Source organism: Bacteroides fluxus YIT 12057, from assembly GCF_000195635.1.
Lineage (GTDB): Bacteria > Bacteroidota > Bacteroidia > Bacteroidales > Bacteroidaceae > Bacteroides > Bacteroides fluxus.
Window position 1 is genome coordinate 115,343 of sequence record NZ_GL882689.1, and the last position, 57,671, is coordinate 173,013.

The following is a 57,671-nucleotide window of genomic DNA, read 5'->3' on the forward strand; positions in this document are numbered from 1 at the left end:
CCTACGTCGCTGTAGCTATCGGATGAATAGCCTTGCTTCAAGGTAACTCCATAGAAACCTTCCTTGGCGGGATGTCTCATGACCTTTATGTCATCAAACATGACATGGATGCGTTTGTTGTTTTTGAAAATGTGCCCTAATTTGGTGAGGTATTGCCTTTTATCTTGCTTGATGTATTTAACTTTCTCTTGAGGCATGAATTTGTTCATCTCGGAGGGGACGGACTTGATTACCTTTCCTGTGATAATCAGCGCATCGTCACTGTAAATCTGTTCTAAAAAGTCCATGTCCTTGGTGTTGTAGGCAGTACGGAACTGTTCTACATAATCCAGTATCATCTGGCGGTAGCGCAAGTCGGTGACATCCCATCCTTTCTTTAAAATCTTTACATACAGATTGGTGGAGATGGCAATGTGAAAATCGACAATGACTCCCTGTGTGTTGAAAGAGATGACGGCTTCCTGATATTCGTCTTTTTCGCCCACTCCTTTGGTGAACAAGGGAATGTTGCGCACCTGGTACCGGTTGTCCGGAGTGGTAAGGCAGCGTTCTACAATCTCGGTATCGCCGCAGCGGTAGGTGTTTCCTGCCCACATGGCGTCCAACGTTTTGCGGGCTGCCTGGGCTATTTGTATTCCTGTATAGTCCAATGAGGTCTGGGCTGCATCGGCGTTGTTCATTGCTGTAAGTAGCTTGCTGATGTTCTGCTGCACTTTCTCTTGCAATGCCTCATCCGGCAGGTCTGTCAGGTATAGTTCCGTCTTGAATTGTGCTTTCGCTATGACGGAAAGCCCTAAAAATAGGAGCATGATTACGGTTCTTGTACAATTCCTGTTCATATCTTTATGTGTTATATTGTTTGCTTTATCGTTGGTTTTCAAAAAAGATAGATTCTATGTTGTGAACCGGGGCGAAGGTGTATAAGTCTGTCTTTATTTTATATGCTTCGGGACGATTCAGTATTCTTGGATCTACTTCGAACGACATTGTGTGGCTGTAACCTTGTGCCTGGTTCAGTAAAATGGCGGTACCTTTTATTGAAGATGCCCCGGCTGATTCTATTCCGGCAAATACCTTGCATCCGTTTGCCCTGCAGAATTCCAGTAGTTTGTGCAATGGTATGGAAAAGTCTATTTTCTTTTGCCCATAAAGTCGCAGGGTGACGTTGGCCTCAATGCGGTTGTCTGCTTGCATGGTGAATAAGTTCTGGACGGAGCGTCCGGCCTGCAAGGTATCTGCCAGTTGCAGGTAGTTTCCGTTCTGTAATGTGTAGTAGCGGTTGGTGTTCATAGCCTCTATCTGGTATGTTTCGCCTTTTTGCAGGTAGCAGTTTTCGCCGATTTTTTCTAAGGTGCGTGCATCTACAGTATCCTCGATGCATGGTGCTCCCGGGAAGGATGTCAGCGAGGTATAGAAGAATTGTTCACTCTCTTTTTTATTCATTCCCGACAAGAGTTGGTGGTTTGCCGGAAAGTGTATCTTGAATACTTTGTTCTCGTCGTCTGCATAAGCCATAGTGTAGTTGTTTCCGGTCATGTCTATGGTGAATGATGAATTTCTGTTTAGTGCGGAAACGGCCTCTGCCAACTGTTTCCGGAGGTGCTGCTTCCGGGTCTTGTTCCCGAAAAGAATCTGTACTTTATCCTCGTTCATCTGGCGCAGAATGATTGAGTCTTCTTTCAGCAAGTATAGATTTAACAAATAATATTCAATAAAATTGTAAGCAGGTGAAGGATGTTTGTCTATTGTTTTGTTTGGAAATAGTTTGAACCCGATGTGAAGAATTTTTTTTGAGGCATTTTTCCTGATAATGATTGCCATCTTGTCGATTTCAGCTTCTGTGGAATTTTCACAATCTATTTGATAATCTGTGTATAATATTTCTGCAATACTTTTAACTTTTTCACCGATGCACTGCTGCGGTGAGTATTCCTGGGCATGAATGCTTCCGTATAAGAGTAATGACAGAATCAGTGAAACAGTGTTTTTTATAGTATATATATTGTTCATTCTTTTGTTAGCAGTTTCTTTATTGAATTGTAAATATATATCTATATGTCTTATGGTAGTGTGTTTTTTTGCTTAATTTTAATTATATTTCACATATCATTCTGCTATAACAAAAAACGTACTTCTGTTATCCCATCTTTAAGAGATAACGGAAGTACGTATTATACGAAAGATCGGGGGAGGTTATCCCAGCAGCTCTTTTACCTTGGCTGAGATGACGCGTCCTTCGGCAAGTCCCGCCAGTTTCTTGCTGGCCACACCCATCACTTTTCCCATGTCTTTGGCACCGGCAGCGCCAGTTTCGGCAATAATCTCCTTTAAGGCAGCTTCCAGTTCTTCCGGAGTCATCTGCTTGGGCAGATAGACTTCCATCACTTTCACCTGTGCCAATTCTGCGTCCGCTAAGTCCTGGCGGCCCTGTTGCACGTAGATTTCTGCTGCATCTTTGCCTTGCTTGGTCAGTTTCTGGACGATTTTGATGGCATCGGCATCGCTTAGGGTATCGTTGGCACCCGGAGCAGTCTTGGCTTCCAGAAATACCTTCTTTATATTTCTTAAAGTATCGAGAGCCACTTTGTCTTTGGCTTTCATTGCGGTTTTAATGTCTTCGCTGACTCTTTCAAATAAATCCATCTTGATATCTGCTATTTTATTGTTTATAATTTACTGTTTGTTACTTGCGGTTACGTTCTCCGATTCTGACCGACTGTGCTGCACATGTGCGTCAGAAAGTGATTATTCCTCCCTCTCCGGTTCCGTCCCCCTGGGCTTCTTCGGTAGCAAGTATGCCTTCCTGTTCGGCCTTGTTCTTGATAGTGTTCAGTGTGCCTTTGTCACGTGAATAGGTCGGAGTGTTCTCTACCATGCTGATGATGTCGGCATTGTCCAGGTCTTCGGGATTGAAGATATAGATGTGGCGGCGACGGCTGCGCTGGTATTTGATATTGGCGTCTTTGCCGTAATATACTTCGCGGCGGTTGCGCTTTTGTTCTTCTTCCTCTTCAAGTTCGGCAAGGCGTTGTTGCTCTTCGGCGGTCTGCATGGCAATGCGTTCATCCATTTCCTTGATGTGGATGTCTTGGATGCCGAAGCCGGTGGCAAGAAGGGTGATTTTCACTCTTTGTTCCAGTTCCGGATCTTCGGCCATACCGAATTTGGTTTCGAAGTCGCGGTTGAAACGGTTCATGAATTCCTTCACCTCGTCCATTTCACTCATCATCAGTTCATGGTCGGGGCTGTAGGAGATGTTGAGCAATACCTTTTTGGAATTGAATATATCGTTGTTGTTGAGCAACGGTGAATGCTGTGCGTTCTTGATGGCCTCGCTGACGCGGCTCTCGCCTTCACCGTAGCCGGTACTCATGATGGCCACACCACCGTCTTTCATTACCGTTTTCACATCGTTGAAGTCGAGGTTGATGATGCCCCGCATGGTGATGATTTCGGCGATACTTTTGGCGGCAATCAGCAGGGTATCGTTGGCTTTGGCAAATGCACTGGTAACGGAGAGATCCGGGTAAATTTCACCTAACTTCTCGTTGTTGATGACCAACAACGCATCGACGTGCTTGCTGATTTCTTCGACACCGTCCAGCGCCTGGTCTATCTTCTTGTCTCCCTCCCAACGGAAAGGAATGGTAACGATGCCGACGGTCAGTATGTCCATATCTTTGGCAATTCGGGCAATGGTGGGGGCTGCACCGGTACCTGTTCCACCGCCCATACCGGCAGTGATGAACACCATCTTGGTGCCGTCGTTCAACATGTCCTGCACCTCATTGATACTTTCCTCGGTGGCTTCTTTGGCTTTATTGGGGCGGTTGCCGGCTCCCAGTCCTTCGTGCCCCAATTGCAGCTTCACCGGAACCGGAGATTCTTCCAGTGCCTTACGGTCTGTATTGCAAACCACGAAAGCAACGTCATGTATGCCTTCCCGGTACATGTGGTTCACGGCATTGCCGCCACCTCCGCCTACACCGATTACTTTGATGATCTTCGGCGAATCAGTCGGGAAATCGAATTGTACTATATCTTCCATAATTCTGAATTCTGAACTATGAATTATGAATTGCTATGCAGTATGATGTGCGGCCAATTCAAAATTCAAAATTTATAATTAAATCAATTATTTCATGTCATCGTCCGAGAAGATCTCCTTGGAGAATTTGTCGAAAGTTCTTTCAAACCAACTTGGTCCCTCTCTTTTCTTCCGTTTCTTTTCTTCCTTTTCGCGTTGCTCTCTTTCTTTACGTTCACGTTCCTTACGTTCTTTCTCTTCCTTCTCGCGCAGGGCTTTGGCGGCACGGGCGGCAGCCTCCTGTTCTATCAGGGTAGCGTCGTTCTCAAACATGTTCTTGGGTTCGGTAGCTGCGGCAGGCTGTTGCGCAGGTTTGGCAGTTTCCTGCAGGCAGCAGTTCTCGTTTCCTGCGGCCAACAGGCCGAGCAGCGTGTTCTGCATACCGTCTTTCTTCAATGTATCGGTGTAACCGTGGATGGTATTGTGGACAAACTTCACGGTCTTTATCTTTTCCACCTTGCTGAGTTTGCGGAAAGCCTCCTCAAGGTTCTTCAAGTTGGAACCTCCTCCGGTAAATACGACACCGGAGAATAGCTTGTCCTCGTAGCCCGAAAGTTGCAGTTGGTTCCAGACGTTGGCAAGGATTTCTTCGGCACGCGCGCCGATGATGTTGTTCAGCAGGGACAATTCGATGGTACGGCCATCGTCCAGAGTGCATACGGCAGGTGCTTCAGTATCTTCCTCTTCTTCGTAGAGAGCATTGCCGTATTGCAGTTTCAGCTTTTCAGCGTCTTCTTCCTCCATCTGCAGGGAAGTGATGTCGTGGGTGATGGTGCTTCCACCCAACGGAAGTACGCTGAGGTAGCGGAGGATATTGTTCTTATAGACGGCAATGGTAGTCGTGTCTGCGCCCAGATCGACAAGCGCACAACCCGAGCGCATTTCGTTTTCCGTCAATACGGCATGTGCCAGAATGACGGGGGCGATGAGCAGGTCGGCAATTTCCACTTTCGCCTGCTCGAAGCTGTGCTCCAGGTTTTTCTTGAGGGAAGCGCGGGCTACGATGTTCAGAAATTGTCCGGTGATGTGCTTGCCTGCCACACCTACGGGGTCTGCTTGCAGGTTGTTGTCTATCTTGTATTCTTGCGGGGCTACATCCAGTACACTCATGTCCGCCAAGGGGACTTCAAGATTCTCGTCACAGATGGAGTCTATCAGCTCCTGTGAGATGATTCCTTCTTCTTCCAGTGTGCGGCTTACCGCATTCCGGACAGTGCGCAAGGATTGTCCGCCGATGCCTACGTATACTTTGGCAATGGAGTTGTTCAGCTGACCTTCCAGCTTGTTGATGATGGAAGTCAGTGCCTGTGCTGTCTTGTCGATGTTGTAGATGGCACCCTTGTGGATAAACGAGGATGCGTCTTCACGTGCATAAGCCAACACTTGCATGCTTCCGTCACTGTTCTTCTTTCCTGCGATACCGGAAATCTTGGAAGAGCTCAACTCGATAGCGGCGATGAAATCTGTTGTTGCCATATCTTTCTTCTAATTATGTTTTTTCATTTACAATTTATCATTTACAATGTGCGGTTTGTCTGCGTTGTCACGTCGCATGGTTAAATTGTACATTGCAAATAGTACATTACTGCTCCCTTTTAGTACAGATAATCTGATTACCGAATTCAACACTGATACGGGAGTATTTGTTCCAGCCAACTTGGTTCAATCCTTTTTCATAGAATATTTTTACGCGGTGGAGCTTCTTTTCAAAACCATCCAGTTTACCGAGGTAGATAAGATGGTCACCTACTCGCGGCACCAGTTCTACATTCTTGCCGGGCAAGACGTGGATCTGCTCGATTTGTGCATTCCAGAAAGGATTCTTCTGCAAAAATACACCAAACTTATATAAATCCCTCATGGCAAATGACTTTTCTACATTTCCGGTCACTATGGCAAGGTGTGCGACGCACTTTGCGTCGGGAGGCATGACGGTACCTTTGTTGTCCAGATAGTAGTTTTCCCCATTGGCGCTCATTACACGCAGGATGGGGATGCGCTGGGTCATTTCGATGCAAAGTTTGCCGCTGGGTGTCTTGTAGCATTCCACGCGGTCGATGAGCGGATGTTTGGCAAGTTCACGCTCCAGTGTCTTGGTGTGGATGCGGTCTAAATTCTTTCCTACAGGACTGATACCTTTCTTGTCCAGCAGGGTCGCTACTTCCTTTTTCGTAATGAAACCGGCATAGACCGTATCTTTTATAATCAACTCGATGTCACGGCATGTCTGGGCGGCGGACTTTCGGTTGAAAGTCGTGATTGCCATTGTCAGATAGGCTATGATGAGCAATAAGACGATAGAAAGTAGAATCCTTTTAAACATATAGCAGTTCGGTGATTTGAGGTGCATAGTTGTCCAGGTCACCGGCTCCCAGCACAATCAGTACTTCGATGGATTTGCCGGAAAGCAGTTTCAGGATATTTTCTTTCCGGCAGATGCACTTTTCGGTTTCCGGATGCAGATGGTCGTAAATCAATTCGCTGCTCACGCCGGGAATCGGTTGTTCGCGTGCAGGATAGATTTCCGTAAGAATCACTTCATCAGCCAGGGAAAGACTGTCGGCAAAATCCTTGTAGAAGTCGCGCGTGCGGGTGTAGAGGTGGGGTTGGAAGATAGCGGTAATCTTCTTGTCCCGGTACAGTTCGCGGATGGACTTCAAACTTTGGGCTATTTCGGCGGGATGATGGGCATAGTCGCTGAGGAAAACCACTTTGTCAGTCTTCAGCTTGAAGTCGAAACGGCGGTTCACGCCACGGAAACTTGCCATGGCTTGCTTGATTTCTTCATCTGTGGCACCGCTGAGATGGGCGAGTGCCATGGCAGCCACGCCGTTTTCGATGTTGATGCTGACGGGTACCCCCAGCCGGATGTCATTGATACGGGTATCCGGGGCGATAAAGTCTATGAAGATTTCACCGTTGCCGATACGGATATTCTCGGCATGGAAATCTCCTTCATTGCGGGAGTAGGTATAGATTGTCACGCCCGGCTGTACATCAGGTTGCAATTCCAGCCCTTTGTGAAGAATCAGGGCGCCGCCCGGCTGGATAAGTGTTGTATAATGGCGGAAGCTTTCCAGATAGGCTTCTTTGGTGCCGTATATATCCAGATGATCGGGGTCAGTGGCTGTGATGACGCTTATCCAGGGAGACAGCCAGTGGAAAGAACGGTCAAATTCGTCTGCCTCGATTACGGTGTAGGGACTTTCTTGAGAGAGCAACAGGTTTGTACCGTAGTTCTTTGCAATGCCTCCGAGAAAAGCGGTGCATCCCACATGGGACTGATGCAGGAGGTGGGCGGCCATGGTACTGGTAGTTGTCTTGCCGTGTGTGCCGGCCACGCAGAGTCCTTTGCTGTTGTGGGTGATGATGCCCAATACTTGTGAGCGTTTGTATATCTCAAAACCCTTTTCACGGAAATAAGCCAGTTCGGCATGTTCCTGGGGAACGGCGGGTGTATAGACCACTAAGGTAGTGGCCTGCTCTTTACAGATTTCCGGAATAAGGCTGATGTTTTCCTCGTAGTGTATTTGTGCACCTTCCGTTATCAGGCGTTCGGTCAGCTCGCTCGGGGTGCGGTCATAGCCGGCCACTACTTTTCCCTTGGATAGGAAGTAGCGTATCAAGGCGCTCATGCCGATGCCTCCGGCACCGACGAAATAAACGGATTGGATGGATTCTATATTCATTTTATTCTTTATTGTCAATTAGTTTAAGTACTTCTTTTGCAATGACGGCAGCCGAGTCGGGCAGTGCCAGTCTGGCTATATTTTCACTTAGGCTTTTCAGTTTCCCGGCATCGGCTATCGTAGCCAAGGCTGTAGGCAGCAGTTTTTCCCGGGCTTCCGCATCTTTCACATAGATAGCGGCATCCTTATTCACGAGTGCCAGCGCATTCTTGGTCTGATGGTCTTCTGCCACGTTGGGCGAAGGTACCAGAATTACCGGTTTGTGCAGCAGGCAGAATTCCGAGATGGAGCCTGCGCCTGCCCGCGAGATAACCAGGTCGGCGGCAGCGTAGGCATTGGCCATATCTTTGATGAAGTCCGTCACATACAGGTTGGGGATGGCATTGACATGCGGATGTCTGACCGGTTCCCCCGTAGCGGTTGTGATGGCTTCTCTGATTTGCTCTATGTAAATCTTCCCCGTTTGCCAGATAAACTGTATGTCGGGGTTGGCACGGATGATTTCTAGTCCGGCTGTCAATGTCTGGTTGATGGTACGTGCCCCGAGGCTTCCACCCAATATGAGGATGGTCTTCTTTGCAGGATTCAGACCGAAGAAACCTACAGATTCTTCATGGGAGGCGGAATGTCCGAGCAGGTTCTGGCGTACTGGGTTGCCGGTCATGATGATTTTTTCTGCCGGGAAGAACTTTTCCATTCCTTCGTAAGCCACACAAATCTTGCGTGCTTTCCGGGCAAGCAGTTTGTTGGTGACTCCCGCGTATGAATTCTGCTCTTGTATCAGTGTCGGAATTCCCATCATTCCTGCCGTTTTCAACGTAGGTCCACTGGCATAACCGCCTACGCCTACCGCTACTTGCGGGCGGAATTTTTTAATGATACTGCGTGCTTTCCATTGGCTGCGCAGCAACTTCAGCAGCACGGCGAAGTTTTTCCATAAATGCTTGCGGTCAAATCCGGCTACGGGTAAACCGATGATGTTGTAGCCGGCATCCGGTACGCGTTGCATTTCCATTCTTCCCTCGGCTCCGACGAAAAGAATTTCTGCATCGGGACACAGTTCTTTTATGGCGTTGGCGATGGAGACTGCCGGGAAGATATGTCCTCCGGTACCTCCTCCGCTGATGATTATGCGTGGCTTGTTGTCCATCTGTCTTTTATTTTTAGATTCTGTTCTTGGTCTATTCAAACTCTGCATCGCTGTTCAGCACTTTTGCCGTAGGTTCGGCAGCGGTCTGTGCGTCGCTGTTGGCAGGCTGTCCGGTGCTTTCGTCTGTACTTATCAGTATCGGTACTTGGGCATCGTGCATTTTCTGTTCTTCCAGTTTTGCTGTATAGCGGCTTACACTTAATATCATGCCGATATAGGCACAGTTGATGAATGTGGATGTCCCTCCTTTGCTTATCAGTGGCAACGGCTGTCCGGTGACGGGTGCCAGACCTACGGCTACCATCATGTTGAACAGTGCCTGCGTGACGAGCAACAAGGTGATTCCTATAATAAGGAAGGCGGGGAAGGTACGGTCACACTTCTTTGCAATACGTCCTACGCGTACCAGCAGGCAGATGTAAAGGAATACCACGACAATTCCTCCTACCAATCCCAGTTCCTCGATGATAATGGCGTAGATGAAGTCGGAAAAGGCCTGGCTCAGAAAGTCACGCTGTACCGAGTTGCCCGGTCCTTTACCCACTACGTTGCTGGTGGCAACGGCAATGCGGGCATGCGCTACCTGGGCATCCCCGTCAATATCGAATTTGGCGGCAGGAATTTCCTGCTTGTTGGTGAAGTCCGAAATGCGGGACTTTACGGTAGTGAAACGGTGTCCCATCGGAATCTTCTCAAGGGTATCGTTCGGCGTTGCCAGCAGGAATGTGACAAATACAATGACGAACGCCAGGATTCCTCCTCCCAGTATAAGCAGCTTTTTGGCGGAAACCCGTCCGATGCACATCATCAGATAAACAGTACCGAAGAGAAGCATTCCTGTAGAATAGTTTTCCGGCAAGATCAGTCCGCAGACTATACAGGTGATGATCATGATGCGCTTGAATGCTTTCGGGCTGGCTCCGTCTTCATCCTGCCCTTTAGAGAGGATAAAGGCGGTAACAATCACAACGGCCATCTTCGCTATCTCCGAGGGCTGGAATTGGATGCCCATGAACGTCATCCAGCGTGCGGCGCCGTTGACACGGTCACCGGTGATAACTCCCATCAGCATGACGAAGGCAAGCAACCCGATGGAGAGGGGTAGCAGGAATACCGGGAACACTTGAAACCATTTATAAGGTATGTTGTGCACCAATACCACAATGACGGCACCCACCATCAGGAGGATGCTGTGCTGTGTAATCGGTCCCCAGTGGTCCCCGCTCTTATAGGTCAGTGTACTGGCAGCACTGAACACCTCCGTTATGGAGATGAGACAGAGGAACAGGAAGATAATCCAGATAACCTTGTCGCCTTTGAATATGCTCTTTAATAAATCCAATGCTTCGTGAATTAATAATTAATAATAAAACATTTGAAGGTTGGGGCTTTTTGCCGGTTTCCTACAAGGCTCTGACACATGCCTTGAACTGATCGCCCCGGTCTTCGTAACTCTTGAATAGGTCGAAACTGGCACAGCAAGGGCTGAGCAACACGGTTTCACCTTTCTTCGCCAGTCTGAAGGCTGCATCTACGGCATCTTTCATACCGGTCTGTACGTCGGCAACGGGTAATCCCATGCGGTCAAAGAACTCGTGCAGCTTTTCGTTGTGCAGCCCTAAATATACCAGGCCGGAGCAGTTCTTGCGTACAAGGTCTTCTATTTCGGTATAATCGTTGCCTTTGTCTTTTCCACCAAGGATGAGCACTGTCTTGGTAGTCATGCTCTGCAGGGCATACCAGCAGGAATTTACGTTGGTAGCCTTGGAGTCGTTGATGAACTGGACACCGCGGACTGTGGCCACTTTTTCCAAACGATGTTCCACGCCTTTGAAGTCGGACAAGGCTTTGCGGATGTATTCTTTCCTGATGCCAGCAAGATTTGCCGAGATGCCGGCAGCCAGAGAGTTGTACAGGTTGTGTGTGCCGCGTAAAGCCAGTTCCTCCTGCTCCATGTTGAATGCGATGGGTTCGTTGATTTCAACTTCACCGTCTTCCACATATGCGATGACACCGTCTTTTTTCACGGCTGCAAAGGGGTAAAGATGGGCTTTCAAGCCATGTTTGGCAAGTTCGCGTTTGATGATGGGGTCGTCGTTCCAGTAGATAAAGGCATCGTCCGGCGTCTGGTTCTGGGTGATGCGGAATTTGGCATCTACATAATTCTGCATGCAGTGGTCGTAACGGTCCAGATGATCCGGAGTGATGTTCATCAATACGGCGATGTTGGCACGGAACTTATACATGTTGTCCAGCTGGAAGGAACTCAGCTCGATAATGTAGTAGTCATGTTTCTCGGTGGCAACCTGCAAGGCAAGGCTGCTGCCGATGTTGCCTGCCAGGCCTACGTTCAGTCCTGCACTCTTGAATATGTGGTAGATGAGTGAGGTCGTAGTGGTCTTGCCGTTTGATCCGGTGATACAAATCATCTTCGCATCAGTATAACGTCCTGCAAACTCTATCTCGGAGATAACGGGCGTACCTTTCTCTTTCAGTTTCAGAACAAGCGGGGCATCGTTGGGGATGCCGGGGCTTTTCACTACTTCATCGGCGTTCAGTATAAGTTCTTCTGTATGGCGTCCTTCTTCCCAGGAGATGCCATACTTGTCCAGCAGTTCCTTGTATTTGTCTTTAATGACGGACATGTCGGAAACGAACGTGTCGAAACCTTTCACTTTGGCAAGCACGGCAGCACCTGCACCGCTTTCGCCGGCTCCTAATACTACGATACGGGCGGCTTCACCCCCGTCCCCTCTCTGAAGGCGAGGGGAGGAAATGCTACGGTTATTGTTGATTTCTTCCATCTTTTCTCGATATATAATGTTTATCAATTGAATTCTACTCTCTTTTTCTTGCTTTCCTTTTGAAAGGGGCTGTTCTCATGGCCTTTTCAAATAGGGAAAGACTCTATCTTATCTTTAATGTTATAATCGTTATCGCTGCCAGTACAATGGTTACAATCCAGAAACGGACGGTAATCTTTGATTCGTGGAACAGTTGTGTCGGTTTGGTAAATACTACCTTGCAGCCGGGTTCCACCAGATTCATGCCGGTGCGGAAATGGTCGTGTATGGGGGTCCGTTTGAACAGGCGTTGTTTTACTCCTTTCCGTTTGCCGGCCTTATAATAGAAGCGTTGCAGGATGACTGATAAATTCTCTACCAGGAATATGCCGCAAAGGATGGGAATCAGTAGTTCCTTGTGTATGATGATGGCATATACGGCAATGATGCCTCCGATGGTCAGACTGCCCGTGTCACCCATAAACACTTGTGCCGGATAGGCGTTGTACCATAGGAAACCGATAAGGGCGCCGATGAAGGCACAGATGAAGATTACCAGTTCTTCCGAGCCGGGAATGTACATGATGTTCAGATAGCCTGCATACTCAATGTGGCTGGACACGTATGCCAGTATGCCCAAGGTCAGGCCGATGATGGCAGAGTTGCCTGCTGCCATGCCGTCCATGCCGTCGTTCAGGTTGGCACCGTTGGAAACGGCCGTCACCACAAAAATGGTGATGATGACAAACAAGACCCATCCTGCGGTCTGCGCATGTTCTCCCATAAAGCCTACAAGGTCGGAATAGTCGAAGTTGTTGCTTTTGAAGAAGGGTATCGTGGTTTGCGTGGCCTTGATCTCCTTGGCTGCGTGTACCACCTCGATTTGTCCGTCCGGCTTCTGTATTTCTATGTTTTCACGGATCACAACTTGCGGGCTGAGGTAAAGGGCGAGCCCTACGATAAGTCCCAGACCCACCTGCCCGATAATCTTGAATTTGCCGTGAAGGCCTTCTTTGTCTTTCTTGAATATCTTGATATAGTCGTCTGCAAATCCCAGTGAGCCCAACCATACGGTAGTGATAAGCATTAATATCATATAGATATTGCTCAACTTGCCCAATAGCAGGCAGGGTATCAGGATGGCGAATATAATGATGACGCCTCCCATGCTGGGAACGCCGACTTTGTTTACTCCAAACGGGTCGATGCTGGCATCGCGTTGGGTCTCGGTAATCTGTTTCCGCTTCAGCAGGTTGATGAATTTGTCACCCCAGATACTGGAGATGAGCAATGACAGGATGATTGCCATCAATGCGCGGAAGGATGTATAACCGAACATTCCCGCACCGGGGAAGTCATACTTGTCTAACCATTGAAATAAGTAATATAACATCTCTTTTTAATTATAAATTATGAATTATGAATGGTGAATGCGGGGAAGGGGCAGAAGATACTGCATTATGTGCCGCATGCCAATTCATAATTCATAATTCTCAATTCATAATTGCTTTTAATTCTTCTTTATCGTCAAAATGATGTTTCACACCTTTAATCTCTTGATAATTTTCGTGCCCCTTTCCGGCTACGAGGATGACGTCGCCCGGCTGTGCAAGCATGCAGGCGGTTTTGATAGCTTCCCGTCTGTCGGCAATGCTGATCGTTTTCTGTATATCATCCTTGTCAAGACCTGCCAGCATATCGTTGATGATGTCCTGCGGTTCTTCAAAACGCGGATTGTCTGCTGTAATGATGACACGGTCACTCAGGCGGGCGGACTCTTTTGCCATGATGGGACGTTTGCCTTTGTCACGGTTGCCGCCGGCGCCAACGACAGTGATTACTTTCCCCTTGCCTTCAAGCACTCCGTGGATGGCATTCAGTACATTGACCAGGGCATCCGGGGTATGGGCGTAATCCACGATGGCGGTATAGCCTTTGGGAGAACGGATGGCGTCGAAGCGTCCGGCTACCGGATGGAGGGTACTGAGTGCCACGAGTACGTCTTCTTCTTTCTTGCCCAACAGGACAGCGGCACCGAATACTGCCAGGAGGTTGCTTGCATTGAACTTTCCGATGAACCGCACCGCAAGCTCATGGTTATTGAAGTCGAGCAGCATACCTTCAAAATGGGATTCCAGTACCTTGCCTTTGAAGTCGCTGAGGCTGCGCAAGGAGTAAGTATATACTTTAGAGCGTGTGTTCTGCGTCATTACCAGTCCGTTCCTGTCATCCAGGTTGGTCAGGCTGAATGCGCTCTTGGGCATTTCATCGAAAAATTTCTTCTTGGCTTTAAGGTAGTTCTCGACAGTCTTGTGATAATCCAGATGGTCACGTGTCAGATTGGTGAAGATACCTCCCGCGAACTTCAGGCCGCTGATACGTTTCTGTGCAATGGAATGCGAACTGACTTCCATGAAGGCATATTTGCAGCCGGAATCAGCCATCTCTCCCAACAGCCGGTTCAAGGTGATCGGGTCGGGGGTGGTATGCTCGGTAGGTACAGGCTGGTCGTCGATGTAATTGCATACGGTGGAAATCAGACCTACTTTATAGCCGAAGTAGCGGAATGTATCATATAACAAGGTGGCGATTGTTGTTTTTCCATTGGTTCCGGTCACTCCTACCAGTTCCATCTTTGAGGTAGGGTCGCCGTAGAACGTGGTGGCTGTCTTGCCGACAGCGTCTTCGCTGTCTTTTACCTGGATATAGGTGATGCCGGCTTTGAGTTCTTCCGGCCACTCTTCGCAGAGTATGGCGACGGCGCCTTTCTCAATGGCGGCGGGAATATAAGCATGCCCGTCAGTCTGTGTGCCGCGCATGGCCATGAACAGATGTCCGGCTTCAATCAAACGGGAGTCTATATTCACTCCTGTTATCTCCATGTCTGTACTTCCGGTTATTTGTACCGGTTGTATCGCTTTCAACAAATCACTTAATTTCATACCTTATTATATATAATGTATATTCCTTTATTCTATTGACTAACGTAAAGTCAGAACTACGGTCTGGCCTTTTACAATCCGGCTTCCGCCTGCTATCGACTGGCTCTTGACCCGTCCCACACCGTTCAGCCTTACCCGCAGCCCCTTGCTTTCCAACAAATAAACGGCGTCTTTGGCTCCCATGCCAATCACACTGGGCACCGTTCCCGAAGAGTCTTCTTGCCCTTGCAGGATTACAGCCGATGGAGCAGCCTGGGTGTGTCCCCACAATTCTTTCTTCTTTTGTTCGGGGAATTGCTTTTGTACCGGGACGTCCAGTTCATTCAGTACGCAAAGGGCCTCGTTCATTTCCCCGGCTTTTACGGCAGGGATGACGTTGGTGGTGCTGTCTATCGCACTGCGTATGTCGAAGCGCAAGTTCTTGGCGTACACTCTCTCTGCAATCTTGCCGAACACGCTTCCTGCCATCAGACCACCGGAAGCGGGAAGTCCCGGCTTCTGTATGGAAACGATGCAACTGTATTTCGGCGCTTCGGAAGGGAAGTAGCCACAGAAACTGACCAGATAGTTTACACGTCCCGATTTGTAGCCGGCAGCTCCTTGAGAGATTTGTGCCGTGCCCGTCTTGCCTGATACGGAGAACTGCTTGCTTCCGGCAGGCTTTGCCAGTCCTTCGGAAACCACCTTCCGCAGTATTTCACGGATCTGGGTCAATGTATGGTCTGAACAGATCTTCGCGTTGATGACTTCCGTTGGAAATTTCTCAATCACCTCGCCGTCTTTCACGGCGGCTTTGACGAACTTCGGACGTACCATGACCCCATTGTTGGCAATGGCGTTGTAGAAGGTGAGAATGTTCATGGGCGGCACCTGGGTCTCGTAGCCGATACTCATCCACGGCAGGGTGGTCTTGGCGAAATAACGTTCCTTGGGCCCCTTGATGTTCGGTTTTCCCTCGCCCGGTATCTGCAGGTGAAGCGGTTGGTCGATGCTCATGCGTTTCAACCCGTCCACAAACTTCTGCGGATTATCTTTATAATGTTTGTCGATGAGGTAGGAAACACCGACGTTGGAAGAAACTTCCAAGATACGTGTCACGTTGATTTTCCCATAACCGCCGCGATGCCAGTTGTGGTCCCTCATCTTGCTGCCATACATGTTCATGATGCCGTTTCCCGTATCGACTTCCGTGTCCGGAGTGATTTTTCCATCTTCTAAAGCCACCATGATGGAAGCGGTCTTGAAAGTGGAACCGGGCTCCAGCATGTCACTGATGGCATTGCTGTTCATTTCATAATAGTTGCCGTCGTTGGCCTTCATCATGTTGACGATGGCCTTTACCTCTCCTGTGGCAACTTCCATCAATACGGCGACGCCTACGTTGGCATTAATCTCTTTCAGTTTGTCCACCAACGCCTTTTCACAGATGTCCTGCATGCCTACGTCTATTGTGGAGATGATGTCGCAGCCATCCACCGGGGGTAAATCGACAATGTTCAGGTATTTATTCATTACCTTCTGGCGATGGGTGATACCGTCACGCCCTTTCAGCAGAGTGTCGAATGCCAGTTCTATGCCGTTGCGTGCCCCTAAGGCAGTGTCGGCATAAAGACGGCCTAACGTCTGTGCGGCCAAAGAGCCGAACGGCTTTTTGCGCTGGTTGTATGCCTGTTCGTGAAATCCGCCCCTGTATTTGTTCAGATTGAATACGGGCAGGCGTTTGGCTTCCTTGTATTGGATATAAGAGATGCGTTTCGGATAAATCAGAAAGTTCCGGCTCCCTTTCTTGCGGCCGTTCAACAGGTGCCGTTTGAACTCTGCGGCACTTTTGTCCGGGAATATCTGGTGCAGACCTTCACAGATTTCTCCTAAATGGTTCATGAACATGGTATCTTTCTTTTCTCCACCCGCTTTGAAGTCCATGTAGATGCGGTATTCCGGCAATGAACTTGCCATCAGCTTGCCGTCTGAAGAAAGGATGTTGCCGCGGTTGGGCTTTACGGCTACATTCTCTTTCACGAAACGGTCCGCCACATCCTGCCAATATTGCCGTTCGGCAAACATAATCATTGCGCCCTTTACGACGATAGCTATCCCCACCAGTCCCATCAGCAGGACGATGAAGAAGTAACGGGTCATTATGTTTTTCTTATTTACAGCCATTGTTATTCGTTCTTTTATTCGCTTGTCGCGTCTTTTATCAGATACGGCGGATTGGTTGAAGTCTGCAAGTCGCTCTCTTTGGTTGCGATGTATTCTTCAATGCGCGACTGGCGGCTTCGTTCCATCAGTTCCGAACTGCGGGTCAAGGCGTCGTATTTGATGTCTATCAGTTCCTTTTTAAGTTTGTCTATTTCTATCGTTTGCTGCTGGCACGCGTAGCGGTTGTGAATGTAGAATAGAATAAGTATCATGATAAGCACCATCAGCTTGGTCTGACGGCGGAAGAAATCCGTAGCCAGAATATCACCTCCGATGATGTTTTTCAGTGAAGTACGTCTTTTCACCTTTTCCGCTTTCTTTATATCTTCTTCTTTCTTTTCCATTTTCCCATTTTCCCATTCTTGATGCTTAATCCCTGCCTTCACTTCCCACTTTCTCTGCGATTCTCAGCTTGGCACTGCGTGAGCGCGGGTTGCGTTCAATTTCGGACTCGTCCGGAACAATCACTTTGTTGTTTACCAACCGGAAAGGTGCCCGCACGTTTCCGTAGAAATCCTTTTCCGCTTTGCCTTCTATGTTTCCCGTTTTCATGACGTTCTTCACAATGCGGTCTTCCAGTGAGTGGTAAGTGATTACGGCCAGGCGCCCACCCGGCTTCAGCGCTTCTGTGGCTGCGTATAGCATTTCTTTCAGCGCTTCCATTTCCTGGTTGACTTCGATGCGCAGAGCTTGGAATACCTTGGCGAGCTCCTTCTTTTCACGTTCACGTCCGAACAACGGTTTGACGATATCCAGAAACTCGCCTATGGTACTAATCTTCTGCAAGGCACGTGCCTTTACGATAACGGAGGCAAGCTTGCGGCTGTTTTTTAACTCACCGTACAGGTAGAAGATGTCCGCCAGACGCTCTTCGTCATATGCATTTACAATGTCGGCGGCGGTTGTGCCCGCGCGTTTGTTCATGCGCATGTCCAATGCACCTTCGAAGCGGAAAGAAAATCCCCGTTCACTGTCATCGAAATGGTGCGACGATACGCCGAGGTCAGCGAGTATGGCATCTACTTGCCCGATGCCGTGATAACGCAGGAAATTATGCAGATAGCGGAAATTGCTGCGTACGAATATGAAATGCGGATCGTTGACAATGTTGCGCTCCGCATCTTCGTCCTGGTCGAATCCCAACAGGCGCCCGCCGTCTCCCAGACGGGAGAGTATTTCCTTTGAATGTCCGCCGCCGCCGAAAGTGACATCCACGTACGTCCCGTCCGGGCGGATGTTCATCCCGTCAACACTCGGCATCAGCAATACCGGAATATGATATGTTTGTTCTTCTTTCATCTTTAGTCGTTCGTCATTGGTCATTTTCATCCTCTTCTTCCCAAGGTGCGTCTCCCAGGATGCCCTGCAGGGCCTCACTGAACTCTTCCGGATCCATGAACGGTTGCTCGGCACGTTCTTTGGCCCAAATCTCAATGGTATTATCTACCCCGATGAAGCGCACTTCGCTTTGTATGCCCGCCATTTGCAGATATCGTTTAGGCAACAGGATACGTCCGTTACCGTCGGGAATCATGATTTCCGCATCACTGACGAATTGCCGGAAAACTTCCTGCTGTCTGGCGTTCCACTTGCTCAGCCTTCTCCGGAGCTGGCTTTGTGTCTTGAACCAGACACTTTCCGGGTAGAGTACCAGGCACTTCTGGAATACATCTTTGCGCAATACAAGCCTTTCTTCGGATGCAGCCTGTAGCTGTTTCCGAAAACCGGCGGGGATGAAAACTCTTCCTTTTGCATCCGCCTTTGCTTCAATATTGCCCAAAAACTGTATCATTTCTCACCTTATTATATAAGCGACGGTAAAAATACACATTTCCCCACAATCCCCCACAATCTTTTAACTAAAATCTTGTGAGAAGTTTTCAACACCTTGTTGAAACCTTATTTGTTTGATAATGAACAATGTTTTGAAAGGCTTTGTTGGTGGGGAATCGTGGCAATTCATGCAGGAAAAAGGCAGACAGGATTCGTTCCCCTGACGGGCTGCTTGCATGGCTCATCCTTGCCCTTTCGCTGTGTGTACCTGCTTCACTTCCATAGTGAAATGGCATTAAAAGCCTTTTAATACGATATTGAAAGGCTTTTAATGCTATATTATAAGGCTTTTAATCACGCCTCCCCTATACAGTCTTCCCAGCAGACTTATACATGTATCCCGTTTCCCTGTTGCACTGGCATGCCATGGTGTGGAACAGGGGTATGGGGAGTGATATTGCGGGTAATCGTTTCTTCCGTTTAGACGAAGTCCTTTAGTTCCTTTTGCAACTTCTGGCGTGTGAAGAAGATACGGCTTTTTACGGTTCCCAATGGAAGTCCCAGCTTTTCCGCGATTTCGCGGTATTTGAATCCGGATACGTGCATGGAGAACGGTACTTTGTATTCACGCGGCAAGGCATTGACAATACGGTGCATCTCTTTGAGGTCGTAAGCGCTTTCCGTACTCTCAAAAGCGTTGTCGCGTGGCAGGTTCAGGTGGTAGAGGTTATCTGTTGTGTCAACAAATGTCTGGTCGCGTACTACCTTGCGGTAGTTGTTGATGAAGATGTTGCGCATGATGGTATATATCCATCCTTTGAAATTGGTATCAGGCGTATATTTTTCTTCATTATCCAAGGCCTTTAGAGAAGTCTCCTGCAGCAGGTCGTTGGCTTCTTCGCGGTCGGAGGTCAGCTTGTACGCAAAGCGTAATAAATCGTTTTGTACTCCGAGTAAGTCTTTAGTGAATGTACTACTATTCATAGGTGTGAGATTTTATAAATTATTGTTCGTTTCGTTGATGTTGCAAGTTTACGGAAGATTTGGGGAACCGGGAGGTGGAATTCAGATAGTCTTTAGGGGATAAACAGACAATTGATAGATATTGGTCGGTATTCGGAGAGGTTTCGGTGCGTGGTCGTTTCAGTCTGGAGATAGGGATACATGAAAAAGGCAGACCATCCGGCCTGCCTTTCTCTTTGACACAACTAAAAAATCTGCACTATAATATTATGGAAATAACCGATTGCTTCATTTCTTTATTAAACAAAATCCTTCAAATCGTGTTGTAGCTTCTGGCGTGTGAAGAAGATGCGGCTTTTTACGGTTCCCAGCGGAAGTCCCAGCTTTTCTGCTATTTCGCGGTATTTGAATCCGGAAACGTGCATGGAGAACGGAACCTTGTATTCACGCGGCAAGGCATTGACGATACGGTGCATCTCTTTGAGGTCATAACTGTTTTCAGTACTCTCAAAAGCGGTATCGCGCGGTAAGTTCAAGTGGTAGAGGTTGTCCGTCTGGTCTATGAACGTTTGGTCGCGTACCACTTTGCGGTAGTTGTTGATGAAGATGTTACGCATGATGGTGTATATCCATCCTTTGAAGTTGGTGTCAGGCATATATTTGTCTTCATTGTCTAAAGCTTTCAGAGATGTTTCTTGCAGCAAGTCGTTGGCTTCTTCTTGGTCGGAAGTTAATTTGTATGCGAATCGTAATAGGTCGTCTTGTACTCTGACGAGGTCTTTTGTAAATGTTACACTATTCATAATGTGCTATGTTTTAATGTTACTTGTTCGTTTTCGTTTGGATATTGCAAGTTTACGAAAGTTTTCGTCCTTCGACGGGTGAATTTCAGGCACTCTTTAGGGGGGAAACTGTCAAATGATAGATTTTGGGTGCTATTTGATAGTTTTCGGGTGTAGTTTTCCGGTGATTTCTTGCAATTAATTAAAAAGATGCGTTAATTTTGCGCATTCATTTTATCGAAAGAAGAATGGCTGACGACTCTTTATTTTTGATTGACATAGATAAGATACTTCGGGAAAAAGCTCCGAAGCAGTCTAAGTATATCCCTAAATTCGTTGTTTCTTACTTGAAACGGATTGTACATCAGGAGGAATTGAACGTATTCTTGCGGGAGTCGAAAGATAAGGTCGGCGTAGATTTCCTGAAGGCATGTCTGGAGTTTCTGGATGCTGGGATTGTGGTGAAAGGAAAGGAAAATTTGCCTGAAGGCAGGCTTTGCACGTTTGTATCCAATCACCCGTTGGGCGGCCAGGATGGTGTAGCTTTGGGTTATGTGCTGGGTAGTTTTTACAAGGGCAAGGTGAAGTATATGGTCAATGACTTGCTGATGAACCTGCATGGGCTGGCGCCGCTCTGTATTCCCATCAACAAGACCGGCAAGCAGGCCAAGGACTTTCCGAGGATGGTGGAAGCCGGTTTTGCGTCGGACAATCAGTTGATTATGTTTCCTGCCGGATTGTGTTCCCGCAGGCAGAACGGGGTTATCAGGGATTTGGATTGGAAGAAGACGTTTGTCGTAAAAAGCGTCGAGTCTCATCGTGACGTGGTTCCCATCCATTTTGAAGGCCGTAACTCCGATTTCTTTTATAATCTTGCCAATCTTTGCAAAACATTGGGCATCAGATTCAATATCGCCATGCTTTATCTGGCAGACGAGATGCTGAAAAACCGTCACAAGACTTTTACCGTCACTATCGGCAAACCCATTCCTTGGCAAACGTTCGACAAGTCGAAGACGCCGGCTCAGTGGGCGCAGTACGTGAAGGATATCGTATATAAATTGTAGAAATACAGTAATAATAAAGAAGAACTACTAATTAGGAATATGGAAGATATTATTGCACCGATAAGTAAGGAATTGCTGAAAGCGGAGTTGACTGAGGAGAAACGTTTGCGCATGACCAATAGAAGTCATAACCAGATATACATCGTTACTGCCCAAGATTCTCCCAATACGATGAAAGAAATCGGACGTTTGCGCGAGATTGCATTCCGTGCTGCGGGAGGAGGGACTGGTAAGTCGATGGATATCGACGAATATGATATCATGGATAATCCCTACAAGCAGTTGATTGTCTGGAATCCGGAAGCGGAAGAGATTCTGGGCGGTTACCGTTATCTTCTGGGGACGGATGTCCGTATGGACGAACAGGGTGCTCCGGTTCTTGCCACTGCGCACATGTTTAACTTTTCGGACAAGTTCTTGAAAGAGTATCTTCCCACGACCATTGAATTGGGACGTTCTTTCGTGACTTTGGAATATCAATCCACGCGTAATGACAGTAAGGGGCTGTTTGCGCTGGATAATTTGTGGGATGGCCTGGGGGCACTCACCGTGGTTATGCCGAATGTGAAATACTTCTTTGGAAAAGTAACCATGTATCCCAGTTACCATCGTCAGGGACGTGACATGATACTTTATTTCTTAAAGAAACATTTTGCTGATAAAGAGAATCTGATTACTCCGATGAAACCGCTTGTTTTGGAATCGGACGAGAAGGATTTGGCTGCCCTTTTCTGTAAAGACACTTTTAAAGAAGATTATAAAATCCTGAATTGCGAGATACGTAAGCTGGGTTACAATATCCCTCCTTTGGTAAATGCATACATGAGCCTCAGTCCTACAATGCGTATGTTCGGCACTGCAATCAACTATGGTTTCGGTGATGTGGAGGAAACCGGTATTCTGATTGCTGTGGATGAGATATTGGCAGAGAAGCGTATCCGTCACATCCAGTCGTTTATTGAAAACGAGCCGGAAGCGTGCAAGATTACGTCGGGTGCTAATAAAGTGCTTGCCTGAGGATGTGAAAGGAAACGGAGCTCCGTATTGGGACGGTATTTATATAATGAAGAGGCCCGGATAGGTGGTGTTTGTCCTATCCGGGCCTCTTCTGTATTCTGCCGGCAACGTGTCCTATCCGGCTTTGCTGCGGTTATTTTTTAGGATGGATATCCAGTTTGACGGGATGCAACATGTTTTCGGGGCTTAAAATCGTATCAAGTTCTTCCTTGCTCAAGATATCATGTTCCAGCACTAAGTCATAAACGCTTTTCCCGGTTTCCAATGCTTCCTTCGCTATCTTGGTGGAATTCTTGTATCCGATGACAGGATTCAAGGCGGTTACAATACCTATACTGTTGTGTACGTAAGTCTTGCAGTGTTCCGCATTGGCCGTGATGCCTTCCACGCAACGCGTGCGCAGGGTATCTAAACCATTGATCATCAAATCGACGGATTCGAAGCAGCATTGGGCCATCACGGGTTCCATGGCATTCAACTCCATCTGGGCGGCTTCACCGGACATGGTGACGCAAAGCTCGTTGCCTATTACTTTGTAGCATATCTGGTTCATGACTTCGGGGATTACCGGATTGACTTTGCCGGGCATGATGGAGGAACCGGGTTGCATGGCGGGCAGGTTGAATTCGCCCAATCCGCAACGGGGACCACTGGCCAAGAGGCGCAAGTCATTGCAGATTTTATTCAGTTTGACGGCCACTCTCTTCAAGGCGGATGCATAGCCTACCAGGCAAGAGGTGTCGGAGGTAGCGCCTACCAGATCTTTGGACAACCTGAACGGGAGTTGGGTTATCTTGCCCAATGCAGCTACACACTTCTCCGCATAGCCCGGTTCGGCACAAATGCCCGTACCGATGGCGGTGGCTCCCATGTTTACAGTCAGAAAATCTTCAGCAGCCTCATTCAAGTGTCGGATTTCATCTTCCAAGATACTGGCGAAACCGTTGAAGGTTTGTCCCAAAGTCATGGGGACGGCGTCTTCCAGTTGTGTACGTCCCATCTTGATGATGTGCGCAAATTCTTTTCCTTTCTGATGGAATGCATCTATCAGAGCCTGCAAATGAGGCAGGAAACGGAGGTGGGAATAATACATGCCGATGTGGATGGCAGTAGGGTAGGCGTCATTGGTGGACTGTGCGCAGTTCACGTGGTCGTTAGGTGAGCAGTATTGGTATTCGCCGCGTTGGTGCCCCATGATCTCGAGGGCACGATTGGCGATTACTTCGTTGGCGTTCATGTTGGTGGTAGTACCGGCACCGCCTTGAATCATGTCTATCGGGAATTGCTCGTGGTGTTTACCGTCCAGTATTTCCTGGCAGGCGGTAACAATGGCTTCTTTTTGTTCTTTGGTCAGCAGTTCCAGTTCATGGTTTGCCATTGCGGCAGCCATTTTGGTGATGGCAAGTCCGTTGATGAACAATGGATATTCGTTCAGGTGGAACTTGCTGATTGGGAAATTTTCTATGCCTCTAAGCGTTTGAACACCATACAGGGCACTTGCAGGTATTTCACGAGTACCTATTAAATCGCTTTCTATGCGAGTTTCTTCTACTTCTTTTGCTTCCATGATTAGATTATTTTTGAAGTTTACGTTTAATAGTATCCAACAAAGGTATATACTATCATTTTGAAATCAAAGTATAAAGCATAGATTTAATTTATTCCGTTGTGAATTCTGTTTTCTGCAGTGAACTCGGATGTTTGATTAACAAAATGATAGTTATGGCATGGGGCTTAGAGGCGGGAGGATTTATACTGCCGGCAAACTATTTCCGTTGATCTTACGATATAGGTCGAGCGCAAAGACGTCCGTCATTCCGGAAATGTAGTCCAAAACCGCCTGTATTCTTTCGTAGAGTGCAGGCGCTTTTACATTATATTGGCCGGAAACACGGTTGATAAGTAGCTGCGAATAGGCTTTCTCGGGAGAACACACGGCATCTATCATCAGTTCAAGCAGGGTACTGATGATGCGGAAACCGGCAAGTTCGATATCCAATACATCCCGTGAACGGTATATTTTTTCAAAAGAAAGCCGGGCGCAATGTTCGTAGGCATCAGCGGGCAGTTCGGAGATGTGCCTGATGAGACTTCCTTCAAACTCTCCTTTCAGAATTGTATTTTCGTTATCCAGAAATGCTTGCGTGCATTCCTGGATTAGCAGTCCGATGACGCAGGAACGGAGGTAAGCTATTTGTTCATTCGTATCCTTGACGATGTCCAGTGTTTTAAGCATGTGTCTTTTTCGTCCGTCCGGAAAATAGGAGAGCAATAGTTCCTGCGTTTCCTGTGTAGTGAGTATCTTTAGCTTATGGGCATCTTCGATATCCATCATCTGATAGCAGATGTCGTCGGCAGCCTCTACCAGATAAACCAATGGATGGCGGGCATATTTCAATGGAGAGCCGTTCAGCTTCCTCATGCCCAATTCCTCTGCAATCCGACTGAAACTCTCTTCTTCGGTAGTAAAGAAACCGAATTTGGACTTCTTGCCCGCCAGGCTTGATGAAAAGGGGTATTTTACGATGCTGGCGAGCGTGGAATAAGTGAGTACAAAGCCGCCCTTCCTTCTGCCTTCAAATTGATGGGTAAGCAGACGGAAAGCATTGGCATTTCCTTCGAAATGGGTCAAGTCTTCCCATTGGGTGGATGTCAGTTGTTCACCGTTCGGTTGCTTGTCTTTGAGCGCCATCCCTTTTCCTTCGGAGAAAAAGGTGGAGATGGCACGCTCTCCGGAGTGCCCGAAAGGAGGGTTTCCCAAGTCGTGTGCCAGGCATGCTGCAGAAACGATAGAACCGATTTCCGGTAAAAAAGAGTTCTGTAATTCCGGATGGCGGATAAGGAGTGCCTTAGAGACATCGTTACCCAATGAACGGCCTACGCAAGATACTTCCAGGCTGTGGGTCAGTCGGTTGTGTACAAATATGCTGCCCGGTAGCGGGAATACCTGGGTTTTGTTCTGCAGCCGGCGGAAAGGGGCGGAGAAGACAAGACGGTCATAATCCCGTTGAAACTCGGAACGGTTCTCGCGGCGTTCTTCGTGAAACTCTTCCAGACCGAAACGTTTGGCGGATATGAGGGTGTTCCAATTCATCATGATTTACTATTTACGATTGGAGTTACTATTATTTAACTGCAAATGTATCACTATTTTGTGTAAAAAACCGTACTTTCGCCCCTGTTTATAGTAGTTTCAATCGTAAATAGTAAATCATCCAATTGTAAATAACATCATGCTGAACGTACAAATCATCAATAAATCGAAACACCCGCTTCCTGCTTATGCCACCGATCTGTCAGCCGGTATGGATCTTCGTGCAAATCTTTCGGAACCTATTTCCCTGGCTCCCCTTGCGCGTTGCCTGGTTCCTACCGGATTGTTTGTTGCCTTGCCTGCCGGCTTTGAGGCGCAGGTACGCCCGCGTAGCGGATTGGCCATCAAGAAAGGAATTACTGTGCTGAACTCTCCGGGTACCATTGATGCGGATTATCGTGGAGAAATCTGTATCATTCTGGTTAACCTCTCTGCAGAAACCTTTGTGATTGAGGACGGGGAACGTATAGCCCAGATGGTGATAGCACGCCACGAGCAGGTTGCCTGGAAAGAAGTGGAGGTGCTGGATGAGACAGAACGTGGTGCCGGTGGCTTTGGACATACAGGGGGAAATTGAGAAATGAAAGATTTGAAGAATGAAAAGTGAAAGGATGAAAATCAAGATATTATTGCTTTTGTGTATGGCCGTATGGCTGTTGTCCGCTTGCGGAACAACCCGCAGGCAAATGCGGGGGCAGCTTCCGGTGACTGTTCCTTCTGCTTCGCTTACTCCTGAACAACAACGCAAATATGATTATTTCTATTTGGAAGCCGTACGGCTGAAAGTTCAGAAAGATTATGACGCAGCTTTCAATATGCTGCAACATTGCCTTTCTATTCATCCGAATGCCTCGTCTGCTTTGTATGAGATGGCGCAGTATTATATGTTCCTCAAGAAAATTCCCCAAGGGCAGGCTGCCTTGGAAAAGGCTGTGGAGAATGATCCCGATAACTTTTGGTATAGCCAGGGATTGGCGAATCTTTATATGCAGCAGAATGAGAAGGAAAAAGCCACCGCACTGCTGGAAGGAATGGTTACCCGCTTTTCCAGCAAGCTGGATCCTCTGTACAACCTGCTCGAGATCTATAATCGCCAGGAAGCATACGATAAGGTAATCGGTATCCTGAACAAACTGGAAGAGAGAATGGGTAAGAGTGAGCAGCTCAGTATGGAGAAATTCCGTATCTATCTGCAAAAGAAAGATGACAAGAGTGCATTCCGTGAAATAGAGAGCCTGGTAGCCGAATATCCGATGGACACTCGTTATCAGATTGTACTAGGAGATGTGTATATGCAGAACGGGAAGAAAGAGGAGGCTTACCGGCTTTACCAGAAGGTCTTGAAGGAAGAACCGGAGAATGCTTTGGCCATGTATTCGATGGCTTCTTATTATGAGGCAACCGGTCAGAAGGAACTTTATGAACGCCAGTTGGATACCTTGCTGCTGAATAAGAAAGTGGCTCCCGATACCAAGCTGAACGTGATGCGCCAATTCATTGTACAGAACGAACAGGATGGAAAGGACAGCACCCGTGTCATTACCCTTTTTAACCGTATCATGGAGCAAGATCCTGATGACGCCCAGCTACCGATGCTGTATGCCCAATATCTTTTGTCTAAAGGAATGAACAAGGAATCATTGCCTGTGTTGAGGCAGGTACTGAATATTGATCCTACGAATACGGCCGCCCGTATGATGTTGTTGGGTGAGGCGGTGCGCAAGGAAGACTATGAAGATATTATCCGCCTGTGTGAAGCCGGTGTCGAGGCAAATCCTGAAATGCTGGAGTTTTATTTTTATCTGGCCATCGCCTATAATCAGGCGGAACGGACCGATGATGCCCTTGCTGTTTGCCAGAAGGCATTGGAACATGTAAACGGAGACAGTAAGAAAGAAGTCGTTTCGGATTTCTATGCGATTATCGGAGATGCCTATCATACCAAAAGGATGAACAAGGAAGCGTATGCGGCATACGACTCTGCTTTGGTGTATAATCCTTCGAACATAGGTGCGCTGAATAATTATGCTTATTATCTTTCCGTAGAACGCCGTGACTTGGATAAGGCTGAAGAGATGAGCTATAAGACGGTGAAGGCCGAACCGAACAACTCCACTTATCTTGATACATACGCATGGATTCTGTTTGAGAAAGGAAATTACGCCGAAGCGCGCCTATACATTGATGACGCGATGAAGAGTGAGGAGGGTGCCAAGAGCGATGTGGTTGTAGAACATTGTGGTGACATCTATTATATGACCGGTGATGTGGACGGTGCCTTGAAATATTGGAAACAGGCCTTGGAGATGGGCAGCAAGTCAAAAACATTGAAACAAAAAATAGCGAAAAAGAAATATATTGCCGATGAAACCGAGACTACTGAAAAATAGTGCAGTGGGAATGATACGCCTTTTATCATTTTTGCTTTTGATGGCTGTATGCCTTGCCGGATGTAAGACTTCCCGACAGGCAAGTTCCTCCTTGACGAAAGATTCCGGTTGTCTTTCTTCCAAGGTACAGTTGACGGTTCCGCATAAGGATGCTACCTTGACAGTGAATGGTACCATGAAACTGAAAAGTGGCGAACGTATGCAAATCTCTTTCCTGATGCCGATTATCCGTACGGAAGTAGCCCGCATGGAGGTTACTCCGGATGATATATTGCTGGTGGACCGCATGGGTAAACGTTATGTGCAGGCCACGCGTAAAGAGTTGAAGGATATCCTGCCTAAAAAAGCCGACTTCGCACATCTTGAAAAACTGCTTTATGCCGCTTCCAAACCGAATGGTAAAAAAACACTGACAGGGAAGGAACTGGGTATTCCATCTTTGGAAAAGGGACAGGTCGAATTTTACGATTTTTCGGATAAGGGGTTTTCTTTGTCTCCGACTCAACTTTCGGGTAAATATAGAAAGGTGGAATTGAAGGAACTTCTGGAAATGTTGATGAGCCTTATGTAATAGTATTTAATTAATAACTGGACTGATGAAACGTTGCTTCCTTCTTCTGTTTGTGTTCTGCCTTCTCTGCCAGGCTTCACCGCTCCTTGCCCAATCCAACAAGTTGATCAAGGAGTTGGAAGGGAAGCGTGGTGCTTTGCAGAAGCAGATAGCGGAGTCGGAGACTCTTCTGAAAACGACAAAGAAAGATGTCGGCAGCCAGTTGAACAGCCTTGCCGCACTGACCGGGCAGATAGAGGAGCGTAAACGCTATATCTTGACTATTAATAATGATGTGGAGGCTATAGAACGCGAAATGGCTTCTTTAAGTCGGCAACTGGTGCGTTTGCAACGGGATTTGAAAGACAAGAAGCAAAAATATGAGTCGTCTGTGCAGTATCTGTACAAGAACCGTTCTGTTGAGGAGAAGTTGATGTTCATCTTCTCGGCGAAAAGTTTGGCACAGACTTACCGTCGTCTGCGCTATGTCCGTGAGTATGCTACCTATCAGCGTTTGCAGGGAGAAGAGGTCTTGAAGAAACAGGAACAGGTGAACCGCAAGAAACAGGAACTACAGCAGGTAAAAGCGGCTAAGGAGGGATTGTTGAAAGAACGGGAAGAGGAAAAGACAAAGCTGGAGGAGCAGGAAAAGGAGAAAAAAACGCTTGTTGCCAATTTGCGGAAGAAGCAACGGGGATTGCAAAATGAACTGAACAAGAAACGGCGTGAGGCCAATCAACTCAATGCCCGTATTGATCGTCTGATTGCAGAAGAGATAGAGAAGGCGCGTAAACGAGCTGAAGCGGAAGCGCGCCGTGAAGCGGCTGCTCGTAAAAAAGCAAATGAAAAGGCGGCTACTGCTGCAACAGCTTCCAAACCGAAGAGTGCGCCGCTGGAGACTTATACCATGAGTAAGGCTGACCGTGAACTGTCCGGCACTTTTGCCAGCAACCGTGGTAAGTTGCCTATGCCTATTACCGGTGCTTATATTATTACCAGTCATTATGGGCAGTATTCTGTGGAAGGCCTGCGTAATGTCAAGCTGGATAACAAGGGCATTGACATTCAAGGGAAACCGGGTGCGCAAGCCCGTGCCATCTTTGATGGTAAAGTGGCTGCTGTCTTTAAGTTGAACGGGCTGTTCAATATTCTTGTCCGCCACGGCAATTATATTTCCGTATATTGCAACTTGTCTTCCGCTTCTGTCAAGCAGGGCGACAATGTGACTACCAAGCAGACTCTCGGCCAGATTTTCTCCGATGGTTCGGACAATGGACGCACCGTGCTTCATTTCCAATTGAGAAGGGAAAAAGAAAAGCTGAATCCGGAACCGTGGTTGAACAGGTAGTGTCTGTTGTCAGATATCGGCTCCATCCAGCAGCTCCAGATATATTTCTATCGCTTCTTCTATTTCCTTGACAAATATAAACTCGTCAGCTGTATGGGAACGACTACTTTTTCCCGGTCCCATTTTCAGCGAGGGGAAAGACATCAAGGCTTGGTCTGACAGGGTAGGGGAACCGAAAGGAACACGTCCCATCGCGATTGCTTTCTGCACAACCGGATGTCCTTCTTCTACATGTGAGGAGCTTAACCGGAATGAACGGGGCTTGGCTTCACAGGCAATGTGTTTTTGTATTTCGGCAAACAATTCTTGGTTGTTATAACATTCATTGCTGCGGATATCCACAACAAAGGTGCAGCGGTCGGGAATCACATTATGCTGCGTTCCGGCATTAATCATTGTGACACTCATCTTTACAGGACCCAGTAAAGGAGATTCTTTGGAGAAGCGGTAATCGCGGAACCAGGCTATGTCGTCCAATACTTTGTAGATGGCATTGTCTCCTTCATTGCGGGCTGCATGTCCGGATTTGCCGTAGGCTGTGACATCCAGTACCATTAATCCTTTCTCGGCAATGGCAGGTTGCATCTCGGTAGGTTCGCCTACAATAGCGAATTGTATGGGAGGGAGTTCCGGGAGAACACACTCTATTCCGCCTTTGCCGGAAACTTCTTCTTCACAAGAGGCCAGGTATATCATGTTATACGCTTGCGTGGTACGGCATAGTTGCAGGAATACCTGCAACAGACTGACTACGCTGGCACCGGCATCATTACTTCCCAGTCCATATAATTTCCCGTTACTTTCCAAAGTAGGAGCGAACGGGCTCTTTCTCCAGCCATTGACGGGTTTTACCGTATCAATGTGTGAGTTCAACAGCAGAGTAGGTTTCTTTAAGTCGAACATAGGACTGAAGCACCAGACGTTATTTCCTTTTCGTCCGGTCGCCATCCCTTGCATCTCTATGTAATTCTGAAGATAATCGGCTGCTTCCTTTTCGTCACGGCTTAAAGAGGGAATACTTATCAGTGACTTCAACAATCCGGTCGCATCAGAAACTAAGGTCGGTATATCGTATTTCATATTCTAATAAAAAGTTATCGGTGTGCAAACTTACAAATAATTTTTAAGATAATAAGGGAAGAAACTTGAATCTTTAATGGGCAAAATACTTTCTATTTGCTCATTATTGAGATTTGTTTGCTATTATTTTATTAATATATTGGATGCTATTCTTTTTATATATAATTTTGCACGGGCTTAACTAAAATGTTATAATAGTGAAAAGATGATTATCATTCCTTATCATGATTGAATGAAAGCTTAAAAGCAAACAAATGACTTTCGTAATTATAAATCATTAATTAATCAAGTTTCGAAATTTTATGAATAGGTTTATTGGTTTTTTATGTGGCCTGTTCTTGTGCGTAATGGTGTACGCGCAGGATGTCACAGTGAAAGGTAAGGTTACGGCTCAAGGTGATGAAATGCCGGGGGTAACCATTATGGTAAAAGGTAGTAGTGGACAAGGTACAATTACTTCAGTGGACGGTAGTTATTCTTTGAAGGTGGATACAAAAGGTACACTTGTATTCTCCTACATAGGTTATGAAACGGTAGAAGTTCCTGTTAAAGGACGTAGTGTCATTAATGTAGAGTTGCAGGAATCTTCCATGGCCCTCAACGAGGTGGTGATTACCGTTCCTTATGGTACGGCCAAGAAATCAACATTTACCGGTTCGGCGGGCATTGTTGACAAGAAGCTTATCGCTTCCTCCCAGGTCAGCAGTGTGACAAAAGCTCTGCAGGGTAGTGTAGCCGGTTTGCAGTCATTTTCTACCAGCGGGCAGCCGGGAGAAGATGCCAGTATCTATATCCGTGGTATCGGTTCGGCCAATGCTTCGACTACCCCGCTTTACGTAGTGGATGGAGTTCCTTATGACGGTGCTTTATCTTCTATATCTTCACAGGATATCGCTTCTATCACAGTATTGAAAGATGCCGCTGCAGCTACTCTGTATGGTTCACGTGCTGCAAACGGTGTTATCATGATCACTACTAAACAGGGTGCTGAGTCTGCTCCGACTATTGAGTTGTCTGCCAAGTATGGTTTCTCAAGCCGTGCGGTAAGTGACTATGACCAGTTGAGTACAGATGATTACTTCAAACTGCAATGGGAAGCCATTCGCAATAAAGCGATGGATGATGGTCATTCAGCAGAAGATGCTGCACAAAGAGCCTCTTCCGGTTTGATTTCGTCTATCGGTATTAACCCTTACGGAACCAAATATGCACAGCCGATAGGGCTGGACGGCCAGTTGGTAGCCGGTGCTACTCCGTTGTGGAATGACAGTTGGGAAGATGCTTTGACGCAGGACGCGCATTACACAGACTTGAGCGCACGTATTTCCGGTGGAAGCAAGCATACCAAATATTATTTCTCTTTGGGTTACCTGGATGACCAGGGTGCTTATATTTGCTCTGGTTTTAAGCGTTATACTTTGCGTTCGAACATTACTTCCGATTTGCGTGATTGGTTACAGGTTGGCTTGAATGTATCCGGAACTCATTCTATACAGAATTACCCGAAACAGAACGATACGGCAATCGGTAATATCGTATTGGCTGCACGCTCATTGCCTTCTTTCTATCCGGTTTATGAACGTGATCTTGATACTGGTGCTTATTTACGCGATGAGAACGGGAATAGGATTTATGACTATGGCAAGTACCGTAAGAGTTCTTACAGCGGTTATAATTTTGCTCAGTCCATGTACTATGATAAGAACGAATATAAGAGAGATGCGGCTTCTATACGCGGATTCTTGCAGATAACCCCGATCAAGGGATTGAGCTATAAGATGTCTTTGAGCGTTGACTATAACAGTAAGTTCTCACATGATTATTCAAATCCTACTTATGGAAAAGAACCTTTGGTCGGTTCTGTGAGCAAGTCTAATTATCGCACTACCGGTATGACATTCAATAATGTGGTAAACTGGGAGCGTAGCTTCAAGGAAGTGCACAACATTCGCTTGATGGCCGGACAGGAGTATTATGAGTATAATACATCCAATTTCGGTGGTTCACGTTCCGGTGTGATTACTGATGGTTATTATGAACCGGATGCTGCGTCAACCTTGACCGGTTTCAGTGGAAACAGTGACCAGTACAAACTGTTGAGCTATTTCGGTAGTGCCGAATATTCTTATAATCAACGTTATTTCCTGTCGGCATCTGTACGTACCGACGGTTCTTCACGCTTCCATCCGGATAACCGTTGGGGTACATTCTGGTCGTTCGGCGGTTCCTGGAAAATCTATCAGGAAGCGTTTCTGGAAGAGGCAGCCAATAGCTGGTTGTCTAATTTGAGTCTCCGTGCAAGTTATGGCGCTCAGGGTAACGATAATGTGGGATATTATGCTTATCAGGAGTTATATAGTGTGGGCAGTTTCCTGGGAGAGACTACACTTCATACTTCCCGTTTGGCAACTCCGGATTTGTCTTGGGAAACCAACTTGAATTTTAATATCGGTTTGGACTTCGGCTTCTTTAATAATCGTATCAATGGTACTGTTGAATACTTTAACCGTGCGTCTAAAGATTTGTTATTTAGCCGTGACTTGATTCCTTCTTCCGGCTTTAGTTCGATTGACGCCAATATCGGTAAGTTGAAGAACTACGGTTGGGAATTTACATTGAACGGTACTCCTGTACTGACCCGTGACTGGACTTGGAGATTATCTGTAAATGCTACTACTTATAAGAACAAGATTGTTAAGCTACCTACAGAGGTAATGTGGCAAGGCTCCAAGAAGTGGGTAGAAGGTGGTTCTCTTTATGATTTCTGGTTGTATGAGTGGGGAGGAGTCAATCCCGAAACCGGTGATGCACAATGGGCATATTATGATGCTGACGGGACCAGACACTTGACCAACGATTACTCTAGCCTGACTTCGGACAAGAAGGTAAAAGCTGGTAGTTCGTTGCCTAAACTGAGTGGAGGTTTTCAATCTGACCTTACTTGGAAAGACCTTTCTTTGTCGATGTTGTTCTCCTATGGTATCGGTGGTAAAATCTACAACAATGACATCACCATGCTGATGAAGGTGAACGGTGGTAATGGTGACAGTATGAGTAAAGAGCTGTTGAACCGTTGGACTCCGGAAAATACACATACGGACATTCCCCGTTTGACACAAGACGGAACAAGCAAGTTTACTTCTTCTTCTACGCGTTGGCTGGTCGATCGTTCTTTCCTTCGTCTGAAGACAATCACTTTGAATTATAATCTGCCGAAGAGTTGGTTGCATCCGCTAACTGTGAAAGATGCAAGTGTATTCGTACAAGGTGAAAATATGCTGACATTCAGCAAGCAACAAGGTTTGGACCCAGAACAACCTGTCAGTGGTATGGCTTCTTTCCGTTATCCGGCTATGAAGACAATTTCGTTCGGTATCAATGTGAAACTCTAATAAAGAATATAAATATGAAGATGAATCTTAAAAATATATGTGCCGTTGCTTTGATGGCGTGTGCAGTGACATCTTGTGACTTGGATACTACTCCTACTACCTCACTTGATGCTGGAAATGTATATAAAGATACAGAGAATGCTGAGCGTGTGCTGAGAGGTGCATGGAATTATATCTTTAATTCAGGCTCTACTTATGCTTCTATCGGCATAGGCTCCATTCAACTGAATGACGATTTTGCCGGTTCAGATGCGGTCAGAACAAGAAGCTATGGTTTCTCGGGAAGTTATAATCTGACAAACGGATATTCGCGTGGTGAGTATAATGGTGTACTTTGGGACTTGATGTATGATCCGATTAATAACTGTAACGGTATTTTGAAGCATATAGACAATGTTGCCGGAACTGCGGAAGATAAGGCACGTATCAAGGGACAGGCATTCGCTACCCGCGGTTACGCTTATATGATTCTGGCTTCTCATTATTCATTTGCTATAGATAAAGATCCCAATGCAGTCTGTGTACCTATTTATACTGAACCGACAGATGACAAAGTTGCTTTGACCGGAAAACCGGCTTCCAGTGTTTCCGAAGTGTATGCTCAGGCTTTGAGTGATTTGGAGGATGCATTGGATCTCATCCCTGAGAATTATTCTCATGGCAATGTGAAGGAAGACCAATACAAGATTGACCATCTGGTAACACTGGGTTTGCTGGCTCGTACCCACTTATATGCCCGCAATTGGCAGGAGGCTTATGACTATGCTGTGGCTGCTTTGACCATCAATCCCTATTTGATGAGCGAAAGCGAATATAAGAGCGGTTTCAACGACTATTCAAATAAGGAATGGATATGGGGATTGTCTTGCACTATTGATGATAACATGCCCTGTTACCTGTTTTACTTCAAAGACTGTATTACTTCAGAAGGTTATACCAGCCTTAATATGGATCCTTACTTCAAAGCTAAGTTCGATGATGATGATTATCGTAAAGATCTATTCAATTGGGGACAGACAGCTTATGGAGACTGGGCTATGCTGAATAGCAAGTTCTTGTTTAAGGATGTTGATAATATGTTGGCTGACTTGGTTATGATGCGTACTTCGGAAATGTACTTGATCAAAGCTGAGGCCGCCGCCCATCTTGCAGGTAAGGAAAGTGAAGCGCAGCAAGCTTTGCAGACATTGCGTGATGCACGTATGAAAGCCGGTAAAACAGCGAAGGCTGTGACAGAAACGGGTGATGCCTTACTCAAGGAAATTTGGTTAGAGCGCCGTAAAGAATTATGGGGAGAAGGTTTTGCCTTGACTGACCTTATCCGTAACCAACAGTCTGTAGAACGCAAAGAATACAGTGGAACCATTACCGTGAATGGGAAGGAAGTAGCCGTGAACGGACATACCATTATCAGCCTGCCTGATAAAACTCCATTTGCTCCGAATAGTAAATATTACCTGTTCCGCATTCCTGAGAAGGAAGAGTTACAGAACCCCAATCTTTACTCTAAATATCCGAGATTGTCCATTTACGATTTATAATTTCGTAGAAGACATTTCATAAGATTGGTCCCCCTCTTTGTTGCCGATATGTGAATATCAGGTATGCAGAGAGGGGGAATCTTTTTATGGAGAGAAGCGTTGTTACAAACATATAATGAAGAATTCGTATGTATAATGGAAGTAGTTCCAAATGAAACCATTACCTTTGTAGCGTATTTATCAATTCATAAGATTATGACTTATCATCATTTGTCTGTCATGGTACATCGACAGGCGGAGAAGTATGGAGAAAAGATAGCCCTGAAGTACAGAGACTATGAAACCTCTCAATGGATTCCTGTTACTTGGAATAAATTTTCACAGACCGTCCGGCAAGTAGCCAACTCTTTGTTGTCGTTGGGGGTGGAGGTACAGGAGAACATCGGTGTCTTCTCACAAAACAAGCCCGAATGCCTATATATGGATTTCGGTTCTTATGCTGACCGTGTGGTGACTATACCGCTTTATGCAACCAGCTCGCCATCCCAGGTGCAATATATCATCAATGATGCGCAGATACGCTACCTCTTCGTAGGGGAGCAGTTTCAGTATGATGCTGCTTTTTGCGTATTCGGGTTGTGTAAGTCGCTGCAGCAGATTATTATCTTTGACCGTAAAGTTCAAAGGGATTCGCGGGACTTGACTTCCATCTACTTTGATGAATTCTTGAAGCAAGGTGAAGGATTGCCCTACAATGACGAAGTGGAACGGCGTACGGCGGAAGTCTCCTCTGCCGACATAGCTAATATTCTTTATACTTCCGGTACTACAGGTGAGCCGAAAGGGGTAATGCTGATGCATTATAATTATATGGAAGCTTTCCGTACACATGAAATTCGTATTCCTTCGCTTACCGATCAGGATGTGTCCATGAGCTTTCTTCCACTGACACACGTTTTCGAGCGTGGATGGACGTATGTCTGTTTGCAGCGGGGAGCCCAAGTTTGTGTCAATCTGCGTCCACAGGACATTCAGACTACAATTAAGGAGATACGTCCTACAGTGATGTGCAGTGTTCCTCGTTTTTGGGAGAAGGTTTATCAAGGTGTACAGGAACGCATTGAGCAGGAAACTGGTTTGAAGAAGGCAATGATGCTTGATGCCATCAAAGTGGGAAGGGCACATAATCTGGATTATTTGCGTTTGGGGAAGACTCCGCCTTTGATGCTTCATCTGAAATATAAGTTTTATGAAAAGACGGTATATGCCTTGCTTAAGAAAACGATCGGTATAGAGAACGGTACTTTCTTTCCTACGGCAGGAGCGGCCGTATCCAATGAAGTGTGCGAGTTTGTGCATTCGGTAGGCATTAATATGGTGGTGGGTTACGGACTGACGGAGAGTACAGCTACTGTGTCTTGTTTCCTTCCCCGGAATTTTGTCTTGGGTTCGGTAGGCGAGATGATGCCTGATCTGGAAGTGAAAATAGGTGAGAATAACGAAGTGCTGCTTCGCGGCAAGACTATTACCCCGGGATATTACAAAAAGGCTGAGGCTACCGCCGAAGCTATTGATGCTGACGGTTGGTTCCATACCGGAGATGCCGGACGTCTGGAGGGCAATACGCTTTATTTGACCGACCGTATAAAAGACCTCTTTAAGACTTCCAACGGAAAATATATTTGCCCGCAAGCTTTGGAAACGCAGTTTATCATCGACCGCTACATTGACCAGATAGCTGTAATCGCTGATGAGCGTAAGTTCGTATCGGCTCTCATCGTACCTGTTTACGGTCTGGTGAAAGGATATGCAAAGGAAAAAGGTATCGAGTACCAATCCATGAAGGACCTGTTGGAACATCCCAAAATACAGGCTCTGTTCCGTGCCCGTATTGACACCCTGCAACAGCAGTTTGCCCATTACGAACAAGTGAAACGATTTACTTTGTTGCCCGAACCTTTCAGCATGGAGCGTGGTGAACTGACGAATACCTTGAAGTTGAAGCGTCCTATTGTAGCGAAGAACTACAAAGAGATTATTGATAAGATGTACGAAGAGTAGGAGCACAGAATTAAAATAGTATGGTAATCCCCTTATTTAAGCTTTTATGGAATAAAGCTTAGGTAAGGGGATTTTGGTAATTAACTAATAGTTTCTTCTGCTGGATTAGGGACAGCTTCGGTTTCAATGAGGTAAACTGTTGGTTTCTTCTCGTGAAACCAGGTATTTCTAAAAGATGCTTTGGAAGTGAGTTACGTTACCAAATCGTAACTCACTTCCAAAAGTTCTCAAATGGGGTTCAATAGATTAATTTTCAATTGATTGCCTGTTTTTGCATAACCTCAAATGGCTCAACAGTAATTAAATTTGTAACTAAAAAAAGTTGAGTTATGAGAAGTACATTCAAAGTGTTATTTTACACAAAGAACCAATCAGTGAAAAACGGTAAGGCTCCTGTGATGGGCCGTATCACCATTAGCGGAACTCAGGCAGGTTTCAGTTGTAAGAAAGAAGTGTCCCTTACGTTGTGGGACGTCAAAGCGAACCGGGCAAAAGGTAAATCCGAAGAAGCCCGTACTCTTAATCAGGAACTTAATACCGTGTAAATAGACTTTACATCGTCTCATTTCAATTAACAGTTAAATTCAACTTTTCAATCCGATAGTCATTTGAAGCCCAAGCGTATCAAGAATGGAAAGCAATGTTGCCAATTTAGGATTGCCTTCTCCACGCTCGATGGCCACCAGTGTACTGATGTCCACGCCTGCCAGCTCGGAGAGTTCCAGCTGATTGACCTTCAAACTCTTCCTGCGCTCTTTAATAATCTTTCCTATCTCTTTCATATTCACAGTACATTGTGATTTCAAGAAAAGACAAGTCAGCTATAATCATTATATTTATATAGATTAATATTATATATTCAAGTTAATCCATACATTTATATGGATTATTTGTATATTTGCAAAAAAGGAACAACCATGTGGAATGAAATGAGCAATCCGGCTGTGCTGATGAGAATCGGCCAGCGCATCAAAGAGACACGTATCACGCAGCATATCACGCAGGAAGAACTGGCAACGGCTTCCGGTGTAAGCCCCTTGACCGTTGCGAACATCGAGAAAGGTAAATCGGTATCGCTGCTGTTGTTCATCAGCGTACTCCGCTCGCTCGGCCTGCTGGAGAGCCTGGAGCAACTGGTACCGGAAATCCGGGTCAGCCCGATAGAGCTCAAAAAACTGCAAGGAAAGAAACGCTACCGTGTACGCCATTTAAAACAAGATAACCATGAATGATTTGATAGTAGATGTAAAGCTATGGGGACAAAGCGTAGGCTCTCTCTATTGGGAAAAGGAAAGCAATGCCGCCTTGTTCGACTATGAACGGAAGTTCATCCGCTCCGGTCTTGACATTTCTCCTGTCATCATGCCCGTCGGCCAGTACAGGAACACACCCTACCGGTTCCTTGAAAACCGTACCGACTGTTTCAAGGGGTTGCCCGGCCTGTTTGCCGATTCATTGCCGGATACTTTTGGAAACCAGATCATCAATGAATGGTTTGCCAGCAAGGGATTGTCCGGAGAAGAGATTACTCCTTTAGACAGGCTTTGCTATGTAGGTAAACGTGGCATGGGTGCACTGGAGTTTGAGCCGTCCTCGCCAATCAACGGCATGAACGAATCATCAGTGCTCCATATCGAGGAACTGACGGAGCTTGCCAAATCCGTATTCACGGACAGAATGGCTTTTCAGGCCCAACTGCGCCAGGAAGGAAGAAACATCCTAGATATACTGAAAGTGGGAACATCTGCCGGAGGTGCCAAGCCCAAGGCCATCATCGCCTATAACGATATTACCGGAGAGGTACGTTCCGGACAGGTAAAAGCCCCTGAAGGATTCGGGTATTGGCTGTTGAAATTTGATGGCGGCAAATACTGCGAACACACGCAGATAACGGACAATCCACAAGGAATAGGAAATATCGAATATGCCTATCACCGGATGGCAAAAGCCTGCGGTATCGATATGATGGAATGCCGGTTGCTTCAGGAAAAAGAGTCATATCACTTTATGACACGCCGTTTTGACCGTATGGAAGACGGAGAGAAGATCCATGTACAGACATTGGCCGGGCTTGCTCACTATGACCGTAATCAACGCCATTCATACGAAGAGATATTCCGTATCATGCGGCAGATGAACCTCCCTTATCCAGAGCAGGAGGAACTATACCGAAGAATGGTATTCAACGTCATGAGCCGGAACCATGACGACCATAGCAAGAACTTCTCTTTCCTGATGGATAGACAAGGGAAGTGGAAGCTGGCCCCGGCATATGACCTCTGCTGCTCATACACACCGGGCGGCAAATGGACGAACCGCCACCAATTGTCACTCAACGGCAAACAAGATAATTTCACGATGGAAGATCTGCAAAAGGTAGGTGAGAACATGGGTATCCGGGAACACAAACAGATTATCGAAAAGGTACAGGAAACCGTATCGCATTGGCATGAGACTGCCAAGGATTGCGGGGTCAAGCCGGAACACGCCGATTTTATCGGAGAAAACTTGCTCTTGTTCGGCAAGCAACTGTATACGATCCAAATGCCGGACATTGCCAGCGAACAAGAGCAGGCTTTCATGAAGGCTATGCGAAATGATGACTTCAATACCATTCTGGAACTGAAGATGAGAGGATATCAGCCATCGGAGAACGTACTTAAAAGCCTCCAGCCGGATGTATCCGCTACCACCTTCATCGCTGCCGCCAAAATCTTCCAAATGGAAGGGATGCTAAAAAGCCTTCAGGACATAAAGCCTGCGCAAAGCCCAATTATAGGTGGCAATAAGCGAAGCGTTGAATTGGGGGATTAGCACACAAACGACATCTCGCACCATTCAATATAATGGTAAATATATTAATTATTATCTATCATATTTTGATTTAACAGTTAATATATTTACCTTTTCGATATGACAACGAATCACATCACCGAGCCATGGCCAATCCGGAAATCATAGCGGAACTGGGCAGGCGATTTAAGGAATACAGGCTAACCTATAGGTTCACCCAGAAAGAGGCTGCCGAGAAAGCCGGTGTCAGTCTTATCACCTTGCGCCAGTTTGAGAACGGGAAGGCCTATAACATCAATATGGGCAACTTTCTTGCCTTGCTGCGAGTAGTGGACTGTCTGGAACAGATGGACGATCTACTGCCGGAAATGCCTGTTTCAGCCTATACAATGGAACAAATAATGAATAAAAAACCGAAAACACACACCTCTCTCACCGCGCGTATTATACAATTTATTTCTTAAATATCAATGAGATGAACAGTATCCTGTCGTTATCAGATTCTGACAGGATAACTGGGGTAAGCCGCCATTGACCTACAATTTATAAACGACAGGCAGCTAAGATTATTTTGAATTATATCGAACTCACGTTAATCTAAAGGGGGAATCCTTAACTTGTCATATTCAAGCTATTAAGCCTGTCTTACGGGAGTTGCATTTGCTTTGCTTTTGTGGTAATCGGTGTTACTCGGGTAATGTCCCGGCATGAATTTTGACTCAATCTGCCAAGCTATGAATGATATCGGTATGGATGGAATCATACTATTGGAAACTTCCAGGGAAGCTAAAGAAAAACCTTTTGAAGTTAAGACTAAAAAGTCGCGGAGTTAAGTGAGATCTCTGTTCGCAGTGCGCGAACGGATATTCAAAGGCTGCGAACATATATTCAAGGCTTGCGAACGGATATTCACAAGCTTTGAATAAAGTTTAATAAAAGAATTCCGCCAACGGGTATATAAGGATAAAGCTGTACCAAAACGTATTTAATCACTTGGTACAGCTTTATCCTTATTTTATATCTCCGGGATTCAATATCCGAAGATTTCTTCTGTCGTCAGTTCTGTTATTGGCCCTACTTTCTTCAAGGCCTCCATGTCCAGGTCTTTCTTGTCACCGAGTATGCAATAGGAGTAAGTACGCCCTTTTATCCATTTCTTTTGGAAATCGATGACATCTTGTAAAGTGGCTTTCTGTACATCCTGGTACAATTGGATGCGGCTATCGGTATTTAGCCCGAAATCCTGTGCATTGATATAGCTCCAGACTACATTGTTCTTTATGGTGCGTTCTGTACGCAGGCGGGCTATTAACCCTTCTTTGGCCAGTTTGAAGGCAGCTTCAGATTCCGGCATATTGTTGATGATGTCATTAAATGTATTGATGGCATCTGTCATCTTGTCGTTCTGCGTGGCGATGTAAGTGCTGAAACTGTAGTTATACTTAGGCCAGCCCGGCTTGTCCAGTCCTGCCCATGCGGAGTAGGCCAATCCGCGGCTTTCGCGCATTTCCTGGAATACGATAGAGTTCATGCCGCCACCGAAGTATTCATTATATATACGGCGTCCGGACTCGATGGCCGGATCAAACTTTTCGCCACGGTTGGAATACTGAGCCATATATATCTGTTTCGCCTCGTAAGGGGCTATGTATATTTGGGTTTCAGTAGTGGGCTGTTGTTTGAATTCAATGCCTTCGGGCAGCTCTTTCAAGGTTTGGGGCACGTTGTGCTCCTTGTTGATAACGGCAAGGAAGTCTTCCTGTGAACTGGGGCCGTAGTAAGTGATGCGGTGTTTGAAACTGTTCAGGTTATGTATGCGGTTCACTAATTCCTGCGGATCCATTTCTTTCAGCTCTTTTTCGCTCAATACATTGGTAGCATGATTCTTGGGTCCCCATTCCATATAGGTCATGAGCCGGCTGAAGTTTTGCGACTGGTTCAGTTTGGCATCTTTCCGGCGTTTCAGCTGGTCATTTACCAGATTGCTGTAGGCGTCTCTGTTGACTTGTGCATTGGCCAGCAGCTTTTCAAACAGTTCTACGGCTTTCGGCATATTTTCGTTTAGTCCCATGAGTACGATATAAGTACGTTCGCTGCCCGGAGAGACAAAGAAGGTACAGGCCATGCGGTAGAACTCGCTTTTTACTTCTTCGGGTGTCATGTCCGATGTTCCCAGATATTCCAGGTATTGGGCAGCGGTGCCCAGCGCTTTGTCATTGCGGTTGCCCATATCGAAGAGGTACATCAATTGGAACAGGTCATTGGTGTCGTTCTGCTTATAGATGACCGGTATGTCTGATTTGGCTTTCAGCAGGCTGAGGTCTTTGGAGAAATCCAGGAATACCGGTTCGATGGGTTGAACGGTACTTGCTTGAATCTCCTTGAGGAAGCTGCTTGCGGTGTCGCGGTTCATCACGATGGGAGTGATTGCCGGCTTGCTCATCTTCTTCTCGTTCGGGTCTTTGCCCTGCTTCTTGTAGATAACGGCATAGTTGTTGTCCTTCAGATATTTATTGGCAAAGTCCACGATATTTTGTTTGGTCAGCTTAGACATGCGGTCCAGGGAGGTGACTTCGTCGGCCCAGTCGCTTCCGTTTACAAATGATTGTACGAACCAGTCGGCGCGGGCGCGGTTGCTTTCCTGCTGTTGCAGTTGATAGAGTTTGAAATTGTTGATGTTGGCTTCTAATATCTTCTCGTCGAAGTCTCCGTCGCGCAACTTCTTCAGTTCACCCAGCAGAAGGTCCTTCACTTCGTCCAGTGTCTGTCCTTGTTTGGGACGTCCCTGCATGGTGAATACACTGTAGTCCGACATGGTCATCGGGTAGCAGTATGCGCTCAGCGTCTTTTGTTGTTGCGCCAGGTCGAGGTCTATCAGGCCGGCTTGTCCGTTATATAAGATTTGTGAAACGACTTGCAGGGTTTCTATATCTTTGTCGGCGGCTCCGGGGAAACGCCATGCCAAAGCTACACTTTCTGCGTCGGGACCGTAAACCTCACGTGTAATCGGAGCGGTAATCTCGGTCTCTTTCGGCAGGTCCAGTTTGGGCAGATTGGGATTAGGCTGTAAAGAACCGAAGTGCTTGTCTATGGCAGTGATCATCTGGTCGGGATCGAAATCACCCGACAGGCAGATTGCCATGTTGTTGGGAACATACCATTGCTTGTAATAGTTCTTGATATTGGTAATAGAGGGATTTTTCAAGTCTTCCTGTGTGCCCAATACGGTTTGTGTACCATAAGGATGGTGCGGGAATAAGGCGGCCAGCATATTTTCGTACACTTTGCGCGGGTCGCGTGTCAAGGACATGTTCTTCTCTTCATACACGGTCTCCAGTTCTGTATGGAAACCGCGGATGATACAGTTCCTGAAGCGATCTGCCTGAATCCGTGCCCAATTGTCAACCTGGTTGCTGGGGATGTCTTCGGTGTAGCAAGTCACGTCGAAACTGGTGTAAGCGTTGGTGCCGTTGGCACCGATGGCGGACATGAGTTTGTCGTATTCATTGGGGATGGCCAGTTTGGAAGCTTCGTAAGAAAGGCTGTCTATGACATGATAAATATTCTTGCGGGCAACACTGTCTGTTGTCTTGCGGTAGATTTCGAATTGCTGTTCTATCTGGTCAAGTAACGGCTGTTCTGCTTCGTAATTCTGTGTACCGAAATGAGTGGTGCCTTTAAACATCAGATGCTCAAAATAGTGAGCCAGTCCGGTGGTTTCGGCAGGGTCGTTCTTGCCGCCTACGCGTACAGCGATATACGTCTGGATGCGAGGCTGGTCCTTGTTAACGGTCATATACACCTTCAGCCCGTTGTCTAACGTGTAGATTCGTGCTTTCAACGGGTCGTTGGGTACAGTCTCGTACTTGTACTTCTGGGAACAACTTCCCAGACTCAGTGCTACTAATAACAGCAGCGACAGACCGATTTGCTTGAATGGATTGTTCATAAGTAATACTTATTAGGTTGATATCTGCAAATTTATGTTTTTTTTCATACCTTTGCAATCCGAATAGTATTTATTTGTCCGTTTAAGGTATAAAACCTTGATTTTAGCCATAAATCGTAATTAGATATAATGTAATGCAATTATGATTACAGCAGAACAACTGAAAGATATAAAAGAACGTGCAGAAGCGTTGAACCGCTATCTGGACATTGAGGGAAAGAAAATACAAGTGGAAGAAGAACAGCTTCGTACCCAAGCTCCCGGATTTTGGGACGATCAGAAAGCTGCCGAAGCCCAGATGAAGAAAGTGAAAGGACTGCAGCAATGGATTTCCGGTTACAACGAAGTGAAGACGCTGGCGGAAGAACTGCAATTGTCCTTTGATTTCTATAAGGACGAGCTGGTGACCGAGGAGGAAGTGGATGAAGCCTATGTAAAGGCGTCTGCCGCCGTTGAGGCTCTTGAACTCAAGAATATGCTTCGTGAAGAAGCGGACCAGATGGATTGTGTGCTGAAAATCAATTCCGGTGCCGGTGGTACGGAAAGCCAGGATTGGGCAAGCATGCTGATGCGCATGTATTTGCGCTACGCTGAAACCTATGGTTACAAGGCGGTTATTTCCAACTTGCAGGAAGGCGACGAAGCGGGTATCAAGACTTGTACCATTGAAATATCGGGTGACTATGCATACGGTTATCTGAAAGGGGAGAACGGAGTTCACCGCCTGGTGCGTGTGTCTCCCTATAATGCTCAGGGCAAGCGTATGACTTCTTTTGCTTCTGTGTTTGTCACTCCGTTGGTGGATGACACGATTGAGGTGAATATCAATGTAGCCAATATCTCATGGGATACTTTCCGCTCCAGTGGAGCAGGTGGCCAGAATGTGAATAAGGTGGAGTCCGGTGTGCGTTTGCGTTACCAGTTCAAAGATCCCTATACAGGCGAAGAAGAAGAAATCCTGATTGAGAATACCGAAACGCGCGACCAGCCCAAGAACCGCGAAAATGCCATGCGTCAGTTACGTTCTATTTTATATGACAAAGAACTGCAGCACCGTATGGCCGAGCAGGCTAAAGTGGAAGCCGGTAAGAAGAAGATTGAATGGGGTTCGCAAATACGAAGCTACGTATTTGACGACCGTCGTGTGAAGGACCATCGCACCAATTATCAGACCAGTGATGTGAACGGCGTGATGGATGGTAAGATCGATGGTTTTATCAAGGCTTATTTGATGGAGTTTGCGGGTAGCGGAGAATAAATCTTTTTTTTTCTTGCATTCTTCCCAAATTTCTTTTTACTTTGTTCATCGTTGAACTTAAAACTGTCAGAAACACTATGGGAAAGAATAAAAAGAAAGTAAAACATAGCCGGGAAGAAGAAAAACAAGCTAAGAAAGTGTTGGTAATTATCGGTATTTCAGCTTTAATCCTGGTAGTTGCCATGTTCGTAGCTTATTCCTTTTGGTAATTGAATGGAATAATGCCGCAAGAAATAGAACGTAAATTCCTTGTGACAGGAGAATATAAGTCACAAGCGTATGCACAGAACCATATAGTGCAAGGATACATCAGCAGTGCGCGAGGACGGACTGTGAGGGTGCGTATCCGTGACGACAAGGGTTATCTCACTATTAAAGGTGCTTCCAATGAATCGGGTACCAGCCGTTATGAGTGGGAAAAGGAAATTCCCTTGAATGAAGCGGAGGAATTGATGCGGATATGTGAACCGGGCATTATAGATAAGACCCGCTATCTGGTACGTAGCGGGAAACATGTTTTTGAAGTGGATGAATTCTATGGCGGGAATGACGGGCTGGTAGTGGCCGAAGTAGAACTTGCATCAGAAGACGAGCCTTTCGAAAAGCCTGCTTTTATCGGCCGGGAGGTAACAGGGGACATTCGTTACTACAATTCTCAGTTGATGAAACATCCTTTCAATACTTGGGAGTAAACCATTTGCATTCTATAATTGTTAAATTGTAAATGGAACAACTTTACGACTATCTGCCGAGAGAGCTGGTTACTTTTATCCTGGTAACCGTTTTCTCTTTACTCATCGGGCTTTCACAGCGGAAAATAAGCTTGAAGCGCGAAGGGGAGACTACGCTTTTCGGTACAGACCGCACCTTTACTTTCATTGGCATCCTGGGATACTTGCTTTATATTCTGGATCCGCTGGAGTACCGTCTTTTTATGGGGGGAGGTGCCATATTGGGATTGCTGTTGGGACTTAACTATTACGTAAAGCAAGCACAGTTCCATGTGTTCGGTGTTACTACCATTATCATTGCACTCATCACATATTGCATTGCGCCGATTGTCGCCACACAACCTTCATGGTTTTATGTGATGGTGATTGTGACCGTATTGCTTTTTACGGAATTGAAGCATACATTTACAGAGCTGGCACAGCGTATGAAGAATGATGAGATGATTACGCTTGCCAAGTTTCTCGCCATCAGTGGCATCATCCTTCCGATGCTGCCTAATGAAAATCTGATTCCCGGTATCAACCTTACACCGTATAGCATCTGGTTGGCGACGGTGGTTGTGTCCGGCATTTCTTATCTTTCTTATTTGCTGAGGCGGTATGTATTCCGTGAGTCCGGTATCTTGGTGTCGGGTATAGTGGGAGGCTTATATAGCAGTACGGCTACCATTTCCGTATTGGCGCGGAAAAGCCGCAAGGCTTCAGCTCAGGAAGCTCCTGAATATGCTGCTGCCATGTTGTTGGCGGTGAGCATGATGTTTCTGCGCTTTCTGATACTTATCGGTATTTTCAGTGCGGAGACTCTGTCGGCCATTTATCCTTACCTGTTGGTTATGTCGGTGGTGTCGGCAGGTGTGGCATGGTTTCTGCACAGCAAGCGTAAACGGATGGATAATGTCGGGCCAATAGATGAAGAGGAAGACAGCAGCAACCCGTTGGAATTTAAAGTCGCATTGATTTTTGCCATGCTGTTTGTCGTATTTACTATCTTGACACATTATACGCTGGTGTATGCAGGTACGGGGGGACTTAACCTTTTGTCCTTTGTGTCAGGCTTCAGTGATATCACTCCTTTTATATTGAATCTGCTGCAAGGAACAAATAATGTGGCTGTGCTGGTTATTGCGGCTTGCAGCATGCAGGCCATTGTCAGCAATATAGCGGTAAACATGTGCTATGCGCTGTTTTTTGCCGGTGGAAAGAGCCCTTTGCGCCCATGGATACTGGGAGGATTTGGCTGTGTGATTGTGATTAATATTTGTTTGTTACTCTTCTTTTACTTCTTATAAATCATCTTCTTTTTGCTTTTTTAACTCCGAAACTCTCGTAAGTGTCGGAAAAGAAGCTATTTTTGTCGAATTCATTGTGACAAATCACGAATGAAAAACGTCTAATACCAAGACAATAATTAAGAATAGTCACTAAATCGAAAAACGCAATGAGAATTAAATGGACCGTGCTGCTGTGGATGCTTTTGGTATCCGGGCTGGCAGTAGCACAAAACACGGCAACTACTTCTTTCCAAATCAAAGGAGTCTTGCTTGACTCGCTTACTCAAGAGGGTGAGCCTTATGCCACAATTAGAATCGTGAAGAAACAAGCTCCCGCACGCCCCTTGAAGATGTTGGTAACGGACATGAAAGGCAAGTTCCAGGAGAAGATGTCCGGTTCGGGTGATTTTATAATGACCATCACTTCTGTCGGTCGTAACAGTATTGTGAAGGACTTCTCTGTAAAGCCGGGTGAAAAGCTGGTGGACTTCGGGACGCTGTATATTACAGATGCCTCCAAAGAACTGGGGCAGGTTGAGATTGTGGCACAGAAACCTTTGGTAAAAGTGGATGTGGACAAGATTGAATATAATATTGAAGATGATCCGGACTCCAAGACAAACTCTGTCATAGAGATGCTTCGTAAAGTCCCGTTGGTAACGGTAGATGGAGAAGATAATATTCAGGTAAACGGAAGCAGCAGCTTTAAGATACATGTCAACGGAAAGCCCAACAACATGATGAGCAATAATCCGAAAGAGGTACTTAAAAGCATGCCTGCCAATACTATTAAGTATATAGAAGTGATTACCTCCCCGGGAGCGAAGTATGATGCCGAAGGCGTGGGAGGTATTCTCAATATTGTAACCGTCGGCAGCGGGTTCGAAGGATATACTGCCACTTTCAGCGCGCGGGCCAGTAATATGGGATTGGGCGGCGGCGCCTACGCTACCATCAAACAAGGTAAGCTGACGCTGACGGGCAATTACAATTACAGCTACAATAATCAGCCTGCCAGCTATTCGGAAGGTTATCGTGAAGATTATGAGTCTGTTGATCAGAAGTATCTGGAATCCACCAATACGTCAGATTATAGCGGGCAGTTCCAACATGGTAACTTGGAGGCAAGTTATGAAATTGATACCTTGAGGCTCATTACCATGTCCATAGGCATGTATGGCGGTGGAAACGACAATGATGCGGAGGGTAACACCGAGATGTGGAATGCGGCGCATGACAAGACAGCCTACAGTTATCGTACTTTGACGCAGGGTGACGGTTCATGGTACTCTATACGCGGTAATATTGATTATCAGCGTGTTTCAAAAAAGAACAAGAATCGTATGTTTACTCTTTCTTATAAGATCAACACCCAGCCGCAGGAGAGTGACAACTACAACCGCTATCTGGACCGTTATCAGGTGCCCGAAGTATTCCAGCTCTATAACTCGCATACTTTTGGCAAGACCAACACGACAGAGCACACTTTCCAGGCCGACTATACAACGCCTATCGGCAAGTTGCATACCATAGAGACTGGTTTGAAGTATATTATCCGCAATAATGTCAGCGAAAATAGTTTCGAGGAAGATAAGAGCAGTGACGGAAACGGTGATTATGTGTATAATGAGAACCGGAGCAGCAATTATGAGCATCTGAATGATATCTTGGCTGCTTATCTGGGTTATACGTTACGTTACAAAGATTTCACTTTCAAGCCGGGCCTACGCTTTGAGCACACGGCACAGGATGTGCGTTATATTGTCGGTGCGGGAGAAGATTTTAAGGTAGATTATAACGATTTGGTTCCTTCCGTATCCTTGGGCATTAAATTGGGCAAGACACAGACATTGCGTGGAGGATATGACATGCGTATTTACCGTCCCGGAATATGGTATCTGAATCCTTACTTTGATGACCGCAACCCCATGGCTATCAGACAGGGTAACTCGGAACTGGAGAGTGAGAAGAGTCATGCGTTCAATTTGAGCTACAGTAGCTTCACCTCTAAGTTTAACGTGAATGTATCGCTACGCCACTCGTTCAACAATAGCGGAATAGAAAGTGTGAGCCGTTTGATAGGGAAGGATGGCGAGTACTTCGGACCGGACAAGACACACTTTGCTCCCGAAGGTGCCCTTTATACTACGTATGAAAATATAGGCAAAAGCCGTAATACGAATTTAAGCTTGTATCTTAACTGGAACGCATCACCCAAGACACGCATTTACATTAATGGCCGCGGTAGTTATTCGGATCTTAGAAGTCCCTCCCAGAATTTGCATAACAGTGGTTGGCAAGGGTCTATGTATGGTGGTATCCAGCATACTTTCCCATGGAAATTGCGCGCCAGTCTGAATGCCGGGGGAAGTACGCCTTATATCTCTCTGCAGGGAAAGGGCAGTGGCTACTCTTATTATAGTCTTAGCGTGAACCGTTCGTTTCTTAAAGACCGTTTGACTGTGAGTGTTTATGGTTCAAACTTGTTCTCTAAGTATATCAATTTTGACAGTACGACCTTCGGTGATAATTTTTATTCTACCAATAAGAGTCGTTATCCCAACCGCTCGTTTGGTATGAGTATCAGCTATCGCATAGGCGAATTGAAGGCCAGTGTGAAGAAAGCCGTACGTTCTATCAACAACGATGATGTGAAAGGTGGCGGTGAAGGTGCCCAAGGCGCTGGAGGCAATTAACATTCTCTTTATAAAAGCCCCCTCAAAAGCTACTGTAGTTTTTGAGGGGGCTTCTTTGTGTCACTATTATTTATTACCTATTGAAAATCCTAATTTGGCGAGTCCGTTCTTTACGTCGGGATGACTCATGAACAGTTTCCATAAGAGTCCGGTCCGGTAGTTTTCAATCATGACCGCTATGGGACCCTGGTCTATGGCAAGATACCTTTGCGGATACCAGTTGTCCGTTTCGCTGAAAGCGTCGTAGAATCCGTAAGGGCCGAAGACCTTGTCTCCCATTTCATAGAGATGCCTCATGACTTGCAGGGACTGTTCCGGCGTATAGACAATGGATGACAGTGCCGCGGTAGGTGATATGACTCCCAGGTCATCCCGTTCGTTTGGGGAGTGGGCTGCATATCCGTTTACCGAGTAGCTGGCTGTCAGTCCCCAGCAATCGGGTCCGAATCCTTTGTAATGTTTGGGGTTTCGTACGCAGTAAGCCCGGTTCACCAGTGTGAGGTTGCGCATTTCATTGAAATAGTCGGTGCAGTATTCATCCTTCAGTCCGGTAGGATTCAGTCCCAAGAAGGAATATTGCGCCCAGAAGAGTGGTCCTGCCTCCGTTCCCTGATAGCGCAGATTCAGTTCTATACCTTCTACCTTATGGGGCTGTACGATTTCTCCGTTTTGTGCCCATCCCTCGTGGTAAACGGCGGAAGGTACTCCGTGAGTCGGCGATGCTGCCGCCATGATATACATGATGAGGCATTCGTTGTATCCGCGTACCGGGAAGTCCATTTCCCAGGCATATTCCGGACTCCAGTGCCAGTAGAGTACATTCTTGTCATTCTGCCTGTAGAAATTCCAGTCCACCTCCCGCCAGAGTTTGTCTATCCGTGCCGCGAGTGCCTGTTCCCGTTGATTTCCGTTGACGTAGTACTGGTGTACCGCCAGCAGTGCCTGCATGATGAAGGCGGTCTCTACCAGGTCTCCGCCGTTGTCCTTCTGTCCGAAGGGTTTGACCTTTCCGGTTTCTCCGTACCACCAGTGGGGGTATGCCCCATGAAAGCGGTCGCATGTTTCCAGGAAGTTCACTATCTTTTCCATGCGTTGCAGACCCTCCTCAGGGGTGACATATCCTCTGTCTATCCCTGCCAGTATGGCCATGATTCCGAATCCGCTGCCTCCGGAAGTAACTACATTCTGGTCTTTTTCCGGATAGATACCGTCCATGTGGATTCTTTCCCGTGCCAGTCCGCTGTTGGGTTCCGCGCCTTCCCAGAAGTAGTTGAAGGTTCTTCTCTGTACGGTATCCAGCAGGGCGTCATCGCTTAGCTGACTTTGTTCCTGTTTGCCGGGACTTTTGCATTGGGTGAATCCCAATAGCAGGCATACTAATAAAAAGCTATGTTTAAGAGTCATATCTATATTTATTGAAGAGTTAAATTGACAAGTACCGGACAGTGGTCGGAAAGGAAACCATTCTCCGGTGCATCTTGGATGACACGGTAGCGGTTCACTTTCGCGCCGTCGGTAACGAATACATAATCTATCAATACACGTTCGTCCAGGGGGATACGGCCGAAATCGTGGAAAGACCATGACGGTCCATAGGTTATACCGGCTGTTTCGGATGTATTCTGCATTCCGCCTTTTTCCAGTATTTGCAGAGGCTCTTCGTCAGGCTCGCAGTTGAAATCACCTGTAATGATGGCAGGTACATCCGGAGCGATTTCCTTGATTTTATTCAGGATGAGCTGTACACCTTCCTTGCGGGCTATCTTACCGTCATTGTCCAAGTGAGTGTTGAAATACACAAATTTCTTCCCGTTGCTTTTTTCTTGCAATACCGCCCAGGTAGTGACACGGTTATAGGAGGCATCCCAACCTTTTATTCCGATGGTGTCGGGATGTTCGCTTAAGGAGAAGTTACCATACTCTACAAGTGTAAAGCGGTCCGTCTTGAAGAAAACCGGGCAATATTCACCGGCTTCTTTACCGTCGTCACGTCCCACACCGAGTGCGGTGTATTGAGGAAGTCCCTGTTTGAGGTCTTCCATCTGGTTATGGCATACTTCCTGCATTCCCAGTAAGTCAGGCTGGTAGTAGGCAATCATCTTGCAGGCATTGTCTTTCCGGTATTTCCAGTTGTTGGCACTGTCTGAAGGAGCATCCAGGCGGATATTGAAGGTCATCACTTCCAGAGGCTGTCCGTTCTGTGCAGGTTGGTTTTTACAACTGCCAAGGAGCAAAATGCTGCAGGCGCAAAGAAAAAAAGTTGTGTATTTCATGCTTTCTAACTATTTATCAAGTATTATCTCAGTGTCAGGCGTGCAGACTTTACAAGCTGGCTGTTTCCGCCTATCATCACGTCAAAGTCTCCCGGCTCGGCTACCCGATTGAGGTTGTAGTCGTAGAAGCGCAGCAGTTCCGGTGTTATTTTGAAGGTCACTGTCTTGCTTTCACCCGCCTTGAGGAATATTTTCTCAAATCCTTTCAGTTCTTTGACCGGACGGGTGATGCTTCCTACCAGGTCGCGTATGTAGAGCTGTACCACTTCCGCACCGTCACGCTTTCCGGTATTGGTAACGGTAACCGTAGCGTCAACCGTGCCGTCCTGTCCCATTGTCTGGCTGCTCAGTGTAACCTCACTGAACCGGAAAGTGGTGTATGACAGCCCGTATCCGAACGGGTACAGCGGTTCGTTGTCAACATCCAGGTAGTTGCTGCGGAATTTCTCGAACCATTTGCCTTCCTGCAGGGGACGGCCTGTGTTCTTGTGGTTGTAGAACAAAGGAATCTGTCCTACATTCTTAGGGAATGTCATGGTCAGTTTACCGCTTGGGTTCACATCTCCGAAGAGTACGTCCCCTATGGCATAAGCGGCTTCGCTTCCCCCGAACCATACGTTCAGTATGGCCGGCACGTTTTCCTGTTCCCAGGTCAATGTCAACGGTCGTCCTGTGAACAGAGTCAGCACTACCGGTTTTCCGGTTTTCAGCAATGCCTCCAGCAGGGTACGCTGCACGTCGGGGATGTTCAAGTCTGTACGGCTTGAGCTTTCTCCACTCATCTCTGAAGATTCTCCGAGGGCTGCTACGATAATATCCGCTCCTGCTGCCACCTTCAACGCTTCCTCGAGCATTTCCTTGTCGGTACGGTTATCCCTGTTCAGGGATCTTCCGAACAGGGTAGCCCGTTCTTCGTATGCGGCATCTCCAATCAGGTTGCTTCCTTTGGCGTAAGTGACGCTGACCTTTCCTGCCATCATCTCTTTCAGGCCTTCATATAAGGAAGGATAATCGTTGAGCCTTGCCGCCACACTCCATGTTCCCGGCATGTTGCTTCTTGTATTTGCCAGAGGGCCGATGACTGCTACTGTTCCCTTTTTCTGCAGGGGCAGCAGGGGAGCCTGTCCTGCTTTTGCCGGTTCATTCTTCAGAAGAACGAAGCTCTCGCTTGCAATCTTGCGTGCGGCGTCACGGTGCTCTTTGGTGAAGATGTCGCGTGCCGGTCTGCTCAAGTCGCAATATTTATAGGGGTCGTCAAACAGCCCGAGCTTGTATTTTGCCTCAAGGATGCGACGGCAGGCAGTATTCAGGGTTTCCATGCTGACCTTGCCCTCATCGATGGATTTCTTGATGGTTCCTACAAATCCTTCGCTGACCATATCCATATCGACACCTGCGTCGAGGGCACGGGCAGAAACGGTTTGCAAGTCACCGATGCCATGTGCCACCATCTCTGCGATTCCGGTAAAGTCTGTCACTACGAATCCGTCGAATCCCCATTGCTTGCGCAATACGTCAGTCATGAGCCATTTGTTGGCGGTGGCGGGCACGCCGTCCACTTCGTTGAAGGAGGCCATCACACTGCCTACGCCTGCGTCAACCGCCGCTTGGTAAGGATACAGATACTCGTTGAACATACGGTTACGGCTCATATCCACGGTGTTGTAGTCACGTCCTGCCTCTCCGGCTCCATAGAGTGCGAAGTGCTTGACGCAGGCCATGATTTCATCGTTCCGTTTCAGTTGGTTGTCCAGGTTGTCTCCCTGATATCCCGATACCATCGCCTTGGCTATGGCACCTCCCAGGAAAGGGTCTTCTCCGTTACCTTCGCTGACACGTCCCCAACGCGGATCCCGGCTGATGTCCACCATCGGGCTGAATGTCCAGGATATACCGTCCGCGCTTGCCTCTACTGCTGCGATGCGTGCCGACTTCCGGATGGCTTCCATGTCCCATGTGCAGGATAACCCTAACGGGATGGGGAATATGGTCTCGTAACCATGTATCACGTCCATTCCGAACAGCAGCGGGATGCCCAGCCGTGAGTTCTCCACTGCGAGTTTCTGCACGTCGCGTATCTTCGCCACTCCTTTCAGGTTGAAAAGTCCTCCTACAAGTCCTTGTTCAATCTTCTTGGCCACGTCGCTGCTTTTGGCTTGTCCGGTAGTGATTTCTCCGGTGACGGGCAGGTTCAGCTGCCCGATTTTTTCCTCCACGGTCATTTTCTTCATCAGTGCGTCGATGAAGCGGTCCATGTCCTGCGGAGATTTTTGCGCCTGTACGCCGGTGCTTCCCATTAGGACGGCAGCCAGCAACAGACTTGTTTTTCTGAAAACTTTCTTCATGATATGTTCTGTTAGGGTATTTATTTAAGTTTCGCAAGTTAATGATAACCTCATACAATTAAGTATGCCAGTATCATTAACCTGCGAAAGCTTAATTTGTTCATGGGATTTTATTCATCCTTCGGCTCTTTCAGTAAATCTGGGATTTGGGTATATTGGTTGAAGGGCAATGGCAAGAGAGCCTTGTCTTCCGACCAGCCTTTCAATTCTGTTTTTGCCAGTCCTGTACGTACAAGGTCGTTATAACGTTCACCCCATTCACAGACTAGTTCCATGCGGCGTTCGTCTATAACTTGTTCAAAAGTTACATTTGTCAGTTCAGGCATTTTGGCGCGTCTTCTTACTTCATTGAATGGCGCGTCGCCGTTTTTCCCGTTCTTGATTTTAGCTTCGGCATTCATCAGGAGAACATCGGCATAGCGGAAAATGCGGACGTTGTTATTGGTACCGTATTTGGTGCGGCCGGGAGTCAGCTGATTTAGCGGAGTGTAGGCCTTGCCGTTCCAGCAGTCTGTATTCGTTGGGTTTGTTTGCGGCTTGATATAATCGCCGTCGGGGGTTGTTGAGTCTGCCATCAGGAAGGAAGTTGTGGCACGTATTGTTTCTCCACGATTATACGCCCAGTCACGGAAAGACTTCAAGATGCCGCAGTCTCCCCAGCCGTTGATGTTGCTGCCGGAATTTTGGGGTCCTTGGCAGGTAAACCATTCTCCCGGATCGATTAAATCACCGGAGCCATTGCCGAAGTCAGTCATTTGACTTTCGAAGATGGATTCGTCACAGAGTTTTCCCGGAATTTTGAATAATTGGTAGAAATCCGGATAGAGTGAGAAGTTGCCATGCTCGATGATGTCGTCCGTGAGTTCTTCCACTTTGGCATAGTTGCCCATGTTCAGATGGATTTTAGCGGCTAACATTTCAGCGGAGAAAGCCGTGACGGCCCCTTTGTGCTCACTTTGGTTGGGACGGATGCGGGGCATATTCTCAATACCGTACTGTAAATCTTCCAATGCATATCTGTTTACTGCATTGGCGGTGGAGCGGCTCAAATCAGTCTGGTTGTTGTCGCGGAGAATCGTAACCGCTCCAAATGCTTGGACCAGGCGGTAATAAGCATAAGCGCGCATGAACATCACCTCACCGCGATATGCTTTATAATTCTTCATATCGCTGTCGTTGGTGATATTCTCGGCGTATAAGTCCAATGATTCAATGGCCGCATTGGCGGTTTTGATGATATTGTAGTATTGCATCCACAATTCATTGATGCCCCAGAATGAGTCATTGTACTTATATTCACTCAAATTATAATAGTCACTGCCATTCCATTGGCCGCTGAATACATCCTGGTCACGGATGGTAGTAATTTCCCAGATTACCCAGTGTAAACCGCTGGTGCGTATTTTGGCATATACACCTGATACAGGCTGGTACATATTGCTGATATTGGTGTAATCTACTTTTTCTTCAGGAACTTTGCCTTCGGGCTCTTTGTCCAGGAAATCATTGCAGGATGCGAATGAAAACGCCATCAAGGCGGACACTATATATATAAAGGGTCTTATGAATGCTTTCATTAGTTCTAAATTATTAAGGGGTTATTTTTTAGAAATCAATTTTCAAGCCTAATGTGTAAGTTGACGTCAAAGGATATACCTCTGTATCCCAACCTTGGCTGTCGGACAATTCAGGACTGAATGCGTTGGCCTTGAAGGTTGTGAAAGGACGGTCGGCAGTCAAGCTCAGACGCAAGCCCGGCATGGTATAGTTACCAAACTTGACATTACGGAATGTATAGCCCAGCGTGATGTTTTGAATGCGGAAATAGTCAGCGCTTTCCACGAAGTAAGAACTATATTTCTGGTCGCTTACATTCCAGGATTTCAGTAGGGCGGCTGCCGACGGATTGGAGTTGGTGGAACCCGGTCCTGTCCAACGGTCCTCGTACTGGGCACGGTCGAAGTTGTAGTTCTGGGAAGAGTAGCGGAGTGCACGTTTGCGGTTGAACATCTGGGCGCCGGCCTGTCCGTAGGTTGTCAACTGGAAGTCAAGATTCTTGTAATTAAGGCCGAGGTTGATACCGTAAGTGAAGTTAGGGATATAAGAACCTAATGTAGTACGGTCGTTTCCGTCTAGAACCTTGTTTCCGTCGAGGTCGGCGTATTTCAGGTCGCCCGGTACGCAGCCGTTGGCTACGGCAATCGGATCAGCGGCAATTTCTTCTTCGGTCTGATAGACACCGATCATTTTGAAACCATAGAATGAATTCATTTCCTTGCCGACGATGTTGACGGTCTTGCCGCCTCTGATGATACTGTTGCCATTCAAATCTTTCACACGGTTTCTTAAAGTAGAGATATTCACGCCGATGCTGTAAGAAAAGTCTTGTCCTATCCTGTCGTTCCAGTTGGCGCTTACGTCAATACCGGAGTTGAGAATCTTACCGTAGTTACCGGCAAGGGTGGTAGTGCTGAAAGGAAGCAGCGGGGCAATCACGGCATTGT

45 protein-coding genes and 1 pseudogene (2 of these 46 running past the window's edge) are annotated in these 57,671 nt (G+C 46.7%); 18 read left to right on the plus strand and 28 right to left on the minus strand.

Going from position 1 to position 57,671, the window contains the following annotated elements:
- The 18 genes from HMPREF9446_RS14310 to HMPREF9446_RS14395 all read right to left on the minus strand — a co-directional run.
- A protein-coding gene (locus tag HMPREF9446_RS14310) for a hypothetical protein (RefSeq protein WP_039969749.1) crosses the window boundary here: on the minus strand, positions 1-839 show its 5' portion. It extends 142 nt beyond the left edge of the window; only the first 839 of its 981 coding nucleotides appear in the window; the start codon lies at positions 837-839; the stop codon falls past the left edge of the window.
- Between the two features lie 25 nt (positions 840-864).
- A complete protein-coding gene (locus HMPREF9446_RS14315) occupies positions 865-1,653 on the minus strand; it encodes a hypothetical protein (RefSeq protein WP_148345832.1) in 789 nt (262 codons plus the stop codon).
- Between the two features lie 540 nt (positions 1,654-2,193).
- Positions 2,194-2,643 (minus strand): GatB/YqeY domain-containing protein, encoded by a 450-nt coding sequence (locus HMPREF9446_RS14320; protein ID WP_009126431.1) that lies wholly within the window; start codon positions 2,641-2,643, stop codon positions 2,194-2,196.
- 91 nt (positions 2,644-2,734) lie between these two features.
- Entirely contained in the window at positions 2,735-4,048 is a 1,314-nt protein-coding gene (gene ftsZ / locus HMPREF9446_RS14325; RefSeq protein ID WP_009126432.1) for a cell division protein FtsZ, read from the minus strand.
- A gap of 87 nt (positions 4,049-4,135) precedes the next feature.
- Positions 4,136-5,563: a cell division protein FtsA gene (gene ftsA / locus HMPREF9446_RS14330; protein WP_009126433.1), complete on the minus strand. Its 1,428-nt coding sequence runs from the start codon at positions 5,561-5,563 to the stop codon at positions 4,136-4,138.
- A 106-nt stretch (positions 5,564-5,669) separates the two neighbouring features.
- Positions 5,670-6,410, minus strand: a complete 741-nt coding sequence (locus tag HMPREF9446_RS14335; protein WP_009126434.1) for a cell division protein FtsQ/DivIB — start codon at positions 6,408-6,410, stop codon at positions 5,670-5,672.
- Positions 6,403-7,776, minus strand: coding sequence for a UDP-N-acetylmuramate--L-alanine ligase (gene murC / locus HMPREF9446_RS14340; protein ID WP_009126435.1), 1,374 nt, complete (start codon positions 7,774-7,776; stop codon positions 6,403-6,405). Before murC ends, HMPREF9446_RS14335 begins: the two co-directional genes overlap by 8 nt.
- A gap of 1 nt (position 7,777) precedes the next feature.
- The gene (gene murG, locus HMPREF9446_RS14345; RefSeq protein ID WP_050797309.1) at positions 7,778-8,926 is read right to left on the minus strand and encodes an undecaprenyldiphospho-muramoylpentapeptide beta-N-acetylglucosaminyltransferase; all 1,149 of its coding nucleotides are present in this window, start codon (positions 8,924-8,926) and stop codon (positions 7,778-7,780) included.
- 31 nt (positions 8,927-8,957) lie between these two features.
- A complete protein-coding gene (locus tag HMPREF9446_RS14350) occupies positions 8,958-10,268 on the minus strand; it encodes an FtsW/RodA/SpoVE family cell cycle protein (RefSeq protein WP_009126437.1) in 1,311 nt (436 codons plus the stop codon).
- Between the two features lie 61 nt (positions 10,269-10,329).
- Positions 10,330-11,730, minus strand: coding sequence for a UDP-N-acetylmuramoyl-L-alanine--D-glutamate ligase (murD, locus tag HMPREF9446_RS14355; RefSeq protein WP_009126438.1), 1,401 nt, complete (start codon positions 11,728-11,730; stop codon positions 10,330-10,332).
- Between the two features lie 103 nt (positions 11,731-11,833).
- A complete protein-coding gene (gene mraY, locus HMPREF9446_RS14360; protein ID WP_009126439.1) occupies positions 11,834-13,102 on the minus strand; it encodes a phospho-N-acetylmuramoyl-pentapeptide-transferase in 1,269 nt (422 codons plus the stop codon).
- 100 nt (positions 13,103-13,202) lie between these two features.
- Positions 13,203-14,651, minus strand: coding sequence for a UDP-N-acetylmuramoyl-L-alanyl-D-glutamate--2,6-diaminopimelate ligase (locus HMPREF9446_RS14365; RefSeq protein ID WP_009126440.1), 1,449 nt, complete (start codon positions 14,649-14,651; stop codon positions 13,203-13,205).
- A 39-nt stretch (positions 14,652-14,690) separates the two neighbouring features.
- Positions 14,691-16,790 (minus strand): penicillin-binding protein, encoded by a 2,100-nt coding sequence (locus HMPREF9446_RS14370; RefSeq protein WP_039969752.1) that lies wholly within the window; start codon positions 16,788-16,790, stop codon positions 14,691-14,693.
- Positions 16,791-16,828: 38 nt separating this feature from the next.
- Positions 16,829-17,197: an FtsL-like putative cell division protein gene (locus HMPREF9446_RS14375; protein ID WP_039969754.1), complete on the minus strand. Its 369-nt coding sequence runs from the start codon at positions 17,195-17,197 to the stop codon at positions 16,829-16,831.
- 25 nt (positions 17,198-17,222) lie between these two features.
- On the minus strand, positions 17,223-18,152 hold the full coding sequence (rsmH, locus tag HMPREF9446_RS14380) for a 16S rRNA (cytosine(1402)-N(4))-methyltransferase RsmH (RefSeq protein ID WP_039969756.1): 930 nt from the start codon (positions 18,150-18,152) through the stop codon (positions 17,223-17,225).
- Positions 18,153-18,165: 13 nt separating this feature from the next.
- Positions 18,166-18,645 carry a division/cell wall cluster transcriptional repressor MraZ gene (gene mraZ / locus HMPREF9446_RS14385; protein WP_009126444.1) on the minus strand — a complete coding sequence of 160 codons (480 nt, stop codon included), beginning with the start codon at positions 18,643-18,645 and terminating at the stop codon, positions 18,166-18,168.
- 461 nt (positions 18,646-19,106) lie between these two features.
- Positions 19,107-19,610 carry an RNA polymerase sigma factor gene (locus HMPREF9446_RS14390; protein WP_009126445.1) on the minus strand — a complete coding sequence of 168 codons (504 nt, stop codon included), beginning with the start codon at positions 19,608-19,610 and terminating at the stop codon, positions 19,107-19,109.
- 278 nt (positions 19,611-19,888) lie between these two features.
- Complete coding sequence (locus HMPREF9446_RS14395; protein ID WP_009126447.1) at positions 19,889-20,392, minus strand: RNA polymerase sigma factor; 504 nt, start codon at positions 20,390-20,392, stop codon at positions 19,889-19,891.
- Positions 20,393-20,619: 227 nt separating this feature from the next.
- Between HMPREF9446_RS14395 and HMPREF9446_RS14400 the strand changes: the two genes are divergently transcribed.
- The gene (locus HMPREF9446_RS14400) at positions 20,620-21,438 is read left to right on the plus strand and encodes a 1-acyl-sn-glycerol-3-phosphate acyltransferase (RefSeq protein ID WP_009126448.1); all 819 of its coding nucleotides are present in this window, start codon (positions 20,620-20,622) and stop codon (positions 21,436-21,438) included.
- 39 nt (positions 21,439-21,477) lie between these two features.
- Entirely contained in the window at positions 21,478-22,455 is a 978-nt protein-coding gene (locus HMPREF9446_RS14405) for a GNAT family N-acetyltransferase (RefSeq protein ID WP_009126449.1), read from the plus strand.
- A gap of 133 nt (positions 22,456-22,588) precedes the next feature.
- Here the strand turns inward: HMPREF9446_RS14405 and aspA are convergent, their stop codons facing one another.
- Together aspA and HMPREF9446_RS14415 are read right to left on the minus strand one after the other, a co-directional pair.
- Positions 22,589-24,022 (minus strand): aspartate ammonia-lyase, encoded by a 1,434-nt coding sequence (aspA, locus tag HMPREF9446_RS14410; protein ID WP_009126450.1) that lies wholly within the window; start codon positions 24,020-24,022, stop codon positions 22,589-22,591.
- Between the two features lie 183 nt (positions 24,023-24,205).
- Positions 24,206-25,552, minus strand: a complete 1,347-nt coding sequence (locus HMPREF9446_RS14415) for a deoxyguanosinetriphosphate triphosphohydrolase (protein WP_009126451.1) — start codon at positions 25,550-25,552, stop codon at positions 24,206-24,208.
- Positions 25,553-25,691: 139 nt separating this feature from the next.
- Here HMPREF9446_RS14415 and dut point away from each other — a divergent pair, with 139 nt between their 5' ends.
- From dut to HMPREF9446_RS14435, 4 genes are read left to right on the plus strand one after another with little or no spacing between them, the layout of a single operon-like run.
- Positions 25,692-26,126, plus strand: coding sequence for a dUTP diphosphatase (gene dut / locus HMPREF9446_RS14420; protein WP_039969758.1), 435 nt, complete (start codon positions 25,692-25,694; stop codon positions 26,124-26,126).
- 19 nt (positions 26,127-26,145) lie between these two features.
- A complete protein-coding gene (locus HMPREF9446_RS14425) occupies positions 26,146-27,939 on the plus strand; it encodes a tetratricopeptide repeat protein (RefSeq protein ID WP_009126453.1) in 1,794 nt (597 codons plus the stop codon).
- On the plus strand, positions 27,914-28,510 hold the full coding sequence (locus HMPREF9446_RS14430; RefSeq protein ID WP_009126454.1) for a DUF4292 domain-containing protein: 597 nt from the start codon (positions 27,914-27,916) through the stop codon (positions 28,508-28,510). Before HMPREF9446_RS14425 ends, HMPREF9446_RS14430 begins: the two co-directional genes overlap by 26 nt.
- A 25-nt stretch (positions 28,511-28,535) precedes the next feature.
- Positions 28,536-29,837: a murein hydrolase activator EnvC family protein gene (locus HMPREF9446_RS14435; RefSeq protein ID WP_009126455.1), complete on the plus strand. Its 1,302-nt coding sequence runs from the start codon at positions 28,536-28,538 to the stop codon at positions 29,835-29,837.
- 9 nt (positions 29,838-29,846) lie between these two features.
- Here the strand turns inward: HMPREF9446_RS14435 and HMPREF9446_RS14440 are convergent, their stop codons facing one another.
- Positions 29,847-30,917 (minus strand): M20 family metallo-hydrolase, encoded by a 1,071-nt coding sequence (locus tag HMPREF9446_RS14440; RefSeq protein WP_009126456.1) that lies wholly within the window; start codon positions 30,915-30,917, stop codon positions 29,847-29,849.
- A gap of 302 nt (positions 30,918-31,219) precedes the next feature.
- Here HMPREF9446_RS14440 and HMPREF9446_RS14445 point away from each other — a divergent pair, with 302 nt between their 5' ends.
- The 4 genes and pseudogenes from HMPREF9446_RS14445 to HMPREF9446_RS14460 all read left to right on the plus strand — a co-directional run.
- Entirely contained in the window at positions 31,220-34,309 is a 3,090-nt protein-coding gene (locus HMPREF9446_RS14445; RefSeq protein ID WP_039969697.1) for a SusC/RagA family TonB-linked outer membrane protein, read from the plus strand.
- Between the two features lie 14 nt (positions 34,310-34,323).
- Positions 34,324-35,850 (plus strand): RagB/SusD family nutrient uptake outer membrane protein, encoded by a 1,527-nt coding sequence (locus HMPREF9446_RS14450; protein WP_009126458.1) that lies wholly within the window; start codon positions 34,324-34,326, stop codon positions 35,848-35,850.
- A 195-nt stretch (positions 35,851-36,045) separates the two neighbouring features.
- On the plus strand, positions 36,046-37,851 hold the full coding sequence (locus tag HMPREF9446_RS14455; RefSeq protein ID WP_039969760.1) for an AMP-dependent synthetase/ligase: 1,806 nt from the start codon (positions 36,046-36,048) through the stop codon (positions 37,849-37,851).
- 329 nt (positions 37,852-38,180) lie between these two features.
- Positions 38,181-38,393: pseudogene (locus HMPREF9446_RS14460) on the plus strand (Arm DNA-binding domain-containing protein); the annotation flags it as partial.
- A 42-nt stretch (positions 38,394-38,435) separates the two neighbouring features.
- Here the strand turns inward: HMPREF9446_RS14460 and HMPREF9446_RS14465 are convergent.
- Positions 38,436-38,633 carry a helix-turn-helix domain-containing protein gene (locus HMPREF9446_RS14465; protein WP_009126461.1) on the minus strand — a complete coding sequence of 66 codons (198 nt, stop codon included), beginning with the start codon at positions 38,631-38,633 and terminating at the stop codon, positions 38,436-38,438.
- A 99-nt stretch (positions 38,634-38,732) separates the two neighbouring features.
- Between HMPREF9446_RS14465 and HMPREF9446_RS14470 the strand changes: the two genes are divergently transcribed.
- The 3 genes from HMPREF9446_RS14470 to HMPREF9446_RS14480 all read left to right on the plus strand — a co-directional run bounded on the left by HMPREF9446_RS14470 (position 38,733) and on the right by HMPREF9446_RS14480 (position 41,108).
- Complete coding sequence (locus HMPREF9446_RS14470) at positions 38,733-39,083, plus strand: helix-turn-helix transcriptional regulator (protein ID WP_009126462.1); 351 nt, start codon at positions 38,733-38,735, stop codon at positions 39,081-39,083.
- Entirely contained in the window at positions 39,076-40,665 is a 1,590-nt protein-coding gene (locus HMPREF9446_RS14475) for a type II toxin-antitoxin system HipA family toxin (RefSeq protein ID WP_009126463.1), read from the plus strand. The genes HMPREF9446_RS14470 and HMPREF9446_RS14475 overlap by 8 nt, the downstream gene beginning before the upstream one ends.
- A 125-nt stretch (positions 40,666-40,790) precedes the next feature.
- Complete coding sequence (locus HMPREF9446_RS14480) at positions 40,791-41,108, plus strand: helix-turn-helix domain-containing protein (protein ID WP_009126465.1); 318 nt, start codon at positions 40,791-40,793, stop codon at positions 41,106-41,108.
- A gap of 566 nt (positions 41,109-41,674) precedes the next feature.
- Here the strand turns inward: HMPREF9446_RS14480 and HMPREF9446_RS14485 are convergent.
- On the minus strand, positions 41,675-44,593 hold the full coding sequence (locus HMPREF9446_RS14485; protein ID WP_009126467.1) for a M16 family metallopeptidase: 2,919 nt from the start codon (positions 44,591-44,593) through the stop codon (positions 41,675-41,677).
- Between the two features lie 142 nt (positions 44,594-44,735).
- Here HMPREF9446_RS14485 and prfB point away from each other — a divergent pair, with 142 nt between their 5' ends.
- The 5 genes from prfB to HMPREF9446_RS14505 all read left to right on the plus strand — a co-directional run bounded on the left by prfB (position 44,736) and on the right by HMPREF9446_RS14505 (position 50,549).
- Positions 44,736-45,851 carry a peptide chain release factor 2 gene (gene prfB / locus HMPREF9446_RS14490; RefSeq protein ID WP_009126468.1) on the plus strand — a complete coding sequence of 372 codons (1,116 nt, stop codon included), beginning with the start codon at positions 44,736-44,738 and terminating at the stop codon, positions 45,849-45,851.
- Between the two features lie 77 nt (positions 45,852-45,928).
- Positions 45,929-46,060 carry a hypothetical protein gene (locus tag HMPREF9446_RS19325; RefSeq protein ID WP_009126469.1) on the plus strand — a complete coding sequence of 44 codons (132 nt, stop codon included), beginning with the start codon at positions 45,929-45,931 and terminating at the stop codon, positions 46,058-46,060.
- 12 nt (positions 46,061-46,072) lie between these two features.
- Positions 46,073-46,543 carry a CYTH domain-containing protein gene (locus HMPREF9446_RS14495; protein WP_009126470.1) on the plus strand — a complete coding sequence of 157 codons (471 nt, stop codon included), beginning with the start codon at positions 46,073-46,075 and terminating at the stop codon, positions 46,541-46,543.
- Between the two features lie 32 nt (positions 46,544-46,575).
- Positions 46,576-47,871: an MgtC/SapB family protein gene (locus HMPREF9446_RS14500; protein WP_009126471.1), complete on the plus strand. Its 1,296-nt coding sequence runs from the start codon at positions 46,576-46,578 to the stop codon at positions 47,869-47,871.
- Between the two features lie 149 nt (positions 47,872-48,020).
- Complete coding sequence (locus HMPREF9446_RS14505; RefSeq protein ID WP_009126473.1) at positions 48,021-50,549, plus strand: outer membrane beta-barrel family protein; 2,529 nt, start codon at positions 48,021-48,023, stop codon at positions 50,547-50,549.
- A gap of 66 nt (positions 50,550-50,615) precedes the next feature.
- On the opposite strand, the gene HMPREF9446_RS14510 is transcribed toward HMPREF9446_RS14505, so the two are convergent.
- From HMPREF9446_RS14510 to HMPREF9446_RS14530, 5 genes are all read right to left on the minus strand, one after another.
- The gene (locus HMPREF9446_RS14510) at positions 50,616-51,953 is read right to left on the minus strand and encodes a glucoamylase family protein (protein WP_009126474.1); all 1,338 of its coding nucleotides are present in this window, start codon (positions 51,951-51,953) and stop codon (positions 50,616-50,618) included.
- An 8-nt stretch (positions 51,954-51,961) separates the two neighbouring features.
- A complete protein-coding gene (locus HMPREF9446_RS14515; RefSeq protein ID WP_009126475.1) occupies positions 51,962-52,822 on the minus strand; it encodes an endonuclease/exonuclease/phosphatase family protein in 861 nt (286 codons plus the stop codon).
- Between the two features lie 23 nt (positions 52,823-52,845).
- Positions 52,846-55,167: a beta-glucosidase BglX gene (gene bglX / locus HMPREF9446_RS14520; protein WP_009126476.1), complete on the minus strand. Its 2,322-nt coding sequence runs from the start codon at positions 55,165-55,167 to the stop codon at positions 52,846-52,848.
- 110 nt (positions 55,168-55,277) lie between these two features.
- Complete coding sequence (locus HMPREF9446_RS14525) at positions 55,278-56,744, minus strand: RagB/SusD family nutrient uptake outer membrane protein (RefSeq protein WP_009126477.1); 1,467 nt, start codon at positions 56,742-56,744, stop codon at positions 55,278-55,280.
- 28 nt (positions 56,745-56,772) lie between these two features.
- Positions 56,773-57,671: the end of a SusC/RagA family TonB-linked outer membrane protein gene (locus HMPREF9446_RS14530; protein WP_009126478.1), read on the minus strand. 2,167 nt of this gene lie beyond the right edge of the window; the window shows 899 of its 3,066 coding nt (coding positions 2,168-3,066); the start codon falls outside the window, past its right edge; the stop codon is at positions 56,773-56,775.

Excerpts from the sequence above, each read along its gene's own strand:
- HMPREF9446_RS14470 (WP_009126462.1), top strand. The coding sequence starts at position 38,733 with ATGGATTATTTGTATATTTGCAAAAAAGGAACAACCATGTGGAATGAA.
- HMPREF9446_RS14500 (WP_009126471.1), top strand. The coding sequence starts at position 46,576 with ATGGAACAACTTTACGACTATCTGCCGAGAGAGCTGGTTACTTTTATC.
- HMPREF9446_RS14465 (WP_009126461.1), bottom strand. The coding sequence starts at position 38,633 with ATGAAAGAGATAGGAAAGATTATTAAAGAGCGCAGGAAGAGTTTGAAG.
- ftsZ (WP_009126432.1), bottom strand. The coding sequence starts at position 4,048 with ATGGAAGATATAGTACAATTCGATTTCCCGACTGATTCGCCGAAGATC.
- prfB (WP_009126468.1), top strand. The coding sequence starts at position 44,736 with ATGATTACAGCAGAACAACTGAAAGATATAAAAGAACGTGCAGAAGCG.
- HMPREF9446_RS14365 (WP_009126440.1), bottom strand. The coding sequence starts at position 14,651 with ATGAAATTAAGTGATTTGTTGAAAGCGATACAACCGGTACAAATAACC.
- HMPREF9446_RS14440 (WP_009126456.1), bottom strand. The coding sequence starts at position 30,917 with ATGAAATACGATATACCGACCTTAGTTTCTGATGCGACCGGATTGTTG.
- mraY (WP_009126439.1), bottom strand. The coding sequence starts at position 13,102 with ATGTTATATTACTTATTTCAATGGTTAGACAAGTATGACTTCCCCGGT.
- HMPREF9446_RS14405 (WP_009126449.1), top strand. The coding sequence starts at position 21,478 with ATGGAAGATATTATTGCACCGATAAGTAAGGAATTGCTGAAAGCGGAG.
- HMPREF9446_RS14510 (WP_009126474.1), bottom strand. The coding sequence starts at position 51,953 with ATGACTCTTAAACATAGCTTTTTATTAGTATGCCTGCTATTGGGATTC.
- HMPREF9446_RS14315 (WP_148345832.1), bottom strand. The coding sequence starts at position 1,653 with ATGAACGAGGATAAAGTACAGATTCTTTTCGGGAACAAGACCCGGAAG.
- HMPREF9446_RS14495 (WP_009126470.1), top strand. The coding sequence starts at position 46,073 with ATGCCGCAAGAAATAGAACGTAAATTCCTTGTGACAGGAGAATATAAG.
- HMPREF9446_RS14505 (WP_009126473.1), top strand. The coding sequence starts at position 48,021 with ATGAGAATTAAATGGACCGTGCTGCTGTGGATGCTTTTGGTATCCGGG.
- HMPREF9446_RS14475 (WP_009126463.1), top strand. The coding sequence starts at position 39,076 with ATGAATGATTTGATAGTAGATGTAAAGCTATGGGGACAAAGCGTAGGC.
- HMPREF9446_RS14400 (WP_009126448.1), top strand. The coding sequence starts at position 20,620 with ATGGCTGACGACTCTTTATTTTTGATTGACATAGATAAGATACTTCGG.
- HMPREF9446_RS19325 (WP_009126469.1), top strand. The coding sequence starts at position 45,929 with ATGGGAAAGAATAAAAAGAAAGTAAAACATAGCCGGGAAGAAGAAAAA.
- HMPREF9446_RS14485 (WP_009126467.1), bottom strand. The coding sequence starts at position 44,593 with ATGAACAATCCATTCAAGCAAATCGGTCTGTCGCTGCTGTTATTAGTA.
- HMPREF9446_RS14525 (WP_009126477.1), bottom strand. The coding sequence starts at position 56,744 with ATGAAAGCATTCATAAGACCCTTTATATATATAGTGTCCGCCTTGATG.
- HMPREF9446_RS14335 (WP_009126434.1), bottom strand. The coding sequence starts at position 6,410 with ATGTTTAAAAGGATTCTACTTTCTATCGTCTTATTGCTCATCATAGCC.
- HMPREF9446_RS14445 (WP_039969697.1), top strand. The coding sequence starts at position 31,220 with ATGAATAGGTTTATTGGTTTTTTATGTGGCCTGTTCTTGTGCGTAATG.
- HMPREF9446_RS14430 (WP_009126454.1), top strand. The coding sequence starts at position 27,914 with ATGAAACCGAGACTACTGAAAAATAGTGCAGTGGGAATGATACGCCTT.
- HMPREF9446_RS14320 (WP_009126431.1), bottom strand. The coding sequence starts at position 2,643 with ATGGATTTATTTGAAAGAGTCAGCGAAGACATTAAAACCGCAATGAAA.
- HMPREF9446_RS14395 (WP_009126447.1), bottom strand. The coding sequence starts at position 20,392 with ATGAATAGTGTAACATTTACAAAAGACCTCGTCAGAGTACAAGACGAC.
- mraZ (WP_009126444.1), bottom strand. The coding sequence starts at position 18,645 with ATGATACAGTTTTTGGGCAATATTGAAGCAAAGGCGGATGCAAAAGGA.
- aspA (WP_009126450.1), bottom strand. The coding sequence starts at position 24,022 with ATGGAAGCAAAAGAAGTAGAAGAAACTCGCATAGAAAGCGATTTAATA.
- HMPREF9446_RS14425 (WP_009126453.1), top strand. The coding sequence starts at position 26,146 with ATGAAAAGTGAAAGGATGAAAATCAAGATATTATTGCTTTTGTGTATG.
- ftsA (WP_009126433.1), bottom strand. The coding sequence starts at position 5,563 with ATGGCAACAACAGATTTCATCGCCGCTATCGAGTTGAGCTCTTCCAAG.
- murD (WP_009126438.1), bottom strand. The coding sequence starts at position 11,730 with ATGGAAGAAATCAACAATAACCGTAGCATTTCCTCCCCTCGCCTTCAG.
- HMPREF9446_RS14370 (WP_039969752.1), bottom strand. The coding sequence starts at position 16,790 with ATGACCCGTTACTTCTTCATCGTCCTGCTGATGGGACTGGTGGGGATA.
- HMPREF9446_RS14435 (WP_009126455.1), top strand. The coding sequence starts at position 28,536 with ATGAAACGTTGCTTCCTTCTTCTGTTTGTGTTCTGCCTTCTCTGCCAG.
- HMPREF9446_RS14390 (WP_009126445.1), bottom strand. The coding sequence starts at position 19,610 with ATGAATAGTAGTACATTCACTAAAGACTTACTCGGAGTACAAAACGAT.
- bglX (WP_009126476.1), bottom strand. The coding sequence starts at position 55,167 with ATGAAGAAAGTTTTCAGAAAAACAAGTCTGTTGCTGGCTGCCGTCCTA.
- murG (WP_050797309.1), bottom strand. The coding sequence starts at position 8,926 with ATGGACAACAAGCCACGCATAATCATCAGCGGAGGAGGTACCGGAGGA.
- murC (WP_009126435.1), bottom strand. The coding sequence starts at position 7,776 with ATGAATATAGAATCCATCCAATCCGTTTATTTCGTCGGTGCCGGAGGC.
- HMPREF9446_RS14415 (WP_009126451.1), bottom strand. The coding sequence starts at position 25,552 with ATGATGAATTGGAACACCCTCATATCCGCCAAACGTTTCGGTCTGGAA.
- HMPREF9446_RS14515 (WP_009126475.1), bottom strand. The coding sequence starts at position 52,822 with ATGAAATACACAACTTTTTTTCTTTGCGCCTGCAGCATTTTGCTCCTT.
- HMPREF9446_RS14480 (WP_009126465.1), top strand. The coding sequence starts at position 40,791 with ATGGCCAATCCGGAAATCATAGCGGAACTGGGCAGGCGATTTAAGGAA.
- HMPREF9446_RS14375 (WP_039969754.1), bottom strand. The coding sequence starts at position 17,197 with ATGGAAAAGAAAGAAGAAGATATAAAGAAAGCGGAAAAGGTGAAAAGA.
- rsmH (WP_039969756.1), bottom strand. The coding sequence starts at position 18,152 with ATGAAAGAAGAACAAACATATCATATTCCGGTATTGCTGATGCCGAGT.
- HMPREF9446_RS14455 (WP_039969760.1), top strand. The coding sequence starts at position 36,046 with ATGACTTATCATCATTTGTCTGTCATGGTACATCGACAGGCGGAGAAG.
- HMPREF9446_RS14450 (WP_009126458.1), top strand. The coding sequence starts at position 34,324 with ATGAAGATGAATCTTAAAAATATATGTGCCGTTGCTTTGATGGCGTGT.